Raw genomic sequence first — 57,671 nt, 5'->3', positions numbered from 1 at the left:
GAGGTATTTTGATCATAAACCTTATCTGCCAAATGATCTATACCCGTTAATGCAAAAGGAATTCAGACTTTATTATACCTCTGAGTCATTTGTAGCACAGAATTTTGACGTATGGATCAGTGATAGTTTTGGTAATGAAAAGCAGCTATCATTCCAGTTTAACAATAAGAAGCTAGGCCCCATTATTATTGGCCCAGTTAGATAATTTCTAAATCTGGAATTGTTTGTTACTTTTATAAAACGAAAATCCTACACTACCAGAATGAGCCCATGCTCGATTGGACGGCTTTAAAGCCGTCCTTTTTTGTTACAATTAAAGGATCGGTAATGTGTTGTAATGCATTTAATTGGTAATTTATTGTATGTTATTTCTTTATTAGATTAAAAATATTATATTTAAAAAACTATAGGCCGTAAATTACACTATACGAAAACTTATTACAATGCCAGTTCTGAGATCGGTCTTACTTTGAAAACTAACTATAGGTTACAATGAATTTTTACACCATTTCATTATTGGATGATTTGGCGGGGCGAAATATCTCTAAATTTTGCAATTTAAACTTTGTGAAGCCGGCCGTTTTGTTCTCCGACCAACTGGAATTATCTATGCGTTTGCAAAGTATTGTGGATAGCTTTTATGCAATTTTAAAAAAGCTTGATATTATTCCGAATGAAGCATTCAAGAAGGAACATGTGTGTAGTTTTGATTTTACAGATTTAAATGATTACGACCCCATCGTGCTTGATGTTATTGCTAAGTTGAATTGGAAAGCCCAGGCTTTTAAAGATGTGTTTCCAGTTCATCTCCGATATACAGAAGGGGACAGCATGCACCTTGTCGTTGGAATAGCATATTTGGAAGACATAAGGAATGGTTATGTGCATTTTGTTGACCTATCCGTTCCAAAACATGTACTACAAGATGTACCATCCGATGTTTTATATATAAAGGATCTACTAAAGTCGTATAATCTAGGATTTAAACAGACTCTTCAAAATTATATTGAATCCAAAGGTTATATTTATGAGCATTTTCAGCGCGATTCCAAGTCCTGTCTTGGTGATTCCTTCTATCGGTTTTGGTTAAAAATTAAGATGTTGGAAGCTATTAGTGATATTGCGTTTACTTCGCTTAGCTTGAAGGAAATAGCATTCAAAAATAATTTCTCTGATTACGAGAACATGCACAAGGTTTTTGTAAGGAATGGAATTCGTCTTGGTGATATTCCGCGATTGGCAAAACTGAAGGTTCGTAAATAAATATTTGGCATGTTTTTCCTCAAAATGGAAATATTATCCTCAATATTGTCCGTATTATATTTTCCTGTATTGGCGAAATTTGTAATAATCAATGCCAATGGTTATGAGGGTTATTAATTTTATTTGGAAACACTTAGTAAAGATTGTCAGTATTTTACTTGCCTTACTGTTCATTTATGCAGCTGCCAGTAAATTATTTGACTTTGAAGCATTTCAGGTTCAATTAGCCCAATCTCCACTATTGAGTGCCTATGCTGGAGTTATTTCTTACGGAATTTTGGTCATTGAGTTTTTGGTGGCAATCATATTATTGATTCCAAATAGCAATAAGGTAGGACTATATGCATCAATTGGCCTTATGTCAGCATTCACACTGTATATATATCTTATCTTAAAATATAGCGATTTCGTTCCATGCTCATGTGGAGGTATTCTAGAAAAATTAGGATGGACTGAACATTTGATCTTTAATATTTTCTTTTTAGTGTTATCATTTATTGCGCTAATTGTTTTGGTGAAAAAAATGGGAAGGTCTGGACTTAAAGAACTTGGAGTTGGAGGACTAATTATTGTTATCAGCTGTCTATTCGTTTTTGCACTTTTCCGAAGTTCAGAACATATTATTAAAAGTGATAATAATTTCACCAGAAGGTTTTTGCCGCACCCTGTACTCATTGAAAAAACAAAAGACTTAAAAGTGAACTCTTTCTATCTGGCAGGAATTGAAGAGGGTATTTTATATCTTGGAAATATCAGTGCACCGTTGATTGTTACGACAATTGACACATCATTAACCGTGTTTTCCCAAATGCATACAATAATTGATAAAAAAGATTATAATTTCCGGAATGTAAAGCTTCAAGTCCGAAAACCATATTTTTATGTGTTTGACGGTACAGTTCCTATAATATATAGAGGACATCTTGGTGATTCTATCGCACGGACATTAAGTTATAAGGATGCATTTTTTAATCAAATGGTCATTCTCGATTCCACGAGGTTTGCCATCAGAACACAGAGAGGATCAGACCGGAGTTATACATTAGCTTTGCTGGATCTAAGTAGGAATTCGAAGGTAAAATTAAAATCAAATATACTTCAAGGACAGATTGATGGTGTATTTTCTGTTGATGGCTCACTAATTTCCAACAGCGATGCGACGAAATTGGTATATACATACGTTTATCGAAATCAGTTTATTGTGATGGATAGTACGATGAAAATTGATAATCGTTTTCAGACAATCGATACAACCACACATGCCAAAATAACAATTACAAAATTGTCGGACGGGAGCAAAAAAATGGGAGCACCTCCATTTACTGTAAATAAAAGATCTGTTATTGCTGGTAAATTCTTATTTAATGAATCTAATTTGAAGGGGCAATATGAGACCTCCGAGTCTTGGCGAACCTCGTCTATAATTGACGTCTATAATACCGCGCAACAGCAATATATAGGTAGTTTTTATATTAACCATAAAAAAGGTGAAGCGCTGTCTTCCTGGTTAGTAAGTGGGAGTTATCTGTATGTAATTGTCGGCAATGAGTTACGACGTTATAAAATTAGGGGGGAGGTTTTTAAATAGAATTATTTCGAAATCGACAGTTCTGGGAGCCGTCGATGGATAGGATTGATAGGGAATTAGCCGAAAACCCTGTAATAGATTAGGCGATAACCGATTAAATTATGATAGCATGAAAAAATTACTTATTCCTGTTCTTACTGTAGCAGTAGGTATAGGGGCAGCTTTTGCTGGCAATCAGGTAAGCAAATCATCTAAAATTATTCCTACTTTCCGTATTGAAGGAAATCAATGTGTACAAGTAGAACAAGACTGTGATAATGCAGGCTCTTTTCTATGTACTTTAGATGGATCAAGTTCCGTGCAGTTGTACCAATTCAAATTGAACGAAACAACCTGTTCAACTGAAATGCACAGAAGTCAGCCGTAACGAAAAGAAAGGATGCCTAATCGGCATCCTTTTTCAATTGATTGATCCAGTCTATATTTTTTTCATTTTTCAGATGGTAATCCCACCATTGTATTATCCGTGTACTAAGATCTTGTTCAGCTGATGTACCGTTGATAAAAGCATGGCTTTGGTTTGGATAAAATAAAGCTATAACATCTTTTTTATAGCGTTTTAAGCCTATGAAAAATTCCATTACCTGGTCCCATTGAATATTTTCATCTTTTTTGCCTGCCCAAAGAAGTATTGGGGCATTCATTTTTTCTACATTTAAAATCGGACTGTTTTTCAGATATAAAGACTTGTCTTCTGCAACGGATTTACCCAGTTCATATTGTTCATTTTCAAACTGCCAATAAAAGGGACTGATAAAGTTGTAATTATAGGAATAGTAAGAGCGAATAATATCACTGTTACCAGCTCCGGAAACGTAAGTGGCAAATCGGTTTGAATGGGTGGCGATAAAATTTGTCTCATATCCACCATGTGAATGGCCCCCGAGCCCAATTTTTGTCGCGTTAATATTGGGGTTCTTCAGCACGCGGTCTAAACCTCGTTCTACGCATTCTAGCGCCGATAACCCGGTACCTGAGTCATTGTATAAAATATCTGGTAGGAAGACAAAGTAACCCCTTTCAATTAAAGTCCTTATCTGGAATCCTACAGGAAACTCATTATTGGGTGAAAGATATTCATTTGACTCCTGTCTTTGTCTTTGGTAGATGTGAACAACCATTGGATATATCCGTTTTGGATCAAAATTAGTAGGATAGTATAAAATGCCATTTAGTTTTTTTCCGATGGCATCAAAAGAAATGATTTCCTGTTTGATCCTTTTGGCACTTTTATCATGTGAATAACATTCCATGATTATCTTTGCTGTCTTTGCTCCACTATAATGCCGTAAAAACGGTGGTTTATTGAAATTTTCCTCTACAGTATAGAAGTTCCTAAACTTTTGATCAAATACGATGTGGTTGATCCGATTATCAGTAGACGGAATAACTGTTTTTGATTTTCTATTTTCGATAAGGTAGTAGGAGGTTGTATTGTTCAGCAAACTATAACCTTCAACTAACAGTGGTTCTTGCACAGACAGAGATGGAGCGCGGTTATCATTTTTATAAACGTTGTTTTTAATCCTAGTTATTTGACCATGTGCAATATTCATTGGACTAAGCTGTTCTTTCTTGAGGTTATAAATCCAGAAGTCATCCGAACTTTCAAAAAAGATATTTTCACCGTCTTGCGAAAAGACAGGAAGCTCTAATCCTTCCTTTTCTATTACACGTTTTATTTTGCCTGAAACATGAAATAAAGTCCATTTAATTCCGTCTGTGCTCGCAAGAAATCTTGCACCATCAGGCGAAGATATGATTTGTTCAAAAATAGTTTTATGTACCTTTCTGCGGTTTAACCTTCTGACCGCCTTAAAATTGCCGATGGGGATGAAGGTATCCGAAAAGCTATCATATATTTGCGCATCATTGAGGTCTTCTGGACTGAGATTAGATGTCAGGTAATTGAAGTCTTTACGGGGAATATAGGTTAAGAAAAATCTTTCATTATTTAGCGCTTTAACTTCGAATCCTTTGGTCGATGTTAACTCTTTAATAATGGATTTAGTCGGATTATAAAACCAGAATTTTTGTGATTTGGCTTTAAAATATAGTTTATCCTGTCCCAGATACGTATCATTACCATACCAAATTTCTACATCCTCCTTCTGGATCTCGTCAAATTTAACCTTTGCCTCCAGTAGGAATGCCTTACCTTTCTGGATTTCTGTAAAACTTATTTCTGCCAGTTTGGGTATTGGAATTTTAATGTCAGTTCCAGTTGTTCCAATAATTACAAGCTGGTCATCTGGCTCACCTTTAATCCCTTCGGTAATAAATAGTTTGTCACCAGAAATACTAATATCGGTTTTTCTTATATTATGAGGTGTACTATAAGCACAACGGATATGTTTCGAGGAGAGATCCCAGATTTCATGGCTGTTTTCAACTTTGCGTACCACATACAATCTATTTTGTTTATTGATACCAAATCCCTCGATATTGTTTAACTGTTCTAATTTACCGCTCTGATCATATATTTCGATTGTCTTTGCCCTTGTTAGCAGAGCATATCGATTTAGAGCAGTTAATGCATAAACATTGCTGATATTTTCGTGCAAAGATTTACTTCCATTTTTAAGATTGATAACTTCAACGTTATCCCTATTTTTTCCTATGACGAGCTGGTCATTTAAAAAGGTGGCACTGCCCGCTATTTTGTGGAGGTTTTTTCCAGACAGACTTTCAGCAACGTAGGTAGTGTCTGTGGCGTTCCTTGAAAATTTATTGATAGATATCCATTTACCTGCGGGAGAAAGTTTTGGTGCTCCTCCCAATTTGGCAAACTTCGTTTTCCAGGCTGTTATAGTGTCCGGATAGCTTTGTCCCGAAACGCAAATACAACCTGTAAACAGCAGTAATATTTTTATTATAGTCAACATTAATATCCGGGGTTTTGAGGTTTCAGGTTAGCATTTAAAAGAATTTCTTTTTGAGGTATTGGCCATAATTGATGGAAATCTTTCCAGTTTTGTTTTGTCGCTTGTAGCGTGTTCAATTTTCCTGTTCTTTTTAAATCTAGAAAACGATGTCCCATTTCCACAAAAAATTCTCTCTTATCTTCAAGTAGGATCTCCTGCAGAAGTAGTTCCTTAGCGATTGGGATTGTAAGAGGAGCAAGTTGCGCGCGCAGTTTTATTGCATTGACGTAGGGCAGTGCCTCATCAACCTTATTCTCCTGAGCAAGTGTTTCTGCCAGTAAGAGATAGGCTTCTTCAAGCCTAAATACAATCGAATATTCGTTGGTATTGGTGTTGTTACGGTTTTTATATTTCTCCACTCTGTAGTAGGAAACACCACCAAAATCTACACGTCCTATCCAGTTCTGTTTACGGAGATCATTATCTTGAAATGTATTGATCAACGATTCCGAAATTGCGTAAATATTTGGTAATGAATTGGTGAAATAAAATACTGTGGCCTGCTGTAAAGAAGCATTGTTGTTAGGTTTTAATTGCCATAGTACTTCTTTTCCAGATTTCGTAAAAACCTTTGTAATGTCAGATTCAATCTGATACAAGGGGCTCTGTATTATTTCTTTCAATAAAATTTCAGCTTTATCCCAGTTCTGTCCAGCCATATATACTTTAGCCAGTAGCAGTTTCGCAACAAATCTGTTCGGGTAAATCCTCTCGGGATCTTTATATTCATTTTGAAGCAGCGAAGAGACTTCCAGAAGATCACGTTCCAAATTTGTCAATACGGTGATTGATGATGTTTTTTCAATGACATTATTGACTTTGTAATCTGTTGATTCAGGATAGGGAATATCTCCATAAAGTTGGTTTAAATAGAAGAACATAATACTTCTTGTCAGTAGAGCCTGCCCGCGGAACCAGTTTTTGTCACTGGCTGAAATCCCTTGTGAACCTGAAATTCCCTCTATAATAGCATTCGCAGTGTAGATGTGCTTGTAAGCGGTTGCCCACGCGTTCAGCATGATACTGTTTGTATCTGTGTGCAGATTTAAAAACAGATCTCTGCTATCAGATGCGGTTGTCGTATAATTTTGGAGTTCATCTGTATATGAGCTCAAATAAGTCTCAAGATCACCGCCCGCAATTGGGGAACTTTTCATCAGGTCGGCATAGTGTGCAGCAAGAGCAGCATTTGCTGTCTGAATATCCTCGAAAACTTTACTTTGGTCGATCTGGTTGTCAGGTGTATTTACATCTAATAATCTATCGCATGATGCGGCTGTTAAAATGAATATCATCAGTATGACAAAATTTATCTTTTTCATTTTCTTTTTTTTAAAGGTTAAATTGAATTCCGAAAGAGTATGTTCGGAGTGGTGGTAAAAAACCAGATGTCAATGCTTCAGGGTCTACGCCAAAAAATTTTGTCCAGGTCAAGAGGTTCTGGCCCTGAAAATAAATTTTTACATTTTTAAATGTACCCTCTGTTAGTGGTAGCGTGTACGCAAGCTGAATGTTTTTTAAACGTATGAAGGAAGCATCAGAAACTGCGGCAGTACTAGTACGGAATAGGTTATGTATATTCGTGTTTAAGGTACTGTATGGCATGTAGTAACCTGTAGGGTTCTGTGGTGACCAAACGTCAAGTACTTGTGTAGGCTGATTGCTCATTGTTCCCGGAAGTGACATGATGGAGTTGTAATTCCAACCTTTCTTTTTAACAAATTGAAAGAGAATGGATAAATCCCAGTTTTTGTATCGGAAATTGTTGCTCCATCCACCGAAATATTTGATGCCAATATCGGCTACAACCTGTCGGTCCTCCGGGCTCGTAATTTTACCATCACCATTAAAATCCTTGAATCTATATTGACCGGTTGATGGGTCGATTCCCTCGAACTGATATAATTTTACAATATTTGTGGGCTGGCCAATAACATATTGATTTGCATAGGATGAGCCTGCCAGTCCGGGAAATGATAGCAGCTCGTTACTGGGGAAGCTTATGTTAAAACTTGATTCCCATTGCAGGTCTTTCTTTGCGATCGGGCGACCTGTAATTTCTATTTCCAGTCCTTTATTTTCTATAGTCGCGTTCAGATTTGCCATAACACTGGAAAAGCCTGTCACTGCGGAAAGCTGATATCCAACCAACTGACTTGAAGAGCGGTTGCGATACAAGGCTGTACTGAGTTTTAATCTATTTTTAAAAAAGCCCAGTTCAACTGCGGCCTCCATTTTTTTCGTTATTTCCCAGCTGTAATCCGGATTGTAAAGACGGGAAGGAGATAGGCCAGTAATATTGTTGTAGATCAATGTTGATGAAACAATATAATTGTTAAGAAACTGAAAATCACCGATATTGTCACTTCCAGCAGATCCGTAACTAGCACGTAGCTTACCTGTGCTCAACCATTCCAGATTTTTTAAAAGGTTTTCTTTCGAAAAATTCCAGGCTGCTCCTATGGCACCAAAATTTGCAAATCTATTATTGGGGCCAAAACGACTGCTACCGTCGCGTCTGCTTGTTAAATTCAGTATATATTTATTTTTAAATTGGTAGTTAAGCCTACCATAGATTGCGGCGTACTTATACTCAATGTTGGAGTTTTCCAACATCATTATAGTTTTTGCGGCGGCTATATTACTTATGAACTGATTGCTTTCAAAACCAAAACCCAGCTCTTCTTCGGTATCTCTGACCATACTCTGAAAAGTTCCTCCGAAAAGAATCTGTAGATTATGTTTGCCCCAGTTTTTTGCCCAGTTCACCTGTGGTTCTATAATAAAGGAGAAAATGTTCTGTTTTTTCTGGCGTGCCTGTGAATTTGCACTCGAAAGGCCACTTCCAATGTTAGGATTATAGATGGTATTTGGCTGTAGGGCCAACTCATCGACCGTCGTATAATTTAGTCCTGCGTTAACCTTAACTTTAAAGTCTTTAAAAAGCTTGTATTCTGAGTTTAAATTTGTTTGGAACAGCTTTGTGTCATTGTTGTAGGATGCATTATAGGCTGCTAGCGGATTTGTAAATGTATTGTTAGCCCAGTTCAGACTACCATCAGGGGTGTAGAGCTGAGGTGATATAGGAGATAGTGTAAACGCTCTTGTTGTCAGATCACTATAAATAACATTATTTTTTTGTTGTGTGAACAAATTTGAAACATTGATCTGAAATCGGTTATCTTCTGAGCGATGTGATAGATTTGAGCTAAAATTATTAGAAGTGTATTTAAAATCCTGTCCATATACCGTTGTCTGTTCGTTATGACCTAAACTCACCAGAAAGCTTGTGGTTTTGCTGCCTCCATTTGCTGATAGCTGGGTATTATTGGTCGTAGCCTTTTTACCTATCAAAATTTTTTGCCAATTAATTCCATTCTGCTGATCCCACACACCATTTACATCATAGGCATTTGATGGGTAGGCAGAAATACCATCATTTTTATAGGCTGTACGGCGCATGTTTAGATATTCATCTTTATTGAGCAGGGTAAGATTGGATATAGCTTCGCTTATTCCATAATTGGTAGAAAAATTCAGGCTTACTTTGCCGGATTTACCTTTTTTTGTAGTGATCAGTATAACACCATTCGCTCCTCTTGAACCATAGATTGCTGTGGCATCGGCGTCCTTTAGTACTTCGATGCTTTCGATATCATTAGGATTGATTGTATTTAATGGGTTGATATTCCCTCCGGGTATGATTGTCGATGAGATCTGAGATTTCTGGGGACTTATTTCACTAAAGGGAACGCCATCCACAACATAGAGAGGGACGTTACCGTTTTGTTCTGTAAAAGTTCCTGTTCTTAAGCTGTTTTGTCCTCTGATCTGAATCTCAAATCCGGCGCCAGGTACACCACTATTCTGAATAATGTTGACCCCTGTCATACGCCCCTGAACAGTTGATAACACATTGGTAACAGGCTGGTTTTCTATTTCTTTTGCTGTTACCTTAGAAATACTACCAGTGCGTTCCTTGTCTCTCACTTTATAGTAACCAGCATTTAGGATAACTTCTTCAATGGTTTGAGTTTTAGATGCTTCGCGTAAGGTATCTGCTTTTGCGATAGAGGGTTCAGACAATTCAATATTATCAGATGTTATCTTGTTCTTTTTTGGTCGAATAATTACACTATTATTATTTATTAAAGCTTCAACTGGTATATCTCTTAATAGCTTGTTTAAACAATCAATTACAGGTTCGTTCTTACACTTTAGCGGTTGAACCGTATAATTTTTTAGGTCATCATTAGAGTAGTTATACGGTATGTTATTTTTGGTTAGAAATTTTTCAACTGCTTTTGTTGCAGGAGTTTTACCGATTTCAAAACTTACCCTCATTTGGGAGAGATTCTGTTGGGCATGTAGCCCGTGCCAGCCGAATAATAGAAATACAGCGGCACTGCATAAAATTTTCATATTTTTGCATGTATTTAAAAATTAATAATTCCGTTCAGTTTTATTAGTTGGATACAGGACCGACGGTTGCGCCCGTCGGTCTTCTCTATTAAGTCCAACCTAACTTAGGGCAAATGTCTGGGATCATGTCCGCAGTAATCAAAGACCGGAGTTTACTCCTCCAGTTCAAAAGTATTAACATTGGCTTTTTTTATATTTAGGTTTAATTGTATTGAAATATTTTCCATTAGCTCATCTACCGTGGCATCCTTACTCAAAATAGATATTTTTGAAGAGGCCCGGTCTGCGGGAAATATGATTTTAATCCCATAAGTCCTTTCTATGATCTTTAAGGCATCCTGTAAATAGAAGTCGGTAAAAGCTAGCGTAGCGCTTATCTTTTTCTTTTTGAAATCATCATGGGCTGTTGGTGCTACAGTAGCAACTTGATTGGAGCCCATATTTGAAAATGTTTCTTTGGGCTGTATAATATAAGATTCTTTGGGTTTTGAAGAGTTGCTCACCTGAACTTTGCCCTCATACAGATCTACTTTAAAAGTAGCCCCTGTTTGCACCACTTTAAATACAGTTCCTAAAACTTTAGCTTCATAGGAACCAGCATGTACAATAAATGGATGCTCTTTTGATTTGCTGACCTTAAAGACTGCATTACCCTCAAGAAAAACATCCCTTGTATCAGAAGGAAAGGTTTTGTATACTGTTAATTTTGCACCTTTGGAAAGGGTAATATGAGAATTATCCGTTAAGGTTATTGCCAAATCATTATCCTTAGCGAAGTATATGTCAGGTAACACATACATTCTGTAAGTTATAATAGTACCGATTAACAGCAGGATTGATGCTGCAATTGCAGATACAAAGCGGGTGATTTTTCTTTTTTTCTTTTTGGCTTCGTGCGCTCTTATCCGAGCGATAATAGCGAGCCAATCCTCTTCTGCCTCCTGGGGGGTGAGTGGTTCTACGTAAGGTTCATTATTGTTCATAGGAAAAGGGTCTTTTATTACATTTAGGAACGAAATGAAAAAAGATCCCCTCTGGGAGTATTAATTTAACTCTTTTTAGCTGACTTTAACTCATTTTAAGAGTTTTTATGAAAATCTTTAAGAAAAATCAGTGCTTTAGAAATTTGTTTTTGCACAGTTTTTTTTGGCAAATTAAGCTGAGCGGCAATTTTTTGCTGAGTGACACCATCAAGTTTGTTCATTGTAAACATTTTCTTACTTGAAGCCGGAAGCAATTCAATGCTATCCTGCACCGCTTGCAGTTGTTGTTCTTTTTTGAGTTTGGAATCCAGCTGATCGACAGCATCGTCGGGTGTTTCAGGAATAGCATGATCATTTTCAAATACATGTTTTCGCTGTGTTTTGAAAAATTTTGAAATTTCCTGATTACAGGTCTTAAAAATTATATTTTCAGTATTCACACCACCCAGCGACTCCTTATATTCCCATAGGTGGAAAAACACATTTTGTGCGATATCACGAATATCATTTCTATTCTTAACTTTTCCTTTGATGTAATGAAACACACGTTCTCGATATGTATTATATATGGATTTATACATATCCTCTACATCAATTATATGGTTAGAGAAGAAAGTCATTATAAAAGGTTTCGGAGGTCTCGCGTTACAAATTTAATTATATTTTATTGAATAAGTTAATTTTTGTGATAGATTTGCATTGAATCTTACAATTATTTGAATAATTTTATGTAAAATTGGAATTGCTCAATAATTGTCTAGATATGTGTAATTACATCCTTTGATGGTGAAATTAAATTTCGTTTAAAAAATATTTATATATTTACATCCTAAAATTTATCGAAAATAAAATAAAGCGTAAGCTGTCAACTGGTTAGAGAAAACTGCGAATCTTCTTTACAACCATTATTTGACAGACTTACGCCCGTGTACCATTATATGGGCATGGGCTAGGTCGTCTATATGGTTGTCGGGTTCTCGCAGTACCTCTCTAACATAGCGTCATAGTTCCATGCCTTTTGTATTTTACCCCTAAAAATACATAAGTGCAAATTCGTAATAACATCGATTATATTACGACAGGTTTTGACGTTATCGCAGTTTAATTTTGTTTTTAAAGAATTAGAAATGAATAACTAAACAAAGTAAATAATTCAATTTTCCGTGAAAATACCTATGTTTTAGTTTTTATAAAATAAATATATTGCGAAGCCAAAATCAACCTATAAGGACACATAAAACCGATGAAACAAATTATTTTACTTTACTACTTTATAGTTGGATGTTATTGTTATGGACAACGATTACCAAAACTTCCTGAGACTCCTCAGCAAGCTAATTTAAATAGTGTTCCGGTGATTCGGAATGAGACATCCAATTTGTCTTCTAGAACGAATAATTACCCAAATTTTGTAAATCCACAGAAGAAAGTTAATTACCAGTCCGATCAAGCGCATCTAAATAAAGAAGTTGAACGTCAGATCGCAGAGATTCGTGCGGAAGCATTTTCAAGAAATTTTAAGCTATCTCCATTGTCAGACAAGAAAGGAACTAGCGCATATTACAATGCATTTGAACATCTTTCAAAACTTGATTCTGAAAGTTATTCAATTGCTGATGCAGTTTTTATAGTGGAAAATGCATACAATAACAATGATAAAAATTTTCAGTCAACTTATCAGGGTCAAATCCAAAAAGCCACAAATATCATTCGTAAAGAAATAAAAAATAGTGGAATTGAAGATTCCGACAATGTTTCTAAAAACTTATCCATTTTCAAATACTTCGCGGAGGACAGTAAACTTAACGGAAAAGTAGTGCACAAAGCAATGAAGTATGATTTTGATGATTATATGGGCGCAAAGGATTACTCCAAAATGTTTGTTTCCAAGTTGATGAAAACCAATACAGGACAATGTCATTCGATGCCCTTGTTATACCTTATTTTAGCTGAACAAATTGGTGCGGAAGCTTACTTGGTTATGTCACCCAATCACTCTTATATCCGGTTTAAAGATGCTGATGGCGAAATGTTAAGTGTTGAGCTTACCAATGGGATGTTTTCTGCAAATTCATTTGTTCTTAATTCGGGATATATTAAAGCAGAAGCACTAAAGAACAAACTATATATGCAGAATCTAACTAAGCGTGAGATCTTATCACAGACTTATGTGGATCTTGCCAGCGGATATATCCACAAATATGGTTATGATGAATTTGTCTCCAAAGTTCTCGATAAAGCATTAATACTCAATCCAAATAATATAAATGCAATCTTATGGAAGAGTAACACGGATCAAGTACGCTTTATGCAGGCTTGTAGTAGGTTTGGGATTGATCCTCAAATTAAAGAGCAGCTTCAAAATATCCGTAATTATCCACCACTGGAAAATCAATTTCGCCAAATAAATATAGGCTTTGATTATATTGATCAATCAGGCTTTACCCAGATGCCGCTTGATCAGTACGAAAAATGGCTTGGATCATTAAAGAGTACAGAAAACCAGCAAAAAAGTAATGAAATCGCTGAAAGGATTAAGATCCTAAATGCACAAAAGCAAAAAGAATCCAATAAAAAGCCAAAACCAATCACACCGAAAAAAGAATCCCCAAAGATCTACAAGATTCCAAAGGAATTTTTATAAAAAAAATCAAAAGACAAATAAATTATGAGAAAGATTTTATTTTTTGTTTTCCTATTCCTTGTCTGCTCTTCGCAAGCGCAGGTAAATCAAAAGAAAAAGAACACAAAACAAAAGGAATGGGGAAATCCCGTTAAACTGACCAAGGAAGAGCGATCTCGCCCCTATATGACTGAGGTACTAAAAACGAGAGATAGTCTGAGCCCTCAGGAAGCTGAAAGAAGAAGAAAGAACATTGAAGCCGGAAATCCCTTTAAGAAATATGGCTATTATCCCAAGGTTGCGACGTTAAGCAAGGGAAAATACTTGGAATTTCACGATCAGGATAGCGTGGTTACTATTGGATCGGTGCGATTTAATGTAAAAAAGGGCGAAGTTGTCGATTTTTTAGAAGTGAATCTTGATGATCCAGATGCTCAACCGATCGGAGACACACATGGTCGCTGGATCAGTCCCGATCCCCTAAGTGAGGAATTTAGTAGTTGGAGTCCCTACAACATGTCTTTTAATAATCCACTAAAGTTTATTGATCCTGATGGTAGAGCTCCAGAAGAGGTGAATGGATGTTGCTGGTGGCTTCGGCTAATGCCTTTATTTGAGGAGTCCTCAATTAAACCAACTGTTATTGAAACGCTTACAAAAACAGGAGAAGTAGGAACTAAAGCAGCAGAAAATTCAGCTCGACAGGAACGTTTTAATTTTGGTCGATATGTTGAGAAAAAGGAGCTTGCTGAAATGGGGAAGGATAAAAATACGCAAACTTATGAATTTACAGATCCAAAAACAGGGAAAATAGGGCGTACCATTCCAGATGCAATGACAGATGAAGGTGGAACAATTGAAATTAAGCATGTAGTAAAACAGTCTTTCACTAAACAACTCAGGGGTCAACAACAAATTTCTAAAGGCAACGGTCAGGAGGCAATATTACATTTAAATAAGTCAGCAGAAATTACTAAACCTTTAGAAAATTCTGGTATTAAAATACAAAGATATGTTGCACCTCCAAAACCAAAAATAGATAATATGAAAGTTACTCCTGCTCCAGCGCCAAAGCTTATGCCTGTACCAAAACCTAAAGATCCTTGTAACGGTGTTCCTGGTTGTGCATAGTGTTAAATTTATTATATTTAATGATGACTAATATTGAAATATTGCTTGACGCTATTAAAGAGCAAGCAGAAAAATTTTTACTTGAAAATGGTGAATTTGCTCCATATGCTACTTATGTTAGAGCAAATGGCAAACTGACTTATATTTCCGCTTACTCAGAATCAACCGATTCAAAAGAAATGTATGATGTTTTATTGGCCGGAGCGTATGAAGATCTTAAAGATGAAGATGTTCGGGTTTATGCTATAGCTATGGATGGTAAGTATCAAGGAAAAGATGTATTAGTAACAGAGTTTATCCTATCACCAGAAGACAGATATCAGCAACTATATCCGTATAAAATAGAGAATAAGAAAGTAATATTTGGTGAGAATTTATTCAAAAAATCATGACAAATAATCCATATTTGACTTTTAAAAACGATGAATTTGCGAAATCTGAAATTTTAGCTAAAGAGCTAAATATTTCTGAAAGTGATTTTATTAAAATTCAAAATTGGTTTTACTTATTGCTATTGAAACATGAGCAAGCGATTCATGATATGGAGGAGCAGGTAAAAACAGAAAAAGAATTGGAAGCAAAATTCAACCAACTCATTTCATCAGAAATCGAAAGGAAATGTTACAAATACATCCTTCCTAAGTTGTTGCATTACAACAATGTATTCAATGATGCTTTTTTGAGGTCATTGTATGTTGTAAGATTAGGTGCATTACTCAGAGATAATTTGATAGGCAAATTTGTAAAGGACAAGATGATTGTATATTCACCAGAAGATTTTTTTCATATTACTGTTTATCTTAGAGATAACTATTTCGTTTCGCCCAACAGTAATTTCATAGAAGACATTCTAAAAATAGAACATGTTCGTGGTATTTTTAAACAGGCTACTAACGAAGTTAAGTTTTCAACTTTGAAAAATATATTGCACATTATTCAGCAAAAGACCTTTCACCATGATATTATCTGTTTTAAAAAGATTTTAAAATTGGTTTCGCCTAAGGATGTCGCATTAATTGATTATTTGAAAAAATTTCAAGTGGAAAATCAGCAGGGCTGTTATAAAATCTTGAATGGCATTTTTAATTTAGAAATTGCTGAAGACGATTGGGATGATTTTGACATTAAAGTTCAGCTTATTAATTTCTTTGATACTGGGCGTGGTGCTAATCCATCCGCAGGTTGGAAAAAGAAATTTCAGGAGCTTTCGGGAACTATTGATAGTAAAAAGCTTTTACTAACCGCCAATACAGTTTTGAAAAATGACAATTGCAAAAACTTTGAGTTTGATTATGGGGCGCAATGGGGGGATGATACAGCAAAACGATTTTTGAAATCGGCACAGTGGATAAGAGCTATTTTATGATGAATAATCCTCGATAAATTGATCTGTTTGAACTGCATTGTATAACCCAAAATGCGATGTGTAAAGTTATAAATTAAAAGATGTCTGCTCGACTATAATAATATAACCCTAAAACAACGGTGACATTCACCTGTGAAACATGAATAAAAGTTTTCAGTTAGAGGTAAATCAAGAATATCTCTATTTATTATATAAAGCAAAAAACACAATCTGGTATTTCAACGAGCTAGTTAAAAGTGGTTATTCTGGTTATTCTGCGATCAAATTTCAGAATGAGAATGGCATTTTTGTTTGGTTAGAAAATATTAGGATTGAAGATAGCTATTACTGTGGAGTTTTGTCAGAAAATAATGAGCCAAAAAAAGTCCCTTTAAATACAGCTATAGACTGGATGATTATTGAGGGGCAAAGAATGCTTGGAGGCTACTCTATAAGACATTATTGGAATTCGCTGGGAGAAGAGGAAAAACTCAATTTTGAAATAGAATGTGGATTTCGAATTGACGAGGGTAATGATTTTTTCAGACCAGATCGTTCTACGCCTGAAGGTGCAATTTTAAGTATTGAGGAGTTTTATGGTCACAAAGATCTTGATGGAATTATTTCCTGTAAAGATTTCAGGAAGGAAGCTGAGAATATTATGATAGGACATTCTGTAGAAATTACTGAGAAGACCCATGAAATGATAACATCAGCCTTGAAAGTATCATTTTTTGAAGAGTTGGAGTTAAATGGGTTTCCAAAATTTGAAGGTTTAGACAGGGTTTTCACCATGGAATATCAAAGAGAAGATCAGCAATTAATAGAGGAGAAGGTTATTTACAGTGACGGTACAGTTACTATAAATAGACTGTGGGTATGGTATTCTGGCAAAGATGGCTGGAAAGTATTGAACCTTGTTGAATGAAATTAATTATGAAATGCGAATAGAGATGAAATTAGAAGATATTATTAAAGCAGTCAGACGCAATTCACTAGCTACCTTGTTAGGCGATCAGTATATAGACCTGGATTTTGACAAGATTATAATTTTTGCAGAACATTCTGTTAGTACAGATACAGAATATCAGTTTTTTAAGTCAAAAAGAGGTATGGGCGAATTGCTAAAAGCGGATAATATTAGTTATGAACGTCTGTGCTCGTTGAAGGAATTAAGCCGACTAATAGATTTGTTCCTTGCGAAATATGATAAAAAAACCGATGATGTATTGGTGATCGAAATCATTGATCATCTTGATAACAATAAAATCTAATACTCTTTATGATTAAGAGTTCCAAATTATGAAATACTTTATTATTACCCTAGTTCTTTCAATAACCAATTTTGCCAAAGCACAACAAAATAAGTTTTACGATGATGCTTTTCAGACGATAAATAATATGTTGGCTGATAAACAGGCTTATAGTTTTAAAACTGCTTTGCTAAGTGTTGAAGATGCTTATTATCAAGGTAAGCTGGATACAGTCGAAGTAAACCGGAAAATAAAATTCATGGCCAACTTTGCAAAAAAAATTATAGAAAGTAGAGACTTGACCTATGACGGAAACGATAAAGTAGCTGTGAGTAAATATGCTGCTATATTTTCAATTATCTGTCAAGAAACACCGATTGTTATAAATAAGGATACGCTTCATTATAAACCCTTTTCTTATGATTTTAATGACGTTTTTGGTCAAAAAGAGCTAACAAACCTTTTTGTTTCCAAACTGGTCAATACGCAGAAAGGTAACTGTAATTCTCTACCATACCTATATAAAATACTTGCAGAAGAGATTGGTGCTGATGCGAGTTTGGCGCTGGCTCCAAACCACATCTATATTAAGCATAATATAAAGTCAATAGGTTGGTACAATACGGAATTGACGAGTGGTGTTTTCCCACAGGATGCATGGCTTATGGCATCGGGATTTATACATTTGGATGCGATACAGAACGGTGTTTATATGAAGGCTTTAACTGATCGTGAAAGCCTTGCCCTATGTCTGGTGGATCTTGCCAATGGCTACAAGAGATCTTTTCCCGAAAATGATGGAAGCTTCGCCCTGAAATGTGCGGAAAGAGCTTTGCAGGTTTATCCTTATTTAGTGACCGCATTGATTTTAAAAGCTGAAACGCATAAGGAGCAATATCAAAAATTAGTTGCTACTGAACCAAAAGCAAAAGAATTGCTTTCTTTGTTGAATAAAGAATATAAGCATATTCATGAAATAGGTTATCGAAATATGCCTGAAGGAATGTATTTGGAATGGTTGGTTTCTTTGAAAACTGAACGAAAAAAATATGAAGACACGAGGTTGTCCCATTAGTTCGGTTTAGTTTTTAAGTGTATACTCAAATAAATTTCCCTTTAACAAAAGATATTATAGTATTATAGCGGTCCAGAATTATTAAATTATGCCAAAAATTATGAACTTTAAATCATAGTTAGGACATATAAATAATTCAAATTATGACGAATGAATATAGAGATGCTGTAAGAAACCATTATTTGATACTCAAAGAACAGGGGATAATTTCAAATAATATGCTGTACTTAACTCCAGCGAAGGTTAGAAATGAGTGTATCATGAGCTACATGGAAATTACGAACCATTATGATATGCGTACACTCAAAAATTTCATGGATAAGTCAATGAAGGACGAGGTTTCGCTTTTGGAAGTTAAAATGATTAATCCGGCAAAATTTAAGCCTTTAATTTACTTCCTGAAAAAGGATAAGAATACTTCTGAACTAGCTATAGAAATGGCGGCCTGGCTTTTGAATTTTACACCACGTCCATATAGCTATTTTGCATATTTAAAGCACAAGGAGACCGGAAAACCGATCAATCCATATCTGGAACAACATGGTGTATCCGATTCGATGTTATCTGTTCAAGTGAAAGCCCCTGAAACCTTTCATGAGCCAATTTCGCCGCAAAGTCATACACTTGAGATTGTGAGAAATGAATTAATGAATGGGAATACAGTGGAAGGAGATTCTAACTATGCTGAAACTCCAGTCATGATTGAATATCCTTCTGGCGTTAGGGTCATTGTTAAAAGTTCGGATATTTCTTTTATATCAAAGCTGATCAAAATATAAATCTGATTATTTCAAAGAATTACGGTAAACCGTAAAATCTCTGTGTTTTGTTTATTATTTTTGGGATAATGACGAAAGAAATAACGCTAGGATCGCTCCCAGAGAATAAAAAGTTTATTTTTGGGGGTGTAGAATTTACTAAAAAATTCAATACGGATAGGGAAGACGAGTTCACGATCTGCCACATTGGGGATACCGAATTTGCAGTTTATATTTCAGGCTGTGCCTGGGTTAAATATGAAAGTGAATAGCAACAGTTATCTTCAAAAACAATCGGAAGTCTCCTAAGGTGACAGGCTTCCGATTGTTTTCCTAAATTCACTCAATTCTTTATAGCTGCCTTTAATTCCTTTATTTCCTGCATTAATCTCAATAACATTGATTTTACATCTTCACTTGCAAAGTCGATAATCTCAAGTTCCTGGGGTGAATAGCTGCCAGCATGTTGCCAGATTTCCCATAAGTCAGAAAAAGGAATTTCATAGTTTTCATAGAAGCTTTCATTTGATTTCACAGTGATGGACTTTTTATTTATGCTTTCTATCCGCTTAAATATAAAATCGGTGCGTGTGATAAGGAGATAAACTTTACCTAATTTTATATCACTAATACGCTCTACGTATTCTCCAATAACATACGTGCCATCTTTGTAAGGGGGCATAGAATCGCCTTCTGCGGGAAAAGCCCTATACTTACCATTTCTTAGAAATGGAAGAGACATTGTCTGTAACCCCTCGATGTATTCAGGATCTGCATATCCTTTAAGATAGCCCATTTTAGCTTTGTAAGGAACTATTTCTATCTTGTTTTCCCCTAATGAGTCCGTCTTAATAGGAAGCAGTATTCTGTTATCCGGCAGATTGAGCATTTCTTCCAGTTTATATTTTCTTAGGTCAACAGTCAATAATAGATCTGTACTGATATGATAATAGCGGGAAATAGCTAACAATACATCCAGAGGAGGAGTGTATTTCGCAGTCTCATATTTTGCGTATGAGTCTCTGGAAATCATCAATTTCTCAGCAATTTTTTCTTGTGAGAGATTAGGTGCCTGTTTAAGTCGCAAATACCTTATGTTATCCGCTAGAATAGAGAGTGTTGACATTTTGTGACAATTTATCACAACAAAAGTAATATAAATTGTGATAAATCTTCTCAATTTTGCTAAATAATTTAGTAAACATGAATCGGTCTATCGTACATATGGATTTAGATACCTTCTTTGTTTCCTGCGAGCGGCTTGTAAACTCACAGCTTAATGGTATCCCATTGATTATTGGTGGAGGAGACCGCGGTGTGGTTTCTTCCTGTAGTTATGAAGCAAGAACTTTCGGCGTTAGATCCGCCATGCCAATGAAAATGGCGCTACGTCTTTGCCCACAGGCTAAAGTAGTGAAGGGCGATATGGAATTGTACAGTAAGATGTCCCATACTGTTACAGAAGTTATTGAAGAAAGCGCACCGGTAATGGAGAAAGCTTCCATCGATGAGTTTTATCTTGACCTTACCGGTATGGATAAATTTTTTGGGGCATATAAATGGACGAATGAGTTAGGTGCCAGAATTGAAAAAGAAACAGGACTTCCGATCAGTTATGCCTTGTCAATAAATAAAACAGTGAGCAAAATTGGTACGGGGGAATCCAAACCTCACGGTCATCGGGAGATACCTTCAGTAGGCGTTCATTCATTTTTAAACCCTTTGTCGATCAAAAAGATGCCTATGGTAGGGAATGCAACTTTTCAGCTGTTTTCAAGAGTTGGAATAAGGACTATAGGCACGTTATCAGAAATGCCGGTTGAGGTGCTCCAACAGATGATCGGAAAGAATGGTGTTGATCTATGGAAGAAAGCCAATGGAATTGATGAAACTCCTGTCGTACCATATTCAGAGAGAAAATCAATCTCAAAAGAAAGAACCTTTAATAGCGATACGATGGATGTGTATGAAGTTAGAAGTATTATTTCGGGAATGGCCGAACAGTTGGCCCATCAGCTTCGCCAAGAAAAATGGTTGGCAGCAACCGTAGTAATTAAGATCAGGTATTCAAATTTTGATACCGAAACCAAACAGAGCCGTGTAAGCTATACATCATCTGATCACACTTTGGCAAGAGTTGCGCTTGAACTTTTTGATAAAGTATATGTGCGAAGGATGCGTCTCCGTTTAGTGGGTTTAAGATTTACTGATCTTGTCCATGGTAGTTATCAGATGAATTTATTTGAGGATAATGCTGAGCTCATCAGCTTGTATCAGGCAATGGATAATATTAAGAATCGTTTCGGAAAAGATGCGGTCGGCAGAGCCGTGGGTTTTAATTTTTCACGCTAATTGCTCAACTATGTATTTGAACTGTCATTCCTATCACAGCCTACGTTATGGAACGTTATCCATTGACGATCTTGTATGCCAGGCATCCGCAATGGGTATTAAAGAGCTTGTTCTTAGTGACATCAATACGATTACGGGCATTTATGAATTTAAGAAAAAATGTGAAGAGAAAGGAATAAAGCCGATCGTTGGTGTTGAGATACGTAAGGGGAATGAATTGCTCTATATTGTCATTGCAAAAGAGTTTACCGGAATAGGAGAGGTAAATCGGGCTCTAACATCTTATAATTGCGATGGTATCGATCTACCTGAGCGACCAGATTTTGAAAACTGTTTTATCATTTATCCACTGAATGCTCACAGACCTGAACAGCTTAATGATAATGAATATATTGGAATTCAGGAGGGAGAGCTAAATATGTTGATCCGCAAAGAATATCAAAGGTTGATTTCCAAAATGGTCATATTACACCCTGTGACTTTCAGCACGAAGAAGGAATTCAATCTGCACCGGATTTTGAGGTCTATTGATAATAATATGTTGCTTTCTAAATTACCAGAAAGCGAAATTTGCTCGAAAACAGCGTATTTAAAATCACCACAAGTAATTTTAAATGACTACCGGAATTATCCGCAAATTATCCAGAATACAACTGTAATTCTTTCGGAGTGCGGTTTTGACTTTACATTCGAAACACCACGCAATAGAAAATTTTATACAGGATCTAAGAAAGATGACCTGCGGCTTTTAACACGGTTAGCTTTTGCTGGACTGGAAAGACGTTATGGGAAAAGTCACGGAGAGGCAAAACAGCGGATCGAAAAGGAATTGAAAGTTATTGATGAACTTAATTTCAGTGGATATTTCCTGATCACATGGGATATTATCAGGTATAGTAATAGTGTGGGTCTTATGCATGTTGGTAGGGGCAGTGGTGCGAATAGTATTGTCGCTTACTGTCTGGGTATTACCGATATCTGCCCCTTGGAACTCGATCTATATTTTGAGCGGTTTTTAAATGAGAACCGAAAAAGCCCACCGGACTTTGATATTGATTGGAGCTGGCAGGATCGGGATACTATATTGGAGTATATCTTTGACCGTTACGGCAAAGATTACGTTGCGTTCTGTGGGACGAATGTTGAGTTTAAGTACCGATCTATTATCTGGGAGGTAGGGAAGGTGTTTGGTTTACCGAAAGAGGAACTCGATGAATTGTCGAAATATCCTGAAAGAGTATTTCGAGATGAGATAGTACAGCAAGTTCAGAAGTATGGAAAGCTCTTAGAAAAGTTTCCAAATCAGCGTTCCATGCATTCTTGTGGGATTATTATTTCTGAAGAACCCCTGACAAATTTTACCGCACTGGAAATGCCGCCCAAGGGATTTCCGATCGTGCAATGGGATATGCATGTGGCAGAAGAAATTGGATTTGAGAAATTCGATATCCTATCCCAGCGGGGGCTGGGTACAATCAATGATACAGTTAGGCTTCTGGAAGAGAAAAGAGGAATTAAGGTAAACATCAAAGACACTAACATTTCCAAGGATGAAGAAAAATGCAATGAGTTTTTAAGCCAGGGAAGGACAATAGGTTGTTTTTATATCGAAAGTCCTGCGATGCGCGGGCTGCTGCGAAGGTTAAAATGTGACAACTATAAAGTGCTGGTGGCAGCATCGTCGATTATACGTCCAGGAGTGGCGCAGAGCGGCATGATGCGGGAATATATCTTTCGGCACAACAATCCAGATAAGTTTGAATATTTCCATAAAGTTTTTGAAGAGCAACTCGGTGATACCTATGGCATCATGGTATACCAGGAAGATGTTATTAAGATTGCGCTGCATTATGGGGGAGTATCCGCAGCGGATGGTGATATTCTCAGAAGGGCAATGAGCGGAAAAGGTAGGTCACTTTCGGCACTTCAAAAAGTAAAAGACGATTTTTTTGCATCTTGCAGACAACAGGGACACCCGCAAGAACTGAGTGCAGAGATTTACCGACAGATTGAATCATTTGCAGGCTACTCATTTTGCAAGGCACATTCTGCATCTTACGCTGTAGAAAGTTATCAGAGTTTATATCTGAAAGCATACTATCCGTTGGAGTTTATGGTGTCAGTTATCAATAATATGGGTGGTTTTTACCGGACGGAGGTGTATGTTCATGAAGCAAGGATGTCTGGTGGAAAGATTATGAATCCATGTGTAAACAGGAGTGAGCACCAAGCTACGATTTATGGCGATGAGATCTATTTGGGATTTATGCATCTTGAAAAAGTTGAATCAAGACTCGGACAATTGATTCCCGAAGAAAGGAGAAGAAATGGACAATACAAATCCATTGAAGATTTTATCAAACGAATACCTATTGGTATAGAAACATTGCAGATTTTGATTTTTATTGGGGCATTTCGGTTTACTGCTGTACCGAAGAATGAATTGCTTTTAAAAGCAAGGGTATTGCTTGGAGACTTTAAACCCGAACGTAGATTTGAAACGTTGTTTGAAGAACCTGTGAAGGAATTTAAATTTCCAGAGTTGAAAAGGAACATCTTTGAAGATGCATTTGATGAGATTGAGATTCTATCTTTTCCGGTGTCTTGCACACCCTTTGATCTGTTGCAGACAAAGTACAGAGGAACTGTGATGGCCAATGACCTTGTACAATACCATAAAAAGCAGGTGAAGATGCTTGCATATCTGATTTCGCGTAAGCATGTACCTACAAAGAGGGGGACTATGTATTTTGGAACCTGGGTCGATGTCAATGGAAATTACTTTGATACGGCTCATTTTCCAGATTCTCTTGAAAAGTATCCATTTCAAGGGGGTGGGTGCTATCTGCTTTTGGGAATAGTAGAAGTAGACTTTCATTTTCCTACGATTACAATAACTAAAATGGCAAAGATGCCATTTATTCCTGATCCACGATATTCGCACGATGAGGATAAGAAATACGAAGCACAGCAACGTATGAAAGAAGATGTGAGTATGACTTTTCGGGCACCTTATCCTCAGGAACATGAAATTGGATTACCAAGAATAGGTTTTGATAGCAAGTTAAAAGAGTAAATTAATTCAGATTTTGTATTATTTTGTTAATTGATATCTCTTTTTAGATTCGGATTTCCATATAGGTGTAAACATGCCCAAGCTGCTGGTGTAGGATATCGCTCATATACTTTCTTGTTTGCATTGAACATCGCCTCTGATACAGTTTGACCTTCTTCAAATGACTTTAAAAATTCTGGTAACCAATATTTTGGAACTGTAACATCTAGTGCCCAGCATGGCGCGATGACAGCATCATAGCCCTGAGCAATAAATCTCTTAATCAAAGACGTTACGTTGTTCCTGAAAAACTCTGTTTTCATAGAGGCTGAATGGCAAACAAAGAAGATCAAAATTTTCCCTTTTCCAATGATGGTGTTTAAGTCATATGTGAAGTTACCTCCCTGAGAGATCATTTGGGTGTCGGAAATGTTTTTTGCACCGTGCGAGCATACTATATTGATCTCCGCAGATAGAGGAGTTTGTAATTGTATTTCCTGATGAACAACAAAAGAAAATTCTTGCAGCGTATTTTCAATATTTCCATATAAGTAGCTCAGCGGAATATCTCCACTTTCAATAGGTATCCAGATAGATTTCCTGTAATCAAAATGTAATGGTTTAGTTCCCTTTTTTTCTAAAAGCCATTCGGTCGAAAGGACATTAGTAACAGGAATATGTTTAGCGATAAAGTCGCCTACGCCATTTAGAAATAAGTTATGAGGAAATCTTGCCAGCTCCATATCATTTACAATATACAGTCCCTGAGCCATATTATGAATTGACAACTTTCCAATACTAAGCTGTTTGATCATTCTAATTTCTTCATTTTCATACTCTTCGGGATAGACCTGTCGTATACTTCGACTCTCTTTTACGGTATCATTAAATTCAAGATCAACAAAATAGTCACTATCAAGTAATTGTTTATATATACTATGATTCCAGTCCTTAAGAAGATGAAATGAAAATACATCATTAAATAACTGCAACTCGGATAATTGCTCCTCCGCAGAGGCAAGCCAGCACATTGCGATCCCGGTACTGAGTGATAGTTCCTTTTTAAATTCCTCCGTATTATCATAGAGTGTTTCTAATTCATCAACATTTATCTCCGGTAGAATTAATGGGACAAGTTCGGCTGATTTTTTTTCTTGAAACAGGATACTGTAATCAGACTTTAGTACCATGGACAAAAGGAAAGCTGCAGCATTCTCCTTTTTTGTGCTATAGTCAATAAGTCGTTCTGAAATCATGATGGCAGTTTTGTTATCGTAAACAAAGTCTGCTGTATTTCTTGTTTCATTCAATTTAACAAGAGATTCCTTTAAATGCTTTTTTAGATCCTCTGAATCCGCATGAATGATATCCTTGTATTTTTTAACGTTCTCCGGTGGAACAATCATTTCAAATGTGGAAAGAAAAAAACCAAATCCACTGGCACTAAAGTCCGCAGATGGGTAAGTTCTTTTGATATTGTATAGGGTTAGAAGCCAAGGCGTAGCGTCGTTAATTCCTCCAGCCAAGATGTTTTCTCTTTCTGTACGCAGATAATCGAGTAATTTCGATGGAAGAGATTGATCATGCATCATTAGTAAAACGGTGAAATATCCGTGATCGAGAGATCTCCTTTCATAGGCCGGAAAATTGATTTCTGCAGGGATTTCAGTATACAATTCAATGGCAAATTCATAAAATTTAACATTTCTAAAAAATTTAAAGCTTTGCCAGATAATTTCCCTTGTTAACCTAACTGAATACGGCGGTTTCTTTTCTAGTAAGCAGGTTAAAGCAAGATTAATATAAATTAAAGAAGCATGGATGCTACCAATGTTGGAATATATGCGGAAACTATTAAAATAACCCGCTTCAGGGATACCGTCTTTATAGGATGACAGTATGACCTCTTCTGCAAAATCACGTCCGGGTTGATAATATTCGGAGGAGCTTAACCTATCAACAATAAGCCCAACGCTATGATAAAATAATTCTGGATTGTTGAGTGCTAGCAGTATTTGACGTAAGAATCCTGCCAGAGATATATTTGAGATAACCAGACCTTCATCCCAATTTAATTGCTTGGCATCATTCTGAAATTTCCGGATAACCAAAGTAGCCATCTTTTTTTTATTCTGATCGGAAATTGTTGAAATATCAAAATTATTTTCTGATAACCTCTGTTCTTTTTTCTTTTTATAGGAAGCTTCTAAAATCGGCTCCATCATTTTGATTGTATGATCATCCGGTTTATGATCCATAATAGAGAGGTCAAATAAATTAAAGTTCTTTGAGCCCAGAAGTTTGTTATAAAGCTCAAGGAAAAGATCAATGGAATACGGAAGAGAATGATCACTATTTTGTTCTAAACTATGTAAGAAAGCTGGTATATGGTTCCGATACTCAAAGTAGTCCGTAGCCATACCGGAAATAATCTCCCGATAAAGGGTTGTCAGTTCATTTTGGTATCTGTTATGATTGTGAAGTCGTTCATCAGTAAGTTTTCTGTTGAAGTCCTGTACTTTTATTATATTCATATACTTTTAAAAATCTTAGGGTGATAGGATGGCTTTATTACAGGGAAATCACAATCCAATTATACGGAAGTATTTGCCTTAATAACAAATTTAACTATTCTTGAGTATCGAGGCAATCAAAATTAGATTTAAGCAAATAATTCGGCTTTTTTTAGTGCTGGAAAACAAGCTGTTTTGATATATAATGAGCTGAACATTGCTGTTATTCAGGATTTATTACTACCATTAATGCCGCTTAATAAACAAATCTACTTTTTGCAGACCTTAAGATTTCTTTTTTGAAATAAATATTTTCTAACTTTACTCTTCTAACAATAGCCTTATTATGACATCCAGAAAAGAGATCGAAGAAAAGGCACTGCTAATAAAGTTCCAAAGCGGTGATAGGAGAGCAATGGATACACTTTTCCGGATCTACCATCCCGCATTGATCTTTTTTGCCCATAGACTACTTGTCAATTTTGATCAGGCTAATGCACAGGAGATTGTTCTTGACGTTATGCTCAAAACATTTGAATTACGGGAAACCTTTAAAAGTTATGACAGTGTTAGAGCATTTTTGTATATCTCCACAAAAAACAAGTGCTTTGATGTTATTGAGAAAGAGAAGGTACGGTTAAATCGGATGAACAAATATTCGCAGGGGCTAGAGGAACTCGATGAGGAGAACATATTGAGCAAAATGATCCATACAGAGGTACTTCTTGAATTGAGTCAATCTATTGAGCTTCTTCCCGAACAATGTCGGAATATTATGCAAAGTTTAATGGATGGAATGACACCTAAAGAGATCGCCGAAGAATTTCATATTAGTGTCAGCACTGTAAACAGCCAGAAGGCACGGGCTATTTCCATATTGAAAAAGACCCTTTCCAATAAGGGGATTGCACTTTTGCTTTTATGCATTTAACTTGTATACCATCCTTTATTCCTACCTAAATAAGTTTATTTCTTTGGTTAAATATCTGTATTTTTAGCGTTTTAATTCCTAATTTCTTCTCGTGGAGAAGTATGATTTCAAACAATAATAAATGGAAAGAGTAGTATTTGATACCAATGCATATAGGTACCTAATTAAAGATTTAAGTTTTGATGATTTAGATGATTACATGCTTGAGATCCGAGCAAAGGAAAAGAAAAATAACCTGGAAGCATCCATTAGTCCAATTGTCATACAGGAACTCTTGGCACATGTCGCGGGCCGAAGTGGGAGCAGTTTATTTCAAAAGTCTTTAAACGCGATTAAAGCAATGTATCTTCATTGTTTTGATAATGGGTTTTCTAGAATGTTAGCTAGACCAGAAATGCTTGTGGCCAAATATATGTTTGGATTATCAAGTGAAAAGAAAGTGCAAACAGGCAATGCATTTATTGAAATTGTACGTGATTTGGCTACGTCTCCCACCAATGAAATCTTTGAGCGTTTGGAAGATAACCTTAATAAAACCAAGAGTTTCGTAAAAAATGCAGAGCACTTATACGCGACATCATTTTTGACAAAGCTAAAGGAATATGATCCTGAGATGGAAGATTGGGCTGTTTTTCCTAATAATAAAGAGAAGCGGAGGAAACTTTTAAATGAGATCCGATCCGCTGAGTTCTCTCAATTTTTAGCACGAGAGTATATAGAGCCAGTATTTAATTATTATGCTTTAGAACATCCTACACTAGTTAGGCCAGATGAGGTTCAGTGGACATTTTTGTGCACTAAATTTGTGAATAATTTTCCAGAGTATATTGCATTGTACAAGTCAGTTTACGAAAATATAATAAACAGCCAGATCAATATGTTTGAAAATAATAGAGCTAATTTTTGGTGGGACACCCAATTGATGTTAAATGTCGGAGAGCATAAGATCGAAAATGATAAATTGTATTTTGTAACCTCTGATAAGGCCATGCTGAAAGTAGGTAGGGAGAACAATGCGAATTTATCCATTTTTACATTTGATGAATATATGGACTATCTAGGATAACTATCCGATGATATTGTAAGCATTTTTATTACCGGCAAAAGTAGCTGAAAAATTCCAGTGTTATTTTATTTAAAATATTTTCATTTTCTTTTGGACAAGCCCTCTATGTTTCCCGTTTCTATAATAAATACGAAACATGAAAGAGGAAGAATTGTTCGATGGATTTGAGATCACGGAACTACTCCATAAGTATATTACTGGACAAAAGCTCCCGTATTGGGACAGGGAGTTCCTGGAGGACTGGATCGAAGAAAGTGAATCCAATAGAGTTATTTTCCAACAGCTGTTGGATCAACACCGATTGGCTGTTGATCTAATCGAACTGAAAGAATCAGGTACTACAACCAAAGATGAACTTGCAAGATTCAATAAAATACTTGACAAGCCACAGCCAAAGAGCATCTGGTTCAGGCTTATGACAGCAGCAGCAGTCCTTTTCACGATTTCAATTTCCATATGGCTTTATAAATTTTATCAGTCAGACAAGATTTTATCGACAGAAGTCGCAACAACTACCTTATCGGGAGATATTCTTCCGGGAAGTGATAAAGCAACGCTAACTTTTGAAGATGGTAGAGTTCTTTCGCTCGCAGGGGATAAAAAAGCTATAAAAGTAGATGAGCAGGGCACTTCCTATATGGATGGCACGAGCATATCACCAAATAAGGTACAGTTTGCAACACTAACAACGCCACGTAAGGGACAGTATAAGATAACACTTCCCGATGGTACTAAAGTTTGGCTAAATGCGGAGTCTTCTTTACGGTATCCTACAAAGTTCACTGATAAAGACAGGTATGTTGAATTGCAGGGGGAAGGCTTTTTCGATGTGGCGCACGACCAGGCAAAGCCTTTTATCGTTGCTTCTAATGGCCAGCAGGTGAAGGTACTTGGAACTAAGTTTAACATCAACAGTTATTCCAATGAACCTTCTGTCAGAACTACGTTAATCAGCGGAAGAGTTGAATTGTTAAGTAGCCGTGACAAGGCAACTGTTATACTTGTTCCCGGCCAGCAAGCTAAGCTAGTCAATGACGGTTTTGCCATAAATTCCGTAGATACCGAACCTTTTACAGCATGGACTTCAAATGAGTTCCAGTTTAAAGGGGCGACTTTGCAGGAAGTCCTGAGACAAATTGAACGATGGTATGATGTTGACGTTGATTACAACAATATTCCAAATATCAAGGTTAACGGAACAATTTCAAGAGAAAAGAAACTCTCCAGTGTTTTATATGCACTTGAAAAAATTACAGATTTACAAATTAATCTATCGAAAGGAATGAGGATTCAGATTAAAAAATAAGAATTTATAGTTTCATATGTTGGCCTGAAAATATGCCGGAGTGTTAGCGCACTCCGGCGATCGGGTCTACATCTTAAATTTCCAGCAACGAAAATTACTTTTTAACCCTACACAAATCTATGAAAAAACATGATTTTTCCAACAAGAAAAACATTCCGCCGTGGGTGGATCTGTTTTCCCACAGGAGAAAACTTCTGCGCAATGGTATAAAGAGTGCAACGCTCTTTATACTGCTTGCCAGCGGTACAGCTTTACAGGCTCAACAGATTAGCCTTTCCTTGCAAAAAGCGCCCATGTCAAAAGCAATTTCAGAAATTCGGAAAGCGACCAAATATGATTTTGTCTACAATGAGGATCTACTGAAAAAAGTTGGGCCTATTACTGTAAACCTGAAAAATGCTTCATTAGAAGAGACATTACGAACACTCTTTGCAAACCAACCGATCGCATTTGAAATTGCGGATGGCATCATCATATTGCAGGAGCGGAAAACATCGAATACTTCCAATTCAAAAAAAAAGGAAACCATAAAAGGAAAGATCGTCGATGAAAAGGGCAATCCATTAGCTGGCGCGACTATTCAGGTTAAGGGCAGCAACTTTGTGGCAAACTCCGATAACAACGGAAATTTTGAATTGCCTTCGGAGTATGCTGAATCTGAGCTAAAGATCAGCTTTTTAGGCTATGCACCAATGTCGGTATCAGCAAAATACATTGACCGGATAACATTGACAACCAATAGCAATGTTATTGATGAGGTATCCGTTGTTGCCAGTGGATATCAATCTATTCCAAAGGAAAGAGCAACAGGGTCTTTTTCCAAGGTCGATAATGCCACCTTTAACAGGCAGGTTTCAACCGATGTTATTAGCAGGCTGAAAGGTATAGCGCCGTCCATTCTATTTGATGAGAGGTCAGGTAGCCCAAAGCTAACCATCAGGGGACAGGCTACGATCTTTGGTAACGATCAACCCCTAATTGTTGTTGACAATTTCCCTTATGAAGGTGATATCAACAATATCAATCCGAACGACATAGACGACATTGATATTTTAAAAGATGCAGCTGCCGCTTCAATCTGGGGAGTTCGTGCTGGTAATGGTGTGATCGTCATTAAGACTAAAAAGGGACGAGCAGACCAGCCCATGAACATAGGATTTACGAGCAATGTCACGATCGGGCAGAAGCCTGATTTAAATTACATCCCCCAAATAAAGCCAACAGATTTCATTGACATTGAAAAGATGCTTTTTGAAAAAGGTTTCTACAATACGATTATCAGCAATACTGCTGCTAATAGACCTTATTCACCTGTGGTCAGCATTTTGAATGACCAGAAAAACGGAATATTGACGGAACAGCAAGCCACCAACCAGATTGATGCACTCCGAAACAATCATCTACGGGATGACATGAGCAAGTATCTCTATCGAAATAGCATCAAGCAGCAGTATGCGCTAAACTTTAATGGAGGAACAAATAAATACACTTATTATTTTTCCGCAGGATTCGATAAAAACCAAAATACTGAAAAAGGCAGCGACTTCAGCAGGATAAGCTTGAACAGTAATCAGGTCTTCCGTCCAATAGAAAAACTGGAAATTTCTGTGGGTCTTGCTTACAACCAGAATAATCAATCTACATCCAATGTAATTTCAATGCTTAACAATATGGGTACTGAATTAATGTATCCGTATGCACGATTGGTTGATGACAAAGGGGATGCTGTACGGGTAATTAAAGATGCAAGTAATGTTTTAAAAGAGAAAGCACTTACTGCTGGACTGCTCAATTGGGATTTTGTACCATTGGAAGAATTGGATTATCAGAACAACAAATATAAACAGTCCGAACTTCGCTTAAATACAGCCATAAAGTACACTTTTATTCCAGCTCTCTCTGCTGAAGTACGATTTCAATACGAAAATCAGTTGGGTCGACGAAAAAACTATTATGATCAGGACAGTTACTTGATGCGTGATCAAATTAATAGATTTACTACCATTAACAATGGGGTTTTGACCCGTAACATTCCACTGGGTGGACGGCTTGATAATACAAATACAGAACTTAATGCATTGAATGGTAGGTTTCAATTAAATTATGATCAAAAATGGAACAAACATCAGGTTAATGCTATTGCTGGATTTGAAGTTCGAGAAACAAATTCTAACGGAATCAGTTCAAGGCAATATGGTTTTGACCCGAATGTAGGTTCGAGCATCTTAGTCGATTATATAACCCGTTTTACACAATATGGAAGAAATGGCACTGCTACTATATCAAATTTTGATAACTATTCTGGTACAGTTGATCGAATCCGCTCATACTATTTAAATGGAGCCTATAATTATGATCTCCGCTATGTTGTTTCTGCTAGTGCCCGCATAGACCAATCCAATCTTTTTGGAGTGAAGACCAATCAAAAGTCTGTCCCTTTATGGTCTACGGGTGTCAAATGGAATATTAACAAAGAGGATTTTTATCATCTGGAATGGCTTTCGCAATTAAGCCTTCGATCGACTTTCGGATATAGTGGAAACATTGACAGAACTACAACAGCATATACAACTGCCCGTCTCTCAAGGAATTTATACAATAATTTACCAAACGCGGATCTTGTAACGCCGCCAAATAATGAACTTCGTTGGGAGCGTAACCGGATGTTTAATATCGGCGTTGATTTCGCTTCAAAAGACAATAGGTTCTCTGGAAGTATTGAATATTTTAACCGTAAAGGAAAAGACCTTATAGGGAATGGAGATATAGATCCTACTACCGGATATGCATCTTTTCGTGGGAATGTAGCAAATATGACAGGTAAAGGTATTGATATCGAACTGAATTCTATAAATATTCAAACAGAATCTTTTGGTTGGAAAACAACGGCAATTTTTTCTTATGCTAAGGACATAATAACAGCTTATAAACGACCAACTAGCCTTACCAATTTTGTCGCTGATAATAGTATAATTAGAAACGCAACGTTATACAATCCCATTGTTGGCAGATCGCTGTTTGGTATTTATTCTTATCCGTGGGCAGGATTAGATCCGCAAACAGGTCAAGCTAGAGGTTTCTTAGATGGCGAACCTTCTACACAGTATGCCCAGATAACTCAACAACTGGCGGAGGATCCTGAGAATAGACTTGTATATCATGGTAATGCATTAGCACCATATTTTGGGGCTTTGCGGAATACTGTTAGTTACAAAAACTTTAACCTATCGTTTAATATTACTTATCGTTTTGGGTACTATTTTAAACGAAATTCTATAATGTACTCTTCTCTCTATAGCAATTATTATGCACATGGCGATTATTATAGAAGGTGGCAAAAACCAGGAGATGAGCTGACGACGACCGTTCCAGCAATGGTCTATCCGGGAGTGAACGTCGCTGATCAATATTATCTTAATTCAGAAATATTGGTATGTAAAGGTGATCATATTAGGCTTCAAGATATAAACTTAAGTTACAACCTTGATTCCAAAGTATTACAAAAGCTTCATCTTAAAAACGTACGTCTTTTTGGCTATGTAAATAATGTCGCCATGATTTGGAAAGCTAACAAAGAAAATTTAGACCCTGATTTTCCAACAACGAAACCCGTAAGGACTTTTGCTTTGGGGCTTAACTGTAACCTTTAATCAGACTGCTATGAAAAAGAAAATAAAACTATTGTTGCCATTAACTCTGCTATTTCTTCTGCTTTCTTGTTCGAAAGAGTGGCTTGAGGAAAAGCAAGACATAAAACTTATTATACCTACGACACTTAATGATTTGAGTCTACTTATGAATTCGAGTCAATTTCTTTACGACGGCCGAGGTGCAATGGAAGTATCTTGTGACGATTTTGATGTAACTCTTGAACAATACAATTCGTTGTGGATAGATTTTGAACGTAAATTGCTAACATGGACAGTAGATGTGTTTCCTAAATTAGGTTATGGTACTACCCAGGAAGAGTGGGAGCTACCTTATGTCCAGATCCAAGCTTGTAATGTAACATTAAAAGCACTTGAAAAGATTAAGCGAACATCAAGCAATATTGAGTTATATGACCGAATTAAAGGCTCTGCATTGTATTACAGATCAAAAGCATTTTTAAACCTAGCAATGACTTTTTGTAAATATTATGACGCCAATACTGCTGATACGGATCTTGGCATTCCTTTAAAAATAAATGATGATATCAATGAACCAATTTTTAGGAGCAGTTTAAAGCAAACTTATCAGCGGATCGCGGAAGATCTAAGTTTGGCTGCAACATTATTACCTCAAAACGCGATTTCATCGACTCACATAACAAATTCAGGAGCATATGCATTACTTGCAAGGACATATCTATATATGAATGATTACAAAAAAGCATTTGATGCATCTCAGAATTCACTAAACCTAAATTCTTATCTTGATGATTACAATACATTTGATCCTTCAGAATCTTACCCCATTCTGTCAAAGAGTAAAGAAGTGCATATTATGATTGAAATGACAACAGGGTATGGTACTTCAGGAAATAGCTATTCCTCAATACCAGACGAATTGTATGATCTTTATGATAATAATGATCTTAGAAAACTATTATATTTTAGAAAGCAAAACGGGAAGAACGTTTGGCGTGGTGCTCCCATTGGTAATAATCTATCGGGTACTGCGACTGATGAAGTTTTTCTCATTGGAGCAGAATGTGCAGCCAGATTAGGAGATAAAGTGAAAGCGATGGAAATGCTCAATACTTTGCTTATTAAAAGATATATAAAAGGCAAATTCTTGCCGTTGTCGGCCAGTTCAGATTTAGATGCGCTTGATTTAATATTGAAAGAAAGAAGAAAAGAATTATTGAAAAGAGGACTTCGATTTCAAGATCTTAAACGTTTAAATAAAGATCCTCGTTATGCGAAAACATTGACAAGAATTGTTGGTAATAAAGTATATACGCTCCCACCCAATGACAAACGTTACCTATTTCCAATTCCCCAATATATTATCGATTATAACGGCATAGAAAAGAACTAATATGTCAACATAACTTAATACATATCATGAAAAAAATATTATTTAGTACTATGCTGTATTTACTTATGGTACAGTTTTCCATTGCTCAAAAAAGAACCGTTCTAAATATAAAGTTTGAAAATTTTAAAGATTCTGTTATTCGATTATCGTTTCCAATCTTTGATGGCAAATTTGCCTTATATAGTGCACAGGAGTATGTCTTGGAAAGAAAAGACGGCAATTTCCATTTTGATTTTCCACTGAAAGAAACTACAACAGTATGCATTTATTCAAATATGGTCGGAGGTCTTTTATTTGTCCCAGGAACTTTCAATATTATTGTCAATCCTGGGGACAGTCTAAACTTGACCCTTCGGGATAATAAATCGGGATTAAATAATATGGAAATAACCGGTAAGGGTGCGGAAAAATTACTCATGACAAAAGAAGTTACAAAAATAATGTTTTCAAGTAAATTTTCTAAAAAACCTTACCATAAACAAAATATTACAGAAAGATATCTGGAAGTGGATAGATCACTTGATATTATTGATTCAATTTTTAATAGACATCCTAAAAAGAATACCAGAGATTTTAGGTTAGCAAAAGCTCAACTGGTTAATCAAACTTTGGATGCAATAATGTCGCAGTCAATACAACAATATAACGATTCTGTTGCGACATTATTTAATCAGTTTATCAAACAAAAGAAAAGAATCACACCACTTCTTGATAGCTTAACACTAGATTATTTTGGTGGGCTTCACGTGCTTCCTGCATATATTTCTTTATCTAATATGCACCAATTGGGTCCAAGATATGATTTATTTAGGTACAACTACCCTTTGGAATATGCCTCCTTGGTTAAAAAAGAATTTGGAAATATATCCTACGTAAATGACTATCTCCTTTCCGATAATGCGATTAGCACCTTTCGTGAGAACTGGTACGGACAGAAATCTAAAGACATTTATAAATTTTATGTAGCAAATGTAAATAAAAATAATCCGCATTTTCAGAATGTTCTCAATGAATATAAGACACTAGAAGATGTGCTACAACATGGAAAGCCTTTTTATAATTTTAACTTGCCAGATACAAATGGTGTGTATCATAGTTTAAAAGAGTTAAAAGGAAAAGTCGTTATTTTGGACTTTTGGTTTACTGGTTGCGGAGCCTGTAAAACGATGGTTTCTGAACTTAAAAAGATTGAACCTTCTTTAAAGCATGAAAAAATTCAGTTTGTCTCAATTAGTGTGGATCAAAAAATACCCGTTTGGAAACGTGGAATAGGCATTTTTTCCATAAAAAGTGCATTACAGCTTTACACAGAGGGTAGGAGATATGATCATCCTATTATAAAATTCGCAAAAGTTGGTGCATATCCCACATTAATCGTTTTGGATAAACAAGGTAGGATAGTTGGGATTCCTCCTCATCCAGGAAAAGACCCAGATGGTTTCAAGGAGTACATAAAGAAGTGCTTAAAGTAGAAATTTAAAAGGAAGCGTGCGAAGCAAGCTTCCTTTTTTATACAAAGGAATTATCATTATTGTCTCTTAACTCCTTGTATTACATTTTGTCCAGTAGGTAACTCAGTTTCCAAATCATATTCTCGTGCGCAAGTTTGTGGACCTGGATCGCATGGATGTAGTTGCGGATTATAGGCATCACCCATAGATCCATCTGGATTTACGTAAAAAATTCCTGTTTCGTCTTCGTTCACTGTGTTTGCCGGAGCAAATGAAAATGCTGTAAACGTACCTAGTGCAATTGCTGCAACTCCTAAGGTAATTCTAAGTGATTTCATGATGTTTGGTGCTTTTATAAATCAAAAAGCTAAACTTTAGTTTTTTGCCTACTCTGGGTTTCAGGTTTTCGGCTTCCCCTGTTTTGGTTATTAGTTTTAAATTTAGTACGTGGTCTGAACATGACTACTGTGTGGTGGGCTTTTCTACGAAAACATGATCAGACCAATGATATTTAGCGTCAGCACCGCAAGATTAATCCACAGTTGATCATTCCAGTTCAACCCCCTATAAAGCGAAATACATGAACATGGTATGCTTGGCGCAAACTTTAAGATGTAGATGAGATATCCTGTATATAACAGCAGGACAGATAGCGAGGTTATAAGTCCTATTTTCCTCCACGACTTCTTCAGCAGCAGTATCACAAGTGACAAATGCAGTAGTTGTAAAAAGTAAGGCAGCGGTAATGCAAAAGACGATAATAGATATGCACCATTGATCTGCCTTCTGAAAGTGTCAAAATCAAGGACCTTACTGACAAATGTATATGCCCACATGAGTAGGAGTAAGAATATAATTGTTTCGGCTATCAAGTTTTTCGTTCGCATGGTTTGAGTATTTTGTGATTTACGTTGAAAAGTTATTTCACACACAGTTTAAATCGAGTATTATTTCGAGGTTTTCCATTGGCCACCATGTCTGATCGGTGGGTCTTTGATCGTTTCATCAGTGTCGTCGTTGGAAACGACTCCTGCTTGAATTGTATCGCTATTTTTTGACATTTCCGTTTTTGAGTTGACAATATTCAGTTTTCCCAGTTCTAACGGTTCCTCTATTTCGGATTCTCGACAGGAGTGTAAAATGACCGCTCCTGCGATGATTAATATTGTTGAGATAATAGTTTTCATTTTGTTAAAAATTTTAAGAATTATCCCGGCCGGTTATTTCGAATTCAAGAGCGAAGGTAGAGGGCATTGGAAGACGGAAAAACTGTTTAGTGCGCCCGTTGAACAATTTGAATGCGCAAATTGTTCAAATTGAGCATTGTTATAAATTTGATAATCAGGGTTTTAAAATGTTTTTATGGTATGTTGCAGTTTTTTGTTTTTGATAAATAATGGTTTGGCGATTTTTACTAATTTTATATAAACTTGACCTATGAAATTCTCCTCTTTTCATATCATAATTGTTTTATGTTTGTTGCACTGTGAATTTCTCTGTGCCCAGCAAGAGGAGTACAGTAAGTATTATTATATAAGGAAAAATTATGAAGTGTTCTCAGAGAATGATTTCAGGGCACTTCCATTCATACGTAAGTACATTGCTGAAGCAAAAAAGGATAAGGATTATGATAAATTGTATCAGGGATATGCAGACGGTGTCGAATTCTCTGCTGATCGTACTGAAAAACTTAAATTTGCAGACAGTACAATCATTGCCGCCAAATTATCCCACAAACAGGCGTTAGTAAGTTCTGCATACCTCGAAAAGGGAGTTGTTTACTATTTCCATTTTAAAAAATACCAATTGGCATTAAATGAGTTTCTTATAGCAGTTCAGTATGCTCCAAAAGATACAGATCCCTATTATCAGAACCGGCTAAATTATCTGATCGGAGTTGTCAAAAGCTATATAGGCCACTACGATGAGGCATTGCCCATTTTTATAAAGACACGGAACCATTTTGCGTCAGAGCTAAAGAAACAGCAAGATCCTAATATTCTATACGATTCTAGGAGAGGTAACTATAATAGTCTTCATCAGATGGCTATTTGTTATCGAAATATGGGAAAATTTTCACTAGCCGATTCTATTGTTAGCATTGGACTTACAGAAATCGGTTCTACCCGCGAACATAGGCAGGAATCGGGATATTTTATAAAAGAGAAAGGAATTTCCGAGTTTCGGAAGAAGGAATTTTCAACTGCTATCGCCTCACTTATCGCTTCATCAGTAGCACTTTCGAAAATTAATGATTTTTCATGGTTAGCTGTAAACTATTCATATTTGGGGAAATCCTATCTTGAATTGGGGGATGAACCCCATGCTTTAAGAAACTTTGAAAAAGTCGATTCCATTTTTCAGAAGCATGGTTTCATTGTTCCCGAAGTTCGGGATACCTATGAACTTTTGATTGATCATTACAAAGCAAATAATGGCATAGAGAAGCAATTATATTATACCAATCAGCTTTTAAAAGTAGATAGCGTCTTATTCAGAGATTTCAATTATCTGTCCAAAAAGATAAGCAAGGAGTATGATACACGTTTACTGAAAGAAGATAAGAAGCGACTTGAAGATAAATCCATAAGAGACAGAGTGGCCCAATGGGGATTAGGAACAGTCGCAGTCACTTTAGCTGCTACCATGCTGTTTTATAAACGAAGAGAAAAAAGAATCCGAAAGAAATATGACATTCTGGAGCAAAAGATCAAAGCTAGAGATAGCGCTAATATGGCAATTAAAATAGAAGAAAAGCAAGATGGCAATAAACTTGAAATTGACCCAAAAGTTATAGAAGAAATACTGCATAAATTACAGGACTTTGAGGATAAGGGAGGGTTTAGGGAGAATGGGATTACACAGCATAAATTGGCGGATAAATTTGATACTAATCATTTCTATCTGTCACAGATCGTGAACGAATACAAAGGCATGAATTTCACTAAATACCTCATAGATTTAAGGATCAAATATATAACTGATAAACTCTATAATGACCCGGAATACCGAAAATATAAGATCGAAACACTTGCGGAAGAATGTGGCATGGGCTCAAGAAATCATTTTTCGAAACTTTTCAAAGAAATCAATGGAATAGGACCAGCAGATTTCATAAAAAGACGTAAATATGATTTAGATCTGGATCAGAATCTTGCCATTGAAGCAGTTTCCCAATAAATCCGTCTGCGGTTTACAACTGAAGAAATAGTGAAATAAGTATGGTGGGGTAATTTAAATATTTTTTTTGCATTCTTTTTCTCGGATTGAAGTTCATTATTTCATAAAATTTACATGTAAAACTCTGATTAGTAGAATTACGACAATTTTTAAAATAATGTCAAAATCATTTTGCCGTGAAGTTGTAAGGTATTATATTGCAAAACCAAAATCATTAAAATGCTTATGAAAAAGAATGAATACAACCCAACAATAGTTCGCGTATCTTAATACTTAAAGAGTAATTTCGACCCACGGAATTTCTTTTCGTACCATTATCAGATCTCTATTATGATAGCCTTGTGAAAGTACTACATGCTTATTAATTTGTAGCTTTGGTAATTGAATTCACCGCTCGGTGATAAACCTTTTTAAATAACACAACCGAAAAAAATTATGTTATCATGTTTCAACAAGAAGATAATCTCTCCAGTAAAGGAATAGATTCATCCAAGAAAAACGTTTTGGATTCGTTAAGTGACGTCAATTTAGATGACGTTACTAAAATTCCGGGTCCACAAAAAGAGTATCTTAAACAAGCAAAAAATATAACCGACACGGGGCGGCAGTTTCTGAATCAGCCATTATTACCAAATGTCCCCACCACTCTCAAGGAAAAAGTTTGGGCAAAACAGCCTACTTCCAAAATATTTAATGCAGCAGGGATTCCTGAAAATGCAATTGCAGGTATCAATAGGGTAGTGAAGCTCGATATTTTTGTCGATGGAAAAGAAATCAAATATTTTAAGCACTTTAAACTTACCCAAAGCGCTGTGAAGCACCATGAGTTTGAGCTTACACTTGCTCACGATACCTTAGGAGCAGTGGAAAATCACAATCTGGAAGAGGCGCAAAATTTTCTAGGAAAAAGAATAACAATTGTCTTTAAATACAAAGATGTAGATAATAGCCCTGAAAGAAATTTTGTAGGAGTTATTACAGAAGTAGGTTTTAGTCAGGAAAAAGGAAGTCTGGGCAATCTTGTCATGACAGGCTATAGCCCCACAATATTATTGGATGCGGCGCCACATATCCAAAGTTTCGGCGGATCAAAACCTATCAGTCTAAATAGTATAGCAAGTGAAGTCATCAAAGAAGGCTTAGGCGCCGACAAATTTGATTTCAGGGTTGATTCCCGCTACGGAAATGTACCCTATAGTTGTCAGTACGAGGAGACACATTATAACTATCTGGCTAGAATGGCAGAAGCTTATGGTGAACAATTTTTCTATGATGGTGAAGTCCTTCATTTTGGACAGTTACCACCGCAGGAAAAACCTGTTGTACTTACTTATGGCAGCAATCTGACTGATGTGAAAATCAAAATGAAAGCCCAGCACGTAAATCCAACATTTTATGGTTATAACAGCAGTAAAGATGAAAAGTTCGCTGGTGGAAAAAGCAAAATTGACCATAAATCAGATATTGCCAAAAGAGCATATGAGATTTCTGAGCGGACTTTTCAAACACCATCTTTACGTGTTGCCCCTATAAAAGCTGCAACCTTTATGGATATTGACGCATCGCAGAAAGGTACTGCCGGGAGCAAAGCGTCGGAAGTTTTTGTCACCTCAGGAAATACGACGGTTCCGTTTCTTCATCCTGGCTGTATAGCGGATATCGAGATGAGAAAAGCTGATAGTAGCGAAACTTCATACTTTACAAAACTGATGCTTATTGAAGTGACGCACGAAGTTGATGCTCGTGGTTACTACTATGGTTCATTTCAGGCAATTGCATCCGATACAGGATTCATTCCAAGACCGGAATTTGTTGTTCCCACTGCGGAACCACAATTTGGGAAAGTAATGTCAAATACAGATCCACTCAATCAAGGGCGCGTGCAGGTGCAACTGGACTGGCAACGTGGAAAAGATTCAACTGAATTTATCCGTGTAATGTCTCCCGATGCGGGTAGTAGCGATAAGGTCAGCAAAAACCGTGGCTTTATGTCTGTGCCAGAAGTGGGGGATCAGGTTATTGTAAATTTTGTCCATCTGCATCCCGATCGGCCATTTGTTATGGGAGGCATGTTTCATGGAAAAGTTGGCGCAGGTGGTGGTGAAGGGAATAATGTAATGAGTTTCAGTGGTAGAAGTGGAGCAGAATTAAAATTTCATAATGGTGCAGGTTCTATGAACCTACAGGATCAGGGCGGAGCAAACATGCATTTCGACGGAGCGGGAAATGCCACAACAAATGCAAAAACAGCCCATAGTGTTAATGCTGGTAGCAATAGTTCCATTAATGTCGGCGGTAAAAAAAATGCACCGCCACAATCTCTCTTAAATATGGACGCAGCAGGTAATATTACGCTTGACGGCAAGACAAGTATAACCTTTCAGGTTGGCGGAAATAAAATTGTCATCGACAAAAAGGGGATTACTGGAACAGTTACCAATGGAAACATCAGTTTCGATGCGACAGCAGGAACATTTACTATTCATAGTAATGGCAACATGGATATCAAGACCGATGCTGACTTAGCTGTTGATAGCAAATCTTCCAAGATCAATTCAAGTGGGCCGACCAATATTACAGGGGCAGATGTAGAAATTAATAAGGGATAATTATGGAGTTCGATATTCAGGATGTGGGGAAAACAAGAAAGTATGCTTTCCTCAGGGAAGAGCGTTATCAATTTCAGGGTTTACGCAATGAAAATCATTTGGAAATTGGTCTCGATGTAAAGTTATTGTCCGTGAGTAAAGGAGTTCCCACATTTAAAATTAATACCATCCACTATAAGCAGAGTAATGCCACTGGCTTGTACAGTTGGGTGGGGGATATTCATGAGATTAGGAATGAACTGATTTTTACACTAAATGAAAAAGGGCAATTAGATACTATCTTAAATATGGAAGATATACGCCGGAAATGGGAAAAAATTAAACCTGAGCTTGTAAAAGTACATAAGAAAGATGCGCACAAAGATATTTTTATCACAGGTATTAATGAACTTTTGGAAAACGCAGACAACTTATCGGATGCTTTGCGTTTTGCACAGCCGTATCTTCTTCTATTCCCCGGTATTCATGGAAATCAGTTAAAAAAAGACGAGGAGACAATTGGATATCGTGAACTTCCCAATTTTTTGGCGGCAAAAATGATTCCTATTAATACCGTGGAGACACTTACAGAATTAGAAGATGGTAAAATCCAAATTGAAGTTCAAGGGACAATTGACGATGAAAAGTTTGAACAGGAGAAAGTTACTGCCATGATCAGGATTCTGAAAAATAGGCCACGTGTTCCTACACAGCTACAGTTAGGTTACATCGAGAGATACCGTTTGGATGAATGGCCTTGGTCTGAACAGAGTATGTGCATGAGTATAGCTGAAATTCCCGGTACGCTGTACCGTGAAGAAAGAAATATTTTAAAAGCAATATGATTTTTAAGATAGAGGATCTTGTCTTTCAAAATGACCGATACTTTATACTACTGAGCAGTAAGGATGCCGATAAACTAGCAGAACTAAACTGTCTCGATATCTATGCCGACAACGTAAAGATTAAACGTTTATCAGGTTGTCTGGTATCGGAAATATTAAAGATTCCTGATTTCACGGTCTTGGAGTCGAAAGAAAACCTAAGTGAATTGGAGCGGATTTTTAGAAAAACCAAATTGGTAGAAATCTGCACCTGCGTTAAGAACGTTAATTATAAATAAGTGGATCATGGCAAAAAAGTATGTGCCAGAGGGTGCTTTTCTCGCCTGCGATAAAGGAACGAGCCCATCGACATTACGGGTTAGCTTTAACAAAAATACGACTATTTATGCGGTGCCAATGGCAACCGAAGCAGATAAGTTGCCTTTCTTTCACCTTAAACCAATGGGACTTTGTACCTGTCCTGCAAAATGGGCTACGGGTGTAACCTGTTTACCTACTACCTTGCAATGGGATAATCCGAAGGATGGTGTAAAAATTAATGGAAACAGGATGCTTCTAGAAGATTCTACCTGCAATTGTATTTTTGGAGGTAAGATCAGTATATTTTTTGATAGGGCTTCCGCCGTTGCTTATGGTATAGGAGAAGGGAAGATGCCCAGCGATTACATCAAAGAAGGATTTGACTGGCTTGAACAAAAAACAAAAGAAAATCGAGCTGAAAGGGATAAGATGATTCCTGACTGGATGAAACCTATTGCAGGGGCTAAGGATTGGTTTGATGATCTTGGAACGGGATTAGTTGAAGGGGCGGTGAATGGAGTAGTCGGGCTTGGGGAAGTAATCTATCAGGTTGGGCAAGACCCGGTAGGTACTGCCGAAGCTTTAGGAGGAATGGTGAAAGAGGGGTATGAGGCGACTACTAAAGGACTTAATGAGGCATACAAATGGAGTACGACACCGGGGAATCTAGAAAAAGCAGCAAATTCAACATGGGATTGGGCTTCCAAGGAAGAGAATTGGGACAAGCTTGGAAATGATATTGTCAAGGGAGCTCAGGATACGGGCGAATGGATCGCTAAAAATCCTCGGAAGATCGGTACTACAGTTGGAGAATTTATACCAGATGCTGTTGCAGCTGTGTACACTGCTGGTGGCTCGGTGGCAGCTACCGCAGGTAAGACAGCATTAAAAGAAGGTGCAGAAGTCGTTGTTGAAAAAACTGTAAAGGAAGTTGCCGAGGCTGGAGCTGAAAAAGCGGGTAAAGAAGCATTGGAAGCTGGTGCAAAAAGGGGTATAGCAGAAACCTTAGAGCAATTAGCAAAGAAAGAAGCGGATGATATAGCAGCTGTAGTGACAAGAAGTATGCTACCCAAATTTAAGTTAACAAATCCATTTTTAAAAAATCTAGAGCATGATTTAGATGAGTTCATCCGACAATTAAAAGGACAACAAGAAGGTTTAAATAAACTAAGTGTAGACGATTTTTTGAAGAATAGGGATGAATATTTAAAAAATGGAAGATCAGCAGAAGGTAGTGCAGCTCAGAAAAGATTTAGAGAGGAAGCACATAGCAATAAGGTGAGAGAATTTAGAGATCAAGGCTTCACCAGAGAGGAAGCGAAGAAGAAAGCTGATGAATTTATGCAGGATAAGGCAGCACTGCATGACCCTGATCAGATTGCTGGTGGCTTTGGTGATAAAGTTACTGGTCTAGGTGATAAGAGAGTTAATTCCAGTCTTGGAAGTCAATGGAAAACACGGATAGACGAATTGGATAAAAGTGTCAGAGATGCGGCAGAAAAAATGTCTGAGGCAGAGAGGAAAAGTACTTATTTGAATGTTCATTTATACCCGTAACTCATTGGAAATAGTTATATTTGTAAAAGCAAAATATTAAATATGTTTGAAGAATTTTTTAAACAGTATCCTGATTACACAATACAGGAAAAACCTACGAATGAAACCATTGAAAAGTATCAGAATCATTTACCAGAAGTGCTAATTACTTTCTGGAAAGAGTATGGTTTTGGATCTTTTATGGACGGCTATTTAAAAGTTGTAAATCCTGATGAATTTGCTAATATTCTAGATGATTCTTATAGCCCGGTCTATCAAAATCCGATTGTTATGTTTGCAACTGGTTTGTCAGACTTGATTATTTGGGAGAATAGTCATACTGTTTTACTAGATTATCGGCACGGGATATCTAAAGTATTAGAATCAGGATTAAAATATTTATTTGAAGATTTAACAGATTCATCTTATATTGATTCGGATCTTTCAGGGAAGAATTTTGTAGCGGCCAAAAAAAGACTAGGTGATTTAAATTTTGAGGAATCGTTTGGCTACGTTCCATTACTGGGATTAGGAGGTGCTGAAAAATCTGAAAATTTGGATAAAGTTAATTTAAAAGTACACATTTCTCTGATAGCACAGACTGTGGGTAAAATTGAGTAAGAAATTCACGATTCCACATAATTAAAACATACAAGCCGCTAAATTGTCGGCTTTATTTTGGCATTGTAAGTTTACAAGACAGAAACGATGCATGATGTGGATAATTTGTATGCGGATAAAAGTGCTAAAGTCATATTTAAACGTCGAACTTTACCGTAGTAGGCTTAAATGATCATATTTGTTATAGTAAAAAAGATTTCATGTTTGAAAAATTTATTGAAGAATACGGAAATATTGAGCATAAAGTCGAGTTGCCAAATGATCACCTTGAACAAGTAAAAAGCTTTTTACCGGATGAGCTTTTCAGTTTTATTTCGAACGGTGCAGGAAGTTATATGGATAGTTTTTTTTGGGTAGTTGATCCGGTGCAATTTGATCCTATTTTAAAGGAAATTTATGTTCCTGTCCACGAACCATCAATTTGTTTTGCTAGGGATGCTTTTGGGGGATTATATTCGTATGAGGGTGGAAGTGTGATTTATATTGACATCCGTCATGGCGTTTCAAAGGTGATTGGAAGAAAAGTTAATGTTTTGTTCAATTCGATAATGACTGATTGGGAATATTTCTCTCAAGAATTATTATTAGATAATTACGAACCAGCGAAAGAAAGACTTGGAAAAGTTGAATCAGATGAATGTTATGGTTACGTGCCTATTCTAGGGCTCGGGGGACCGGAAAAAGTAGAAAATTTACAAAAAGTTAAATTAAGAGAGCATTTATCCATCGTTGCACAAGCTTTAGGCAAGATCGAATAAAAAGACAAATACTCTTAAATAGGTATTAGTGATATAATGGAAGCTGCCTCTTAGGTAGCTTTTTTATTACATTTTGCCAGCTGAAACCCTAATATTTGATAGTTATTTTTTAAAATGCTTTTATAGATGAAACCAACAGAAAGACAAAAGGAATTATATAAAAAGCTTTCCCCATTAATAGGTACAGAACCAAAAGTCATTAAATATGGAGATGATACTGGTGAGAATGCCATTTTCATTATGGAATGTCCCGATCCTTTAGATAAAAATGTTTTTTTTTATGCTACAATAGGATTGTCTGACTATTCTTTAGGGGATAAAAAGTACGAATTAATGATTTCAGGATATTCGGCGCAAGATAAAGTTGGGAATATTTTGAGCACAAGTGCTTTTTTTTGCATTAAAGATCAATGGAAGGTTTCTGAAGGGGTGGTTTTTGAAAAACTTGTTGAAATGTATTACCCTACTTCTGAAATGAAACATGTTTATTTTACTACACCGTATTTGTGGGAGGATAAACTTGAAGATTTTATGGTACAAAATGAAGAAGTCCATTTCCTTCTTGCTATCCCGATATCAGAACTTGAGTTTGAATTATTTAAGCAAAAAGGTTCCGATGCTTTAGAGACATTGTTAGAAGAAAATGAAATTGATATTTTTGACATTAACAGAAAATCGATTTTAAAATAAATTTTCAGTAAATATACATCAAAGATTGAAAACAGGAAAAACGGTTGTAAATAAAGGCTTTACAGCCGTTTTATGATTTTTTGGTAATGTGGTAAAAAGCAGGAAAAAGCAACGATTGGCAAAAGTAAGGTTACTAAAACGTTACTTTTAAACATCGCAAACAATCGATTCAAAATGTTGTATTTCAGATTTTTGCGCAATTTTTCATGTTGTTCCGTAGCTCACATAAGTTTAATTTTATCATTAAGAATTGTGAGTATGGAAACGACAAAAAAATCAACATTTAAGGTGCTTTTCTACCTTAAAAAGAATGCCCCGAAGCCGTAGCGTTTGGAACGGTTCAGCTTTGGATAGAAACCTATCGGCAAATGTATTTAACGATTGGTGGAACAACGGAAACAAACCTGAACTGAAAATACAGAATAGCCCTGTTTCCAAAACGTATACAATAGATGATTTGCCAACAAAAGACCTTTTTGAGTTTATCCCACAGGAACATTCGCAAAGTATCGATTTGGGATTGTTCAACTTATTGTCAGACACACAGGGCGTGGACTACGAGGAAGAACAGTTTGCTAACCGTATGAAGAAAAAGAAGCAATATCCTCGTCAAAAAAGATAATCGACTTGTTCTGTTTTCTTGTTCATTTTGCGTCATCATAAAAGCCAATGATAGGTTTAGCCCTTTCCTCCTATAGCTAAACAAAATAACCACATTATATACACAGTTTTTCGAGATACCATTAAATAATTTTACTAATTTAGCGACAGACAAATTAACGTTTGAAATAAGCAAAGCAATTCAATGAGACCTTTTAAAAGGTACAAAACCGAATTACAATGAACAGAATTAAGGAAGTGTTGGAACAAAAGGGAATTAAGCAAACTTGGTTGGCTGAAAAACTCGGAAAAAGCTACAATATGGTAAACGCTTATGCTCAGAACAGGCAACAACCGAGATTGGAAACCTTAATGGAGATAGCGGATATTTTAGACATAGACGTGAAAGAATTGCTAGTTTCTAACAAACCTGAACAAAATAACTAATGAAATCAACTGAAATAAAGCATAACGTTGAGAATCTGATTGACAACTTCTCAAAAGAAGAATTTGTCTTTGAGTTGCTGGTTGCATACGGCATTTCTAAAACATCTGTAACACGACTAAAAAAAGGAGACTACAATTTATCCAAAGTTGATGGAGAAATACTATACAAAAAGAAAATATTCTTTAAAATTGAAGCATCTAACAAACTGCTGAGTAGTATTGAAGAGGTTGCAAAAGAAGAAAGAATCCTAAAACATCAACCTAGATTTGCAATTCTTACCGACAATAAACAAATAGTTGCTAAAGACTTGAAATTAGGTAAAAACTTAGATATTCAATTAAAAGAGCTACCCAATTACTTTGATTTCTTTTTGCCATTAGCAGGTAGCGAAGTTTATAACGCTTCCAACAATAATGAAGCAGACAGAAACGCATCTTACAAAATGGCTTCTTTGTATGATTTGTTGATTGATGAAAATCCGAGTATCTACAATTCAAAAGAAAGTATTCACAACCTCAATATCTTCTTGTCCCGTTTGTTGTTTTGTTTTTTTGCAGAAGATACCGAGATATTTGATCAAGACAGCATTTTTACCAATACACTAGCTCAGCATACTGCCGAAAACGGAAGAGACACTCATACGTTTTTAGATGATTTGTTTGCCCGTTTAGATAGCGAAAGCGGAAAAGATTATCCAGATTTTTTAGCCAAATTCCCTTATGTAAATGGAGGATTGTTTAATCAAAAAATAAACTCACCCCTGTTTACCACAAAAGCAAGAAAAACGCTTCTTGAGTTAGGTGAATTACAATGGAAAGATATTAACCCTGATATTTTTGGGTCAATGATACAAGCAGTAGTAATTCCTGAATATCGAAGCGATTTAGGAATGCATTACACTTCTGTAGAAAATATCTTAAAACTAATTAAACCTCTCTTTCTTGATGAACTCTACGAAGCGTATGAAAATGCGACCACAGTAAACCATTTAAGAACACTCATCAAAAGAATTTCCAAAATCAAATTCTTTGACCCTGCTTGTGGTAGTGGAAATTTCTTGATTATTACCTACAAAGAAATACGCCTTTTAGAAATCAATATTTTAGAGAAAATTACAGATTTAGAAGGACAAAGTCCTACTATAAAGTGGACTGAAATACAGCTTTCACAATTTTATGGCATTGAAATAGATGACTTTGCCCACGAAATGGCAATACTCTCACTTTGGTTGGCAGAACACCAAATGAACAAAGTGTTTGAAGAACGATTGTTTGATTACGGAAAATCGAAACCTATATTACCATTAAAAGAAGCAGGGCAAATAAAACAAGGTAATGCTACGAGAAGAGATTGGAATGAAGTATGCCCAATTTCTTCAACAGACGAAGTGTATGTGATTGGGAATCCACCTTATTTGGGTTATAGCCGACAAGACGAAACTCAAAAGGAGGATATGAAAATTGTCTTTTCACGAGTAAATAACTATAAAAAACTTGATTACATAGCGTGTTGGTTTTATAAGGGAACCAATTACATCCAGAATACAAAAGCTAAATATGCTTTTGTAACGACCAATTCCATAACGCAAGGGGAACAAGTAGCCTTATTGTGGCCATTAGTTTTAAGTAAAGGACAAGAAATTGACTTTGCACACCAATCTTTTAAATGGACCAACAACGCCAAAGGAAATGCAGGAGTCGCAGTAGTAATAATTGGAGTAAGAAATATTGACGGTACAGAGAAATTCCTTTACAATCAAAATCTAAAGCAAAGTGTAAAAAATATAAATCCTTATTTGACTGACACCAAAAATATTATTGTAACAAAAAGAAGTAAACCAATTTCATCACTTCCAATCATGATGAAAGGTAGTCAGCCAACAGATGGCGGGAATCTCTTGTTGTCTCAAAAAGAGAAAGATGATTTGATTGAAAAGTGTTCAAGCTCAAAGGAAATTATCAAACCATTTGTTGGAACAAAAGAGTTTATTGATGGGGATAGTAAATACTGTTTATGGGTAAATGATAATGACTTAGAAAATATTTTTTCTTGTGATGAAATTAAAAGAAGATTTGATGCTGTTACCATAATGCGATTAAATAGTACAAAGTCAGCGACCAACAAGTTAGCTTCATCTCCACATAAATTTGGTGAAGTACGTTATTTTAAAAAAGAAGTAATCATTGTCCCAACAATTACTTCAGTAAGAAGAAATTATATTCCGTGTGGAATTCTTGATGAAAATCATATAGTTTCAAATACAGCTCAAGCTGTGTATGATTTTGATCCTTATATGTTTGGTATAATTTCATCAACAATGATGCTAGTTTGGGTAAAAGCAGTTGGAGGAAGATTCAAAACAGACTATATATTCTCCTCTTCAATATGCTTCAACACCTTTCCGTTTCCAGACATTACAAACAAGCAAAAGGAAAATTTAAACCTTTATGTATTTGCCATATTAGATGAGCGAGCCAAACATCCCAGCAAAACAATGTCACAACTGTATAATCCAACCACAATGCCCAAAGGTTTGCTACAAGCACATCAAGAATTAGATACTGCTATAGAACAATGTTACCGTTTGCAACCTTTCAAAAACGACACCGAGCGTTTGGAATACTTGTTTAAACAGTACGAAGAAATGTTGCAGAAAGACACGCTTTTTGCGAAGCAGAAGAAAACGAAAAAAAGACAGTGAAATGAGCAAAGAAAATCAAAATAACGATTTACAGCCTATAAACAACTTTGTTATTTTTAAAACTGAAAATGGTAAAGTAAATATAGATGTTTTTTATCAAAACAAAACGCTTTGGTCAACTCAAAAAACAATAGCTGAACTCTTTGAGAAAGGACGTTCAACCATAACCGAACACCTCAAAAAAATATTTGGAGATGCCGAATTGGATGAAGCTTCAGTATGTCGGGATTTCCGACACACTGCCGAAGACGGCAAAACCTATAAAACCAAATACTATAATTTAAGAGCCATAACAGCGGTTGGTTACAGGGTAAACTCCCAAAGAGCCATTGAATTTAGAAAATGGGCGACTGAAATTTTGCACGAATACATCATCAAAGGTTTTGCTATGGATGATGAGCGATTGAAACAAATCAAACATTTTGGAGAAGATTATTTCGAAGAAATGTTGGAGCGAATCCGTGAGATTCGATTAAGTGAAAGGCGTTTATATCAAAAAATTACAGACATCTACGCTCTTTCTGCTGACTATGACAACAAATCGGAAATAACCCAACACTTTTTTGCTTCGGTTCAAAACAAACTACATTGGGCAATAACTGGGAAAACGGCTGCCGAGATTATTATACAGAAGCAGATGCTACCAAGATTTATATGGGCTTAAAAACTTGGAAACAAGCCCCAGACGGAAAGATTTTAAAAAGTGATGTAATTATTTGAACGTAGAACATTTAAAAGCGTTAGAAAGAATAGTTACTTCTTACTTAGACTTAGCAGAAAACCGAGCAAGGAACAGATAGGTAATGAATATGAAGGATTGGGATAACTTTTTAGTCCAATTTTTGGAATTGGCAGATTATCCTATTTTGAAAGACAACGGCAAAATATCAATGTTGGAAGCAAAGCTAAAAGCCGAAAGTGAGTATGATAAATTCCGTGTGATTCAAGACCAAAATTATATTTCCGATTTTGATAAGGAAATGAGAAAATTAGTAGACAAGAAAAAGAAATAACCAATGCCAAATATAGTACACGTAACATACGACCAAACAGGAAAAAGCAAAAGTACCAATCGTTTAGGTATGCGGGAAATGCAGGAAAAAGCATACGAAGGGAGAACTGCTCAATACTTATTACTTAAAGCACCGCCAGCATCTGGTAAATCGAGGGCTTTAATGTTTATTGCCTTGGATAAATTGCAACATCAAGGCATTAAAAAAGTAATTGTTGCTGTTCCTGAAAAATCCATTGGAGCATCTTTTGGCACAACAGAACTAAAAAAATACGGTTTTTTTGCCGATTGGAATCCCAATCCAAGATACAACCTATGTACGCCAGGCGAAGAGAAAAACAAAGTAACGGCATTCTTAAACTTTTTAGAATCTGACGAACAAATTTTAGTGTGTACACACGCCACTTTGCGTTTTGCATTTGATGGTTTGGACGTGAAAAAGTTGGATGATACTTTGGTTGCTATTGATGAATTTCATCACGTATCAGCAGAAGGTGACAATATCTTAGGGCAAGTGTTAAAAAGCATTATGGCAAATTCCAGTGCTCATATTGTTGCTATGACAGGTTCATACTTTAGAGGTGATAGTGTACCAGTTTTAATGCCAGAAGATGAAGCGAAATTTACGAAAGTAACTTATACTTATTACCAACAATTAAACGGTTATGAGTTTTTAAAGTCATTAGGGATTGGCTATCATTTTTATACAGGTAGATATTTCAAAAAAAATCCTGAAACAGGAATTTCTGCCTTAGCAGAAATATTAGATGAGAATCAAAAAACCATTATTCATATTCCGAGTGTAAACTCTGCCGAATCTTCAAAGCTTAAACACGATGAAGTTGACCATATTATTGATGTTTTGGGAACAATAGAATATCAAGACGAAATCACGGGAGTGATATACATAAAAAGTCACAAAACAGGCAAGATTTTAAAAGTTGCAGACTTAGTTCAAGACAATCCAAAATCGAGGGATAAAATAAGTGGATATTTACGTGAAGTGAAATCGGTAGATGACATTGATATTATTATTGCTTTAGGAATGGCAAAAGAAGGCTTTGATTGGCCTTATTGCCAACACGCTCTAACAATAGGTTATAGAGGTTCACTGACAGAAATTATTCAGATTATAGGTAGAGCTACGAGAGACAGTAATAACAAATCTCACGCACAATTTACCAACCTCATTGCTCAGCCTGATGCTCAAGATGATGATGTGAAATTGTCTGTAAACAATATGTTAAAAGCCATTACCGCATCTCTGCTTATGGAACAAGTTTTAGCCCCAAACTTCAAGTTCAAACTAAAAAAAGATGAGGATGATGAAGACGAAGATGATGAGAAAACTATCAAAATTAGGGGTTTTAAATTACCCACTTCACAAAGAGCCAAAGACATCATTGAAACAGATCTGAATGACTTAAAAGCAAAGTTATTACAAAATCCTCAGATGCTTAAAGCAATGCCGGGGAATGTTGAACCGGAGGTTATTAATACAGTTCTAATCCCTAAAATCATTCGAGAAATTTATCCTGACTTAAGTGATGATGATATTGAAGCAGTTAGACAACACGTAGTTGTTGATTCTGTTATAAAAAATAGTACTATTGAAGAACAAGGCGATAAGAAGTTTATAAGAATGGCAGGTAGTTTTGTAAACATTGATGATATTCATATAGACTTGATAGACCAAGTAAATCCTTTTCAAAAAGCTTTTGAAATTTTATCAAAATCGGTAACTACCCAAGTTTTAAAATTGATTGACGAGCATATTCAGTCTACTAAATTTGAAATGACCGAAGAAGAAGCGATTTTGTTATGGCCAAAAATAAAAGAATGGGTTAAGAATAATAATGGAGAACAACCAAACATTCAAGCGTTTGACCATAAGGAGAAAAGAATGGCAGAAGCACTAGTTTTTTTGAGAGAACTAAAACGTAAAAAAGCATTGGCAAATGGCTAAAAAGAAATTAACTATAGACGATATTTTTGATGATGACGATTTTGGCTTGTTAGATTCTAAAGCCAAAACTTCTTCTGTGAAAACAGATGAAGAAAGACTTATTGATTCCTTTGAAGAAATAAACAGATTCTTTGATAAGAACAAAAGAGAACCAAATAAGTCAAGTATGTCTGAATATGGTTTGATGGCAAAATTGAAAAACTTTAGAGAAAATGAATCTCAAAAGAAGATTCTAAAACCATTTGACAAGCATAACTTATTGGGATACGTTGAATTGGAAAAAACAACAATTGATGATATTCTGAATGAAGATGATGAACTTGGCTTATTAGATTCAGATAAGGATTTGGACATTTTCAAATTCAAACACACACCAAAACCAGAAGAGAGAGCTGATGCAGATTTTGTTGCACAAAGGAAGCCAATTAAAGAAAAAGAGTTTGAGAAGTATGAAGCAATGTTTTTCAAAGTACATAAGGAAATCAAAGAAGGAAAAAGAAAGATAAAGCCGTTTAAAAACATTGAAAAAAATCTTCACGTAGGCGATTTTTATTTAATGGATGGCATTCTTTTGTACTTAGAATCTGCGAATTTGAAAACAGAAGAAAAAGAATTAGGTTCAGGAAACAGAGTTCGCACAGAAGGGCGTACGAGAACAATTTTTGAAAATGGAACTTACAGCAATATGCTTTTTCGTTCCTTAGGTAAGCAAATCCAAAAAAACGGAAAATTGATTACCAATACTTATGAGAAAATCGAACAAGACTTATTTGTCAATACAGGACTTGTAAAGGAAGAAGATGTACAATCAGGTTGGATTTATGTACTGAAATCAAAATCAAGCAACACTCAAATAGCAAACATTAAAGACTTATATAAAGTTGGTTTTGCCAGAAATTCAGTAGATGAGAGAATAAAAAATGCAAAAAATGAAGCGACCTATTTATTTGCGGACGTACAGAAAATTGCGACTTACAAAGTTTATAATAGAAATGCTGACAAACTAGAAGGTCTTTTGCATAGATTTTTTGCAAAAGCTTGTTTAGACATTGACTTGTTTAATGAAAAAGGACAAAGACTAAATCCGAGAGAATGGTTTGTAGTTCCTTTTGAAGTAATCGAAGAAACAATTCAATTGATTTTAAATGAAAATATAGTAAACTACGAATACGACCCTGCTGAGAAAAAGATTAAATTGAAATAAAAGTAAAAAAATAAGAACAGTGCTTTCTATTAATTATGCAACGTCAGTTCGTAAACAAGCTGACGTTGTTAAAGCAATTAGAATTTAGATATTGTGAAATAACACTTAAAATTATTTATATTTGTTGTGAGCTAGCGGAAACACATTGAAAAGCAAAGCAATAAGCACCGTTACCAAATCGTTACCTGACTTCTTTGATTATCTCTATAAAAGATTAGTATTCAACCGATACAGCTTTTTTCTGAAAACTTTAAAATAAAATTAATGCCTAAAATATACCTAAGAATTTATTTTTTGAAGGCTGGATAAATATAAAATCATAGCATTAAATGAAATTTAAAAAGTACCCGTCGGTGCTTTTATTGTTTATAAACTTTAAAAATAGTCCCTTTTATAAATAGATTTTTTTTAAAAATCATGGCAAATTTGTGGGAATGGCTTTTGATAAAAGAATTAGAAAAAAATATAAATTGATAAACAGAATTTAGTTGTTAGAAGAAAACAAACCAAAATAATGAACGAGCCGCAAGCGGTTTTTAAAATGGAATGGCTCCGCGGGTGCTATTTTTAAAACTGGTTGCACCGCTTTTCTGCCAAAATTCGGTTCCGACCATAGGAGGAGCCGAATTTTGGCGCCGGCAGTTTTTCAACTGCCAACGCAAATAGGTTGAGTTCTGAAATTCTTTAGATTTAAAAAGAAGCCTCTATTTTCTGTCATTCCCGTTTTAAACATATTCCAAAGGAGGGAAGCTCCCATTTGTGCAATGGTGCTGTTGATAAAAAGGTCCTGTTTTAAAAGAGCTTCAGCCAGCGAGCAGCTTGGTGTGTTATCCTCTTTTTCAGAACTGAGCATTGCATCACCGTATTCAACAATAATGGAGGGAAGCGAATCAAAGGTTTTGAATTTCTTTGATGTGGGCTGCTCTATTTTTCCAATGGTTGACAGTATTGCCTGACCTGTGTATTTGGTGTTCCCAAGGTCTAACCAATACCTTCCTTTATCCCTGTGGTTTGCGTATTTGCTGTTTAGTTCCTGTAATATTTCTGCAATCGTAAATCTTGAACCCACGGTATCGACACAGGATACATAAATTGATGCACCTGCATGGAGCGGTATTTCTCCTTTTTCATCCCTTTGGAATTTTTCTGTTTTGGCTTTCCAGTTTGTACCCGACCAACGGTTCAGCCTATTGATAATTGCCTGAGATTTATAAAGTCCCTTTTCTGATTCTGCAAATCTTTGGCGACCTACGTTTGCCGAGGTTATCATATCGTTATCCCAAAGATGTACCTCCAATCCTGGGTGGTTAAGTTCCAATAAACTGTGGTTGATTTCCATCAGCGCAGTCATAAATTTTGAACCTGTTCCACCTGCACCGATTACGTTGACACGGATGGGGTTTGTTGGGCTTAGCAGATAATTGTCCAAAAAGTGGACATTTGTTTTTGGCGTTCTCATCGTAATATATCTTTAAGTTTTTGATTGCTTTTGATAAGTCTATCAGTTGGGAACATGGTATCAGTTCCGATTAAGCTTTCCCACAGCAGTACGCAGTTTCCGTCAACAGGATTATGGTCAGCCATCAGGTGGGAGAAATAGCTATTAAAAAAATAGTTTTCCCATAAGGTCATCAGCTCTTTTATGGAACCTGTTTCGGTTGCTTTTATGTCCACTGTTCCCATACAGACCTCACCACTTTCATATACATTGAAAAAAGGCGCATAATGCAGGGCGGTGTTTGCTGTTGGTTTTCTATTGATGGCTAATGCATAGACATGGAGTGATTCTCGGTCTGCCATCCAGACCAAAGGCGGGGTTTGTGCCATTCCTGATTTTATTCCAAGCCCCTCAGAAAATAGAAGTTCTCTTTTTTGAGATTTGCTATACCAGATTATGGTTGCGGATTTTGCGTCAAATGACAATAGGTTATTGGGTAAAATGCCATCTGATTTTAGCTGAGTGAGACTGTCTTCATCAATATTTAGGGCTGTCGCCAACCTTTTTGCTTCACCTATTGTGAGGGGGTGGGGATTAACGGGCGCTCCATCACTGTCCATATCAAAGTGTTCGACATAAGTATCATTTAAGCCACCGTTGCTTTGATAAAAGACCAATGCGCTTGAGGGGTAAAAATAGGTTCCAAAGCTGTTTGTAATATCT

48 protein-coding genes (2 of these 48 running past the window's edge) are annotated in these 57,671 nt (G+C 36.1%); 36 read left to right on the top strand and 12 right to left on the bottom strand.

The annotated features are described in order from the left end of the window. The 4 genes from EG339_RS20925 to EG339_RS20910 form a co-directional block, all read left to right on the top strand. On the top strand, positions 1–205 hold the 3' end of the coding sequence (locus EG339_RS20925) for a DUF3872 domain-containing protein (protein ID WP_394343411.1). 245 nt of this gene lie to the left of the window's left edge; the window shows 205 of its 450 coding nt (coding positions 246–450); its start codon lies beyond the left edge, outside the window; it ends in the stop codon at positions 203–205. 287 nt (positions 206–492) lie between these two features. Next, positions 493–1,263: a helix-turn-helix domain-containing protein gene (locus EG339_RS20920; protein WP_123871812.1), complete on the top strand. Its 771-nt coding sequence runs from the start codon at positions 493–495 to the stop codon at positions 1,261–1,263. 91 nt (positions 1,264–1,354) lie between these two features. Beyond that, complete coding sequence (locus tag EG339_RS20915; RefSeq protein ID WP_123871811.1) at positions 1,355–2,851, top strand: DoxX family protein; 1,497 nt, start codon at positions 1,355–1,357, stop codon at positions 2,849–2,851. Positions 2,852–2,960: 109 nt separating this feature from the next. Continuing rightward, on the top strand, positions 2,961–3,218 hold the full coding sequence (locus EG339_RS20910) for a DUF6520 family protein (RefSeq protein WP_076351028.1): 258 nt from the start codon (positions 2,961–2,963) through the stop codon (positions 3,216–3,218). A 16-nt stretch (positions 3,219–3,234) separates the two neighbouring features. On the opposite strand, the gene EG339_RS20905 is transcribed toward EG339_RS20910, so the two are convergent. From EG339_RS20905 to EG339_RS20885, 5 genes are all read right to left on the bottom strand, one after another. Further along, entirely contained in the window at positions 3,235–5,736 is a 2,502-nt protein-coding gene (locus tag EG339_RS20905) for an alpha/beta hydrolase family protein (protein WP_123871810.1), read from the bottom strand. Continuing rightward, on the bottom strand, positions 5,736–7,097 hold the full coding sequence (locus tag EG339_RS20900; RefSeq protein ID WP_123871809.1) for a RagB/SusD family nutrient uptake outer membrane protein: 1,362 nt from the start codon (positions 7,095–7,097) through the stop codon (positions 5,736–5,738). Before EG339_RS20900 ends, EG339_RS20905 begins: the two co-directional genes overlap by 1 nt. Positions 7,098–7,107: 10 nt before the next feature. Continuing rightward, the gene (locus tag EG339_RS20895) at positions 7,108–10,197 is read right to left on the bottom strand and encodes a SusC/RagA family TonB-linked outer membrane protein (protein WP_228459661.1); all 3,090 of its coding nucleotides are present in this window, start codon (positions 10,195–10,197) and stop codon (positions 7,108–7,110) included. A gap of 152 nt (positions 10,198–10,349) precedes the next feature. After that, on the bottom strand, positions 10,350–11,180 hold the full coding sequence (locus EG339_RS20890) for a FecR family protein (RefSeq protein WP_123871808.1): 831 nt from the start codon (positions 11,178–11,180) through the stop codon (positions 10,350–10,352). A 95-nt stretch (positions 11,181–11,275) separates the two neighbouring features. Beyond that, complete coding sequence (locus EG339_RS20885; RefSeq protein ID WP_123871807.1) at positions 11,276–11,800, bottom strand: RNA polymerase sigma factor; 525 nt, start codon at positions 11,798–11,800, stop codon at positions 11,276–11,278. A gap of 623 nt (positions 11,801–12,423) precedes the next feature. Between EG339_RS20885 and EG339_RS20880 the strand changes: the two genes are divergently transcribed. The 9 genes from EG339_RS20880 to EG339_RS20840 all read left to right on the top strand — a co-directional run bounded on the left by EG339_RS20880 (position 12,424) and on the right by EG339_RS20840 (position 19,637). Further along, complete coding sequence (locus EG339_RS20880; RefSeq protein ID WP_123871806.1) at positions 12,424–13,824, top strand: transglutaminase family protein; 1,401 nt, start codon at positions 12,424–12,426, stop codon at positions 13,822–13,824. A gap of 24 nt (positions 13,825–13,848) precedes the next feature. Next, entirely contained in the window at positions 13,849–14,934 is a 1,086-nt protein-coding gene (locus tag EG339_RS20875; protein WP_123871805.1) for a putative toxin, read from the top strand. Between the two features lie 20 nt (positions 14,935–14,954). Then, entirely contained in the window at positions 14,955–15,326 is a 372-nt protein-coding gene (locus EG339_RS20870; protein WP_228453198.1) for a hypothetical protein, read from the top strand. Next, complete coding sequence (locus EG339_RS20865) at positions 15,323–16,300, top strand: hypothetical protein (protein WP_123871804.1); 978 nt, start codon at positions 15,323–15,325, stop codon at positions 16,298–16,300. The genes EG339_RS20870 and EG339_RS20865 overlap by 4 nt, the downstream gene beginning before the upstream one ends. Before the next feature lie 139 nt (positions 16,301–16,439). Beyond that, the gene (locus tag EG339_RS20860) at positions 16,440–17,207 is read left to right on the top strand and encodes a DUF2314 domain-containing protein (protein WP_123871803.1); all 768 of its coding nucleotides are present in this window, start codon (positions 16,440–16,442) and stop codon (positions 17,205–17,207) included. Positions 17,208–17,232: 25 nt separating this feature from the next. Beyond that, positions 17,233–17,553: a hypothetical protein gene (locus tag EG339_RS20855; protein ID WP_123871802.1), complete on the top strand. Its 321-nt coding sequence runs from the start codon at positions 17,233–17,235 to the stop codon at positions 17,551–17,553. 28 nt (positions 17,554–17,581) lie between these two features. Continuing rightward, the gene (locus EG339_RS20850; protein ID WP_123871801.1) at positions 17,582–18,607 is read left to right on the top strand and encodes a hypothetical protein; all 1,026 of its coding nucleotides are present in this window, start codon (positions 17,582–17,584) and stop codon (positions 18,605–18,607) included. A gap of 143 nt (positions 18,608–18,750) precedes the next feature. Beyond that, on the top strand, positions 18,751–19,386 hold the full coding sequence (locus EG339_RS20845; protein ID WP_123871800.1) for a hypothetical protein: 636 nt from the start codon (positions 18,751–18,753) through the stop codon (positions 19,384–19,386). 68 nt (positions 19,387–19,454) lie between these two features. Beyond that, positions 19,455–19,637 carry a hypothetical protein gene (locus tag EG339_RS20840; protein WP_076351056.1) on the top strand — a complete coding sequence of 61 codons (183 nt, stop codon included), beginning with the start codon at positions 19,455–19,457 and terminating at the stop codon, positions 19,635–19,637. A 71-nt stretch (positions 19,638–19,708) separates the two neighbouring features. Here the strand turns inward: EG339_RS20840 and EG339_RS20835 are convergent, their stop codons facing one another. Further along, positions 19,709–20,491 carry an XRE family transcriptional regulator gene (locus tag EG339_RS20835; RefSeq protein WP_123871799.1) on the bottom strand — a complete coding sequence of 261 codons (783 nt, stop codon included), beginning with the start codon at positions 20,489–20,491 and terminating at the stop codon, positions 19,709–19,711. A gap of 77 nt (positions 20,492–20,568) precedes the next feature. Between EG339_RS20835 and dinB the strand changes: the two genes are divergently transcribed. After that, on the top strand, positions 20,569–21,717 hold the full coding sequence (gene dinB / locus EG339_RS20830; RefSeq protein ID WP_123871798.1) for a DNA polymerase IV: 1,149 nt from the start codon (positions 20,569–20,571) through the stop codon (positions 21,715–21,717). A gap of 10 nt (positions 21,718–21,727) precedes the next feature. Beyond that, positions 21,728–24,793 carry a DNA polymerase III subunit alpha gene (locus EG339_RS20825; RefSeq protein ID WP_123871797.1) on the top strand — a complete coding sequence of 1,022 codons (3,066 nt, stop codon included), beginning with the start codon at positions 21,728–21,730 and terminating at the stop codon, positions 24,791–24,793. 26 nt (positions 24,794–24,819) lie between these two features. Here the strand turns inward: EG339_RS20825 and EG339_RS20820 are convergent, their stop codons facing one another. Then, entirely contained in the window at positions 24,820–27,306 is a 2,487-nt protein-coding gene (locus tag EG339_RS20820; protein ID WP_123871796.1) for a hypothetical protein, read from the bottom strand. Positions 27,307–27,631: 325 nt separating this feature from the next. On the opposite strand from EG339_RS20820, the gene EG339_RS20815 reads away from it, so the two are divergent. The 6 genes from EG339_RS20815 to EG339_RS20790 all read left to right on the top strand — a co-directional run bounded on the left by EG339_RS20815 (position 27,632) and on the right by EG339_RS20790 (position 37,082). Beyond that, complete coding sequence (locus EG339_RS20815) at positions 27,632–28,216, top strand: sigma-70 family RNA polymerase sigma factor (protein ID WP_123871795.1); 585 nt, start codon at positions 27,632–27,634, stop codon at positions 28,214–28,216. A gap of 121 nt (positions 28,217–28,337) precedes the next feature. Continuing rightward, complete coding sequence (locus EG339_RS20810; protein WP_123871794.1) at positions 28,338–29,282, top strand: hypothetical protein; 945 nt, start codon at positions 28,338–28,340, stop codon at positions 29,280–29,282. 136 nt (positions 29,283–29,418) lie between these two features. Continuing rightward, positions 29,419–30,588, top strand: coding sequence for a FecR family protein (locus EG339_RS20805; protein WP_123871793.1), 1,170 nt, complete (start codon positions 29,419–29,421; stop codon positions 30,586–30,588). Between the two features lie 119 nt (positions 30,589–30,707). Beyond that, complete coding sequence (locus tag EG339_RS20800; RefSeq protein WP_123871792.1) at positions 30,708–34,238, top strand: SusC/RagA family TonB-linked outer membrane protein; 3,531 nt, start codon at positions 30,708–30,710, stop codon at positions 34,236–34,238. A 10-nt stretch (positions 34,239–34,248) separates the two neighbouring features. Further along, positions 34,249–35,610 (top strand): RagB/SusD family nutrient uptake outer membrane protein, encoded by a 1,362-nt coding sequence (locus EG339_RS20795; RefSeq protein WP_123871791.1) that lies wholly within the window; start codon positions 34,249–34,251, stop codon positions 35,608–35,610. 26 nt (positions 35,611–35,636) lie between these two features. Next, a complete protein-coding gene (locus EG339_RS20790) occupies positions 35,637–37,082 on the top strand; it encodes a TlpA family protein disulfide reductase (protein WP_123871790.1) in 1,446 nt (481 codons plus the stop codon). A gap of 56 nt (positions 37,083–37,138) precedes the next feature. On the opposite strand, the gene EG339_RS20785 is transcribed toward EG339_RS20790, so the two are convergent. The 3 genes from EG339_RS20785 to EG339_RS20780 form a co-directional block, all read right to left on the bottom strand. After that, the gene (locus EG339_RS20785) at positions 37,139–37,399 is read right to left on the bottom strand and encodes a hypothetical protein (RefSeq protein ID WP_123871789.1); all 261 of its coding nucleotides are present in this window, start codon (positions 37,397–37,399) and stop codon (positions 37,139–37,141) included. A 144-nt stretch (positions 37,400–37,543) separates the two neighbouring features. Continuing rightward, on the bottom strand, positions 37,544–37,897 hold the full coding sequence (locus tag EG339_RS24810) for a MauE/DoxX family redox-associated membrane protein (RefSeq protein WP_394343427.1): 354 nt from the start codon (positions 37,895–37,897) through the stop codon (positions 37,544–37,546). A gap of 111 nt (positions 37,898–38,008) precedes the next feature. Continuing rightward, positions 38,009–38,248, bottom strand: coding sequence for a hypothetical protein (locus EG339_RS20780; protein ID WP_123871788.1), 240 nt, complete (start codon positions 38,246–38,248; stop codon positions 38,009–38,011). Positions 38,249–38,612: 364 nt separating this feature from the next. Here EG339_RS20780 and EG339_RS20775 point away from each other — a divergent pair, with 364 nt between their 5' ends. The 15 genes from EG339_RS20775 to EG339_RS20710 all read left to right on the top strand — a co-directional run bounded on the left by EG339_RS20775 (position 38,613) and on the right by EG339_RS20710 (position 55,510). Further along, positions 38,613–40,241 (top strand): helix-turn-helix domain-containing protein, encoded by a 1,629-nt coding sequence (locus EG339_RS20775; protein WP_164466470.1) that lies wholly within the window; start codon positions 38,613–38,615, stop codon positions 40,239–40,241. Between the two features lie 443 nt (positions 40,242–40,684). Next, the gene (locus EG339_RS20770; protein ID WP_123871786.1) at positions 40,685–42,850 is read left to right on the top strand and encodes a type VI secretion system Vgr family protein; all 2,166 of its coding nucleotides are present in this window, start codon (positions 40,685–40,687) and stop codon (positions 42,848–42,850) included. Positions 42,851–42,852: 2 nt separating this feature from the next. Further along, the gene (locus EG339_RS20765) at positions 42,853–43,674 is read left to right on the top strand and encodes a hypothetical protein (RefSeq protein WP_123871785.1); all 822 of its coding nucleotides are present in this window, start codon (positions 42,853–42,855) and stop codon (positions 43,672–43,674) included. Beyond that, the gene (locus EG339_RS20760) at positions 43,671–43,952 is read left to right on the top strand and encodes a hypothetical protein (protein ID WP_123861430.1); all 282 of its coding nucleotides are present in this window, start codon (positions 43,671–43,673) and stop codon (positions 43,950–43,952) included. Before EG339_RS20765 ends, EG339_RS20760 begins: the two co-directional genes overlap by 4 nt. A 7-nt stretch (positions 43,953–43,959) precedes the next feature. Continuing rightward, positions 43,960–45,531, top strand: coding sequence for a polymorphic toxin type 15 domain-containing protein (locus EG339_RS20755; RefSeq protein WP_123871784.1), 1,572 nt, complete (start codon positions 43,960–43,962; stop codon positions 45,529–45,531). 42 nt (positions 45,532–45,573) lie between these two features. Then, positions 45,574–46,131: a T6SS immunity protein Tdi1 domain-containing protein gene (locus EG339_RS20750; RefSeq protein WP_123871783.1), complete on the top strand. Its 558-nt coding sequence runs from the start codon at positions 45,574–45,576 to the stop codon at positions 46,129–46,131. A gap of 200 nt (positions 46,132–46,331) precedes the next feature. Then, positions 46,332–46,889 carry a T6SS immunity protein Tdi1 domain-containing protein gene (locus EG339_RS20745; protein ID WP_123871782.1) on the top strand — a complete coding sequence of 186 codons (558 nt, stop codon included), beginning with the start codon at positions 46,332–46,334 and terminating at the stop codon, positions 46,887–46,889. A 126-nt stretch (positions 46,890–47,015) separates the two neighbouring features. Next, the gene (locus tag EG339_RS20740; RefSeq protein WP_123871781.1) at positions 47,016–47,579 is read left to right on the top strand and encodes a suppressor of fused domain protein; all 564 of its coding nucleotides are present in this window, start codon (positions 47,016–47,018) and stop codon (positions 47,577–47,579) included. Positions 47,580–47,889: 310 nt separating this feature from the next. Further along, positions 47,890–48,201, top strand: a complete 312-nt coding sequence (locus EG339_RS20735; RefSeq protein WP_228459660.1) for a hypothetical protein — start codon at positions 47,890–47,892, stop codon at positions 48,199–48,201. A 218-nt stretch (positions 48,202–48,419) separates the two neighbouring features. Further along, on the top strand, positions 48,420–48,626 hold the full coding sequence (locus EG339_RS20730) for a helix-turn-helix domain-containing protein (RefSeq protein WP_059333863.1): 207 nt from the start codon (positions 48,420–48,422) through the stop codon (positions 48,624–48,626). Beyond that, positions 48,626–51,328, top strand: coding sequence for a class I SAM-dependent DNA methyltransferase (locus EG339_RS20725; protein WP_123871780.1), 2,703 nt, complete (start codon positions 48,626–48,628; stop codon positions 51,326–51,328). The genes EG339_RS20730 and EG339_RS20725 overlap by 1 nt, the downstream gene beginning before the upstream one ends. A 1-nt stretch (position 51,329) precedes the next feature. Beyond that, positions 51,330–51,992 carry a RhuM family protein gene (gene rhuM, locus EG339_RS20720; RefSeq protein ID WP_310468414.1) on the top strand — a complete coding sequence of 221 codons (663 nt, stop codon included), beginning with the start codon at positions 51,330–51,332 and terminating at the stop codon, positions 51,990–51,992. 145 nt (positions 51,993–52,137) lie between these two features. Further along, complete coding sequence (rhuM, locus tag EG339_RS24860) at positions 52,138–52,341, top strand: RhuM family protein (protein ID WP_317126870.1); 204 nt, start codon at positions 52,138–52,140, stop codon at positions 52,339–52,341. 3 nt (positions 52,342–52,344) lie between these two features. Further along, positions 52,345–54,306 (top strand): DEAD/DEAH box helicase, encoded by a 1,962-nt coding sequence (locus EG339_RS20715; protein WP_123871779.1) that lies wholly within the window; start codon positions 52,345–52,347, stop codon positions 54,304–54,306. Then, positions 54,299–55,510 carry a GIY-YIG nuclease family protein gene (locus EG339_RS20710; protein WP_123871778.1) on the top strand — a complete coding sequence of 404 codons (1,212 nt, stop codon included), beginning with the start codon at positions 54,299–54,301 and terminating at the stop codon, positions 55,508–55,510. Before EG339_RS20715 ends, EG339_RS20710 begins: the two co-directional genes overlap by 8 nt. 646 nt (positions 55,511–56,156) lie before the next feature. Here EG339_RS20710 and EG339_RS20705 read toward each other — a convergent pair. Together EG339_RS20705 and EG339_RS20700 are read right to left on the bottom strand one after the other, a co-directional pair. Continuing rightward, positions 56,157–56,969, bottom strand: a complete 813-nt coding sequence (locus tag EG339_RS20705) for a PRTRC system ThiF family protein (RefSeq protein WP_123871777.1) — start codon at positions 56,967–56,969, stop codon at positions 56,157–56,159. Then, positions 56,966–57,671 carry the 3' portion of a PRTRC system protein B gene (locus EG339_RS20700; protein ID WP_123871776.1) on the bottom strand. It continues 5 nt past the right edge of the window, so 706 of the gene's 711 nt are visible here — the last part of the coding sequence; its start codon lies off the right edge, out of view — the gene reads right to left on this strand; its stop codon occupies positions 56,966–56,968. The genes EG339_RS20705 and EG339_RS20700 overlap by 4 nt, the downstream gene beginning before the upstream one ends.

The organism is Chryseobacterium bernardetii (assembly GCF_003815975.1).
GTDB classification, from domain to species: Bacteria; Bacteroidota; Bacteroidia; order Flavobacteriales; family Weeksellaceae; genus Chryseobacterium; species Chryseobacterium bernardetii.
This window is presented reverse-complemented; position numbering and strand designations above follow the sequence as displayed.

Coding starts and splice junctions, on each gene's coding strand:
- EG339_RS20920 (WP_123871812.1), top strand. CDS start 493: ATGAATTTTTACACCATTTCATTATTGGATGATTTGGCGGGGCGAAAT.
- EG339_RS20915 (WP_123871811.1), top strand. CDS start 1,355: ATGCCAATGGTTATGAGGGTTATTAATTTTATTTGGAAACACTTAGTA.
- EG339_RS20910 (WP_076351028.1), top strand. CDS start 2,961: ATGAAAAAATTACTTATTCCTGTTCTTACTGTAGCAGTAGGTATAGGG.
- EG339_RS20905 (WP_123871810.1), bottom strand. CDS start 5,736: ATGTTGACTATAATAAAAATATTACTGCTGTTTACAGGTTGTATTTGC.
- EG339_RS20900 (WP_123871809.1), bottom strand. CDS start 7,097: ATGAAAAAGATAAATTTTGTCATACTGATGATATTCATTTTAACAGCC.
- EG339_RS20895 (WP_228459661.1), bottom strand. CDS start 10,197: ATGAAAATTTTATGCAGTGCCGCTGTATTTCTATTATTCGGCTGGCAC.
- EG339_RS20890 (WP_123871808.1), bottom strand. CDS start 11,180: ATGAACAATAATGAACCTTACGTAGAACCACTCACCCCCCAGGAGGCA.
- EG339_RS20885 (WP_123871807.1), bottom strand. CDS start 11,800: ATGACTTTCTTCTCTAACCATATAATTGATGTAGAGGATATGTATAAA.
- EG339_RS20880 (WP_123871806.1), top strand. CDS start 12,424: ATGAAACAAATTATTTTACTTTACTACTTTATAGTTGGATGTTATTGT.
- EG339_RS20875 (WP_123871805.1), top strand. CDS start 13,849: ATGAGAAAGATTTTATTTTTTGTTTTCCTATTCCTTGTCTGCTCTTCG.
- EG339_RS20870 (WP_228453198.1), top strand. CDS start 14,955: ATGATGACTAATATTGAAATATTGCTTGACGCTATTAAAGAGCAAGCA.
- EG339_RS20865 (WP_123871804.1), top strand. CDS start 15,323: ATGACAAATAATCCATATTTGACTTTTAAAAACGATGAATTTGCGAAA.
- EG339_RS20860 (WP_123871803.1), top strand. CDS start 16,440: ATGAATAAAAGTTTTCAGTTAGAGGTAAATCAAGAATATCTCTATTTA.
- EG339_RS20855 (WP_123871802.1), top strand. CDS start 17,233: ATGAAATTAGAAGATATTATTAAAGCAGTCAGACGCAATTCACTAGCT.
- EG339_RS20850 (WP_123871801.1), top strand. CDS start 17,582: ATGAAATACTTTATTATTACCCTAGTTCTTTCAATAACCAATTTTGCC.
- EG339_RS20845 (WP_123871800.1), top strand. CDS start 18,751: ATGACGAATGAATATAGAGATGCTGTAAGAAACCATTATTTGATACTC.
- EG339_RS20840 (WP_076351056.1), top strand. CDS start 19,455: ATGACGAAAGAAATAACGCTAGGATCGCTCCCAGAGAATAAAAAGTTT.
- EG339_RS20835 (WP_123871799.1), bottom strand. CDS start 20,491: ATGTCAACACTCTCTATTCTAGCGGATAACATAAGGTATTTGCGACTT.
- dinB (WP_123871798.1), top strand. CDS start 20,569: ATGAATCGGTCTATCGTACATATGGATTTAGATACCTTCTTTGTTTCC.
- EG339_RS20825 (WP_123871797.1), top strand. CDS start 21,728: ATGTATTTGAACTGTCATTCCTATCACAGCCTACGTTATGGAACGTTA.
- EG339_RS20820 (WP_123871796.1), bottom strand. CDS start 27,306: ATGAATATAATAAAAGTACAGGACTTCAACAGAAAACTTACTGATGAA.
- EG339_RS20815 (WP_123871795.1), top strand. CDS start 27,632: ATGACATCCAGAAAAGAGATCGAAGAAAAGGCACTGCTAATAAAGTTC.
- EG339_RS20810 (WP_123871794.1), top strand. CDS start 28,338: ATGGAAAGAGTAGTATTTGATACCAATGCATATAGGTACCTAATTAAA.
- EG339_RS20805 (WP_123871793.1), top strand. CDS start 29,419: ATGAAAGAGGAAGAATTGTTCGATGGATTTGAGATCACGGAACTACTC.
- EG339_RS20800 (WP_123871792.1), top strand. CDS start 30,708: ATGAAAAAACATGATTTTTCCAACAAGAAAAACATTCCGCCGTGGGTG.
- EG339_RS20795 (WP_123871791.1), top strand. CDS start 34,249: ATGAAAAAGAAAATAAAACTATTGTTGCCATTAACTCTGCTATTTCTT.
- EG339_RS20790 (WP_123871790.1), top strand. CDS start 35,637: ATGAAAAAAATATTATTTAGTACTATGCTGTATTTACTTATGGTACAG.
- EG339_RS20785 (WP_123871789.1), bottom strand. CDS start 37,399: ATGAAATCACTTAGAATTACCTTAGGAGTTGCAGCAATTGCACTAGGT.
- EG339_RS24810 (WP_394343427.1), bottom strand. CDS start 37,897: ATGTGGGCATATACATTTGTCAGTAAGGTCCTTGATTTTGACACTTTC.
- EG339_RS20780 (WP_123871788.1), bottom strand. CDS start 38,248: ATGAAAACTATTATCTCAACAATATTAATCATCGCAGGAGCGGTCATT.
- EG339_RS20770 (WP_123871786.1), top strand. CDS start 40,685: ATGTTTCAACAAGAAGATAATCTCTCCAGTAAAGGAATAGATTCATCC.
- EG339_RS20765 (WP_123871785.1), top strand. CDS start 42,853: ATGGAGTTCGATATTCAGGATGTGGGGAAAACAAGAAAGTATGCTTTC.
- EG339_RS20760 (WP_123861430.1), top strand. CDS start 43,671: ATGATTTTTAAGATAGAGGATCTTGTCTTTCAAAATGACCGATACTTT.
- EG339_RS20755 (WP_123871784.1), top strand. CDS start 43,960: ATGGCAAAAAAGTATGTGCCAGAGGGTGCTTTTCTCGCCTGCGATAAA.
- EG339_RS20750 (WP_123871783.1), top strand. CDS start 45,574: ATGTTTGAAGAATTTTTTAAACAGTATCCTGATTACACAATACAGGAA.
- EG339_RS20745 (WP_123871782.1), top strand. CDS start 46,332: ATGTTTGAAAAATTTATTGAAGAATACGGAAATATTGAGCATAAAGTC.
- EG339_RS20740 (WP_123871781.1), top strand. CDS start 47,016: ATGAAACCAACAGAAAGACAAAAGGAATTATATAAAAAGCTTTCCCCA.
- EG339_RS20735 (WP_228459660.1), top strand. CDS start 47,890: ATGCCCCGAAGCCGTAGCGTTTGGAACGGTTCAGCTTTGGATAGAAAC.
- EG339_RS20730 (WP_059333863.1), top strand. CDS start 48,420: ATGAACAGAATTAAGGAAGTGTTGGAACAAAAGGGAATTAAGCAAACT.
- EG339_RS20725 (WP_123871780.1), top strand. CDS start 48,626: ATGAAATCAACTGAAATAAAGCATAACGTTGAGAATCTGATTGACAAC.
- rhuM (WP_310468414.1), top strand. CDS start 51,330: ATGAGCAAAGAAAATCAAAATAACGATTTACAGCCTATAAACAACTTT.
- rhuM (WP_317126870.1), top strand. CDS start 52,138: ATGAAGGATTGGGATAACTTTTTAGTCCAATTTTTGGAATTGGCAGAT.
- EG339_RS20715 (WP_123871779.1), top strand. CDS start 52,345: ATGCCAAATATAGTACACGTAACATACGACCAAACAGGAAAAAGCAAA.
- EG339_RS20710 (WP_123871778.1), top strand. CDS start 54,299: ATGGCTAAAAAGAAATTAACTATAGACGATATTTTTGATGATGACGAT.
- EG339_RS20705 (WP_123871777.1), bottom strand. CDS start 56,969: ATGAGAACGCCAAAAACAAATGTCCACTTTTTGGACAATTATCTGCTA.